The organism is Burkholderia sp. ABCPW 11 (assembly GCF_001523445.1).
GTDB lineage: Bacteria > Pseudomonadota > Gammaproteobacteria > Burkholderiales > Burkholderiaceae > Burkholderia.
In genome coordinates this window covers 1-55,384 of record NZ_LOVM01000048.1, presented here as the reverse complement: position 1 = coordinate 55,384, position 55,384 = coordinate 1, and the positions used below count along the sequence as shown (strand labels likewise).

The 55,384-nt window shown below is 69.5% G+C and carries 57 protein-coding genes and 2 pseudogenes (1 of these 59 cut by a window edge); 44 read left to right on the top strand and 15 right to left on the bottom strand.

Annotation, left to right across the window (positions count from 1 at the left end; all coding sequences use genetic code 11):
- Both WS61_RS20505 and WS61_RS20495 read left to right on the top strand, forming a co-directional pair.
- Window positions 1-1,389 carry the 3' portion of a PLP-dependent aminotransferase family protein gene (locus WS61_RS20505; RefSeq protein WP_059502906.1) on the top strand. It extends 36 nt beyond the left edge of the window, so 1,389 of the gene's 1,425 nt are visible here — the last part of the coding sequence; the start codon falls outside the window, past its left edge; its stop codon occupies window positions 1,387-1,389.
- A 395-nt stretch (window positions 1,390-1,784) separates the two neighbouring features.
- Window positions 1,785-3,314: an FAD-dependent oxidoreductase gene (locus WS61_RS20495; protein ID WP_059502902.1), complete on the top strand. Its 1,530-nt coding sequence runs from the start codon at window positions 1,785-1,787 to the stop codon at window positions 3,312-3,314.
- A 102-nt stretch (window positions 3,315-3,416) separates the two neighbouring features.
- On the opposite strand, the gene WS61_RS20490 is transcribed toward WS61_RS20495, so the two are convergent.
- The gene (locus WS61_RS20490) at window positions 3,417-3,635 is read right to left on the bottom strand and encodes a DUF6566 family protein (protein ID WP_059502900.1); all 219 of its coding nucleotides are present in this window, start codon (window positions 3,633-3,635) and stop codon (window positions 3,417-3,419) included.
- A 344-nt stretch (window positions 3,636-3,979) separates the two neighbouring features.
- On the opposite strand from WS61_RS20490, the pseudogene WS61_RS33880 reads away from it, so the two are divergent.
- The 3 genes and pseudogenes from WS61_RS33880 to WS61_RS20480 all read left to right on the top strand — a co-directional run.
- Window positions 3,980-4,668 (top strand): annotated as a pseudogene (locus WS61_RS33880) (alcohol dehydrogenase catalytic domain-containing protein); the annotation flags it as partial.
- A gap of 28 nt (window positions 4,669-4,696) precedes the next feature.
- Window positions 4,697-5,311 (top strand): annotated as a pseudogene (locus tag WS61_RS33875) (zinc-binding dehydrogenase); the annotation flags it as partial.
- A gap of 29 nt (window positions 5,312-5,340) precedes the next feature.
- A complete protein-coding gene (locus WS61_RS20480) occupies window positions 5,341-5,664 on the top strand; it encodes a four-helix bundle copper-binding protein (RefSeq protein ID WP_034209281.1) in 324 nt (107 codons plus the stop codon).
- 10 nt (window positions 5,665-5,674) lie between these two features.
- Here WS61_RS20480 and WS61_RS20475 read toward each other — a convergent pair whose 3' ends face one another.
- The gene (locus tag WS61_RS20475; protein WP_059502898.1) at window positions 5,675-7,264 is read right to left on the bottom strand and encodes an ATP-binding protein; all 1,590 of its coding nucleotides are present in this window, start codon (window positions 7,262-7,264) and stop codon (window positions 5,675-5,677) included.
- Between the two features lie 291 nt (window positions 7,265-7,555).
- Between WS61_RS20475 and WS61_RS20470 the strand changes: the two genes are divergently transcribed.
- The 11 genes from WS61_RS20470 (at window position 7,556) to WS61_RS20420 (ending at window position 19,802) form a co-directional block, all read left to right on the top strand.
- On the top strand, window positions 7,556-7,918 hold the full coding sequence (locus tag WS61_RS20470; protein ID WP_059503034.1) for a hypothetical protein: 363 nt from the start codon (window positions 7,556-7,558) through the stop codon (window positions 7,916-7,918).
- A gap of 184 nt (window positions 7,919-8,102) precedes the next feature.
- Window positions 8,103-8,978, top strand: a complete 876-nt coding sequence (locus tag WS61_RS20465) for a BON domain-containing protein (RefSeq protein WP_059502896.1) — start codon at window positions 8,103-8,105, stop codon at window positions 8,976-8,978.
- Window positions 8,979-9,024: 46 nt separating this feature from the next.
- On the top strand, window positions 9,025-11,811 hold the full coding sequence (locus tag WS61_RS20460) for an ABC transporter transmembrane domain-containing protein (RefSeq protein ID WP_059502894.1): 2,787 nt from the start codon (window positions 9,025-9,027) through the stop codon (window positions 11,809-11,811).
- Window positions 11,753-12,280, top strand: coding sequence for a hypothetical protein (locus tag WS61_RS20455; protein WP_059502892.1), 528 nt, complete (start codon window positions 11,753-11,755; stop codon window positions 12,278-12,280). The genes WS61_RS20460 and WS61_RS20455 overlap by 59 nt, the downstream gene beginning before the upstream one ends.
- Window positions 12,281-12,479: 199 nt before the next feature.
- Window positions 12,480-13,229 carry an SDR family oxidoreductase gene (locus WS61_RS20450; RefSeq protein WP_059503032.1) on the top strand — a complete coding sequence of 250 codons (750 nt, stop codon included), beginning with the start codon at window positions 12,480-12,482 and terminating at the stop codon, window positions 13,227-13,229.
- Complete coding sequence (locus WS61_RS20445) at window positions 13,220-13,831, top strand: HAD-IIIA family hydrolase (protein ID WP_059502890.1); 612 nt, start codon at window positions 13,220-13,222, stop codon at window positions 13,829-13,831. Before WS61_RS20450 ends, WS61_RS20445 begins: the two co-directional genes overlap by 10 nt.
- Window positions 13,828-15,030: a glycosyltransferase family 9 protein gene (locus WS61_RS20440; protein WP_059502888.1), complete on the top strand. Its 1,203-nt coding sequence runs from the start codon at window positions 13,828-13,830 to the stop codon at window positions 15,028-15,030. The genes WS61_RS20445 and WS61_RS20440 overlap by 4 nt, the downstream gene beginning before the upstream one ends.
- A 3-nt stretch (window positions 15,031-15,033) precedes the next feature.
- A complete protein-coding gene (locus tag WS61_RS20435) occupies window positions 15,034-16,779 on the top strand; it encodes a carbamoyltransferase C-terminal domain-containing protein (RefSeq protein ID WP_059502886.1) in 1,746 nt (581 codons plus the stop codon).
- Window positions 16,776-17,777 carry a glycosyltransferase family 2 protein gene (locus tag WS61_RS20430; protein ID WP_059502884.1) on the top strand — a complete coding sequence of 334 codons (1,002 nt, stop codon included), beginning with the start codon at window positions 16,776-16,778 and terminating at the stop codon, window positions 17,775-17,777. Before WS61_RS20435 ends, WS61_RS20430 begins: the two co-directional genes overlap by 4 nt.
- On the top strand, window positions 17,774-18,862 hold the full coding sequence (locus WS61_RS20425) for a glycosyltransferase family 9 protein (RefSeq protein WP_059502882.1): 1,089 nt from the start codon (window positions 17,774-17,776) through the stop codon (window positions 18,860-18,862). Before WS61_RS20430 ends, WS61_RS20425 begins: the two co-directional genes overlap by 4 nt.
- Window positions 18,852-19,802 carry a glycosyltransferase family 4 protein gene (locus WS61_RS20420; RefSeq protein ID WP_059502880.1) on the top strand — a complete coding sequence of 317 codons (951 nt, stop codon included), beginning with the start codon at window positions 18,852-18,854 and terminating at the stop codon, window positions 19,800-19,802. The genes WS61_RS20425 and WS61_RS20420 overlap by 11 nt, the downstream gene beginning before the upstream one ends.
- Before the next feature lie 84 nt (window positions 19,803-19,886).
- On the opposite strand, the gene WS61_RS20415 is transcribed toward WS61_RS20420, so the two are convergent.
- Window positions 19,887-20,924, bottom strand: a complete 1,038-nt coding sequence (locus tag WS61_RS20415; RefSeq protein ID WP_059502878.1) for a sigma-54-dependent Fis family transcriptional regulator — start codon at window positions 20,922-20,924, stop codon at window positions 19,887-19,889.
- Window positions 20,925-21,268: 344 nt separating this feature from the next.
- Here WS61_RS20415 and WS61_RS20410 point away from each other — a divergent pair, with 344 nt between their 5' ends.
- Window positions 21,269-22,636, top strand: coding sequence for a sigma-54 dependent transcriptional regulator (locus tag WS61_RS20410; protein ID WP_059502877.1), 1,368 nt, complete (start codon window positions 21,269-21,271; stop codon window positions 22,634-22,636).
- A 29-nt stretch (window positions 22,637-22,665) separates the two neighbouring features.
- Here the strand turns inward: WS61_RS20410 and WS61_RS20405 are convergent, their stop codons facing one another.
- Together WS61_RS20405 and WS61_RS20400 are read right to left on the bottom strand one after the other, a co-directional pair.
- On the bottom strand, window positions 22,666-23,589 hold the full coding sequence (locus tag WS61_RS20405) for a glycosyltransferase family 2 protein (RefSeq protein ID WP_059502875.1): 924 nt from the start codon (window positions 23,587-23,589) through the stop codon (window positions 22,666-22,668).
- Window positions 23,568-24,263: a PIG-L family deacetylase gene (locus WS61_RS20400; RefSeq protein WP_059503031.1), complete on the bottom strand. Its 696-nt coding sequence runs from the start codon at window positions 24,261-24,263 to the stop codon at window positions 23,568-23,570. The genes WS61_RS20405 and WS61_RS20400 overlap by 22 nt, the downstream gene beginning before the upstream one ends.
- Window positions 24,264-24,382: 119 nt before the next feature.
- Here WS61_RS20400 and WS61_RS20395 point away from each other — a divergent pair, with 119 nt between their 5' ends.
- Window positions 24,383-26,689, top strand: coding sequence for an ATP-binding protein (locus tag WS61_RS20395; protein WP_059502873.1), 2,307 nt, complete (start codon window positions 24,383-24,385; stop codon window positions 26,687-26,689).
- Between the two features lie 22 nt (window positions 26,690-26,711).
- Here the strand turns inward: WS61_RS20395 and WS61_RS20390 are convergent, their stop codons facing one another.
- Together WS61_RS20390 and WS61_RS20385 are read right to left on the bottom strand one after the other, a co-directional pair.
- Window positions 26,712-27,758 carry a UDP-glucuronic acid decarboxylase family protein gene (locus tag WS61_RS20390; protein WP_059502871.1) on the bottom strand — a complete coding sequence of 349 codons (1,047 nt, stop codon included), beginning with the start codon at window positions 27,756-27,758 and terminating at the stop codon, window positions 26,712-26,714.
- Window positions 27,758-29,077 carry a glycosyltransferase family 1 protein gene (locus WS61_RS20385; RefSeq protein ID WP_059503029.1) on the bottom strand — a complete coding sequence of 440 codons (1,320 nt, stop codon included), beginning with the start codon at window positions 29,075-29,077 and terminating at the stop codon, window positions 27,758-27,760. The genes WS61_RS20390 and WS61_RS20385 overlap by 1 nt, the downstream gene beginning before the upstream one ends.
- Window positions 29,078-29,321: 244 nt before the next feature.
- Here WS61_RS20385 and WS61_RS20380 point away from each other — a divergent pair, with 244 nt between their 5' ends.
- The 7 genes from WS61_RS20380 to WS61_RS20350 all read left to right on the top strand — a co-directional run bounded on the left by WS61_RS20380 (window position 29,322) and on the right by WS61_RS20350 (window position 34,044).
- Window positions 29,322-29,726, top strand: a complete 405-nt coding sequence (locus tag WS61_RS20380) for a BON domain-containing protein (RefSeq protein WP_059502869.1) — start codon at window positions 29,322-29,324, stop codon at window positions 29,724-29,726.
- Between the two features lie 27 nt (window positions 29,727-29,753).
- Window positions 29,754-30,782, top strand: coding sequence for an SDR family oxidoreductase (locus WS61_RS20375; RefSeq protein WP_059502867.1), 1,029 nt, complete (start codon window positions 29,754-29,756; stop codon window positions 30,780-30,782).
- 29 nt (window positions 30,783-30,811) lie between these two features.
- Window positions 30,812-31,111, top strand: a complete 300-nt coding sequence (locus WS61_RS20370; RefSeq protein WP_059502866.1) for a DUF2795 domain-containing protein — start codon at window positions 30,812-30,814, stop codon at window positions 31,109-31,111.
- Between the two features lie 61 nt (window positions 31,112-31,172).
- Entirely contained in the window at window positions 31,173-31,739 is a 567-nt protein-coding gene (locus WS61_RS20365; protein ID WP_059502864.1) for a hypothetical protein, read from the top strand.
- Window positions 31,740-31,866: 127 nt separating this feature from the next.
- Entirely contained in the window at window positions 31,867-32,724 is an 858-nt protein-coding gene (locus tag WS61_RS20360; RefSeq protein ID WP_059502862.1) for an SDR family oxidoreductase, read from the top strand.
- A 34-nt stretch (window positions 32,725-32,758) separates the two neighbouring features.
- Complete coding sequence (locus tag WS61_RS20355; RefSeq protein ID WP_059502860.1) at window positions 32,759-33,373, top strand: DUF4142 domain-containing protein; 615 nt, start codon at window positions 32,759-32,761, stop codon at window positions 33,371-33,373.
- 59 nt (window positions 33,374-33,432) lie between these two features.
- Entirely contained in the window at window positions 33,433-34,044 is a 612-nt protein-coding gene (locus WS61_RS20350; RefSeq protein ID WP_059502858.1) for a DUF892 family protein, read from the top strand.
- Window positions 34,045-34,138: 94 nt separating this feature from the next.
- Here WS61_RS20350 and WS61_RS20345 read toward each other — a convergent pair whose 3' ends face one another.
- Both WS61_RS20345 and WS61_RS20340 read right to left on the bottom strand, forming a co-directional pair.
- Window positions 34,139-35,431, bottom strand: a complete 1,293-nt coding sequence (locus WS61_RS20345) for an Nramp family divalent metal transporter (RefSeq protein WP_059502856.1) — start codon at window positions 35,429-35,431, stop codon at window positions 34,139-34,141.
- Window positions 35,428-36,090, bottom strand: a complete 663-nt coding sequence (locus WS61_RS20340) for a UdgX family uracil-DNA binding protein (protein ID WP_059503027.1) — start codon at window positions 36,088-36,090, stop codon at window positions 35,428-35,430. The genes WS61_RS20345 and WS61_RS20340 overlap by 4 nt, the downstream gene beginning before the upstream one ends.
- 232 nt (window positions 36,091-36,322) lie before the next feature.
- Between WS61_RS20340 and WS61_RS20335 the strand changes: the two genes are divergently transcribed.
- Entirely contained in the window at window positions 36,323-36,802 is a 480-nt protein-coding gene (locus tag WS61_RS20335) for a response regulator (RefSeq protein ID WP_059503025.1), read from the top strand.
- 100 nt (window positions 36,803-36,902) lie between these two features.
- Here the strand turns inward: WS61_RS20335 and WS61_RS20330 are convergent, their stop codons facing one another.
- The 3 genes from WS61_RS20330 to WS61_RS20320 form a co-directional block, all read right to left on the bottom strand.
- Entirely contained in the window at window positions 36,903-37,385 is a 483-nt protein-coding gene (locus tag WS61_RS20330; protein WP_006498342.1) for a PRC-barrel domain-containing protein, read from the bottom strand.
- A 92-nt stretch (window positions 37,386-37,477) separates the two neighbouring features.
- Window positions 37,478-37,909, bottom strand: coding sequence for a CBS domain-containing protein (locus tag WS61_RS20325; protein ID WP_006498341.1), 432 nt, complete (start codon window positions 37,907-37,909; stop codon window positions 37,478-37,480).
- A gap of 88 nt (window positions 37,910-37,997) precedes the next feature.
- Window positions 37,998-38,252, bottom strand: a complete 255-nt coding sequence (locus WS61_RS20320) for a hypothetical protein (RefSeq protein ID WP_059502854.1) — start codon at window positions 38,250-38,252, stop codon at window positions 37,998-38,000.
- Window positions 38,253-38,418: 166 nt separating this feature from the next.
- Between WS61_RS20320 and WS61_RS20315 the strand changes: the two genes are divergently transcribed.
- The 12 genes from WS61_RS20315 to ligD all read left to right on the top strand — a co-directional run bounded on the left by WS61_RS20315 (window position 38,419) and on the right by ligD (window position 49,009).
- Window positions 38,419-38,721 (top strand): hypothetical protein, encoded by a 303-nt coding sequence (locus WS61_RS20315; RefSeq protein ID WP_012336612.1) that lies wholly within the window; start codon window positions 38,419-38,421, stop codon window positions 38,719-38,721.
- A 193-nt stretch (window positions 38,722-38,914) separates the two neighbouring features.
- A complete protein-coding gene (locus tag WS61_RS20310) occupies window positions 38,915-39,148 on the top strand; it encodes a hypothetical protein (RefSeq protein WP_095211790.1) in 234 nt (77 codons plus the stop codon).
- The gene (locus WS61_RS20305) at window positions 39,145-39,456 is read left to right on the top strand and encodes a hypothetical protein (protein ID WP_059502851.1); all 312 of its coding nucleotides are present in this window, start codon (window positions 39,145-39,147) and stop codon (window positions 39,454-39,456) included. The genes WS61_RS20310 and WS61_RS20305 overlap by 4 nt, the downstream gene beginning before the upstream one ends.
- Before the next feature lie 50 nt (window positions 39,457-39,506).
- The gene (locus WS61_RS20300) at window positions 39,507-39,821 is read left to right on the top strand and encodes a hypothetical protein (protein ID WP_059502849.1); all 315 of its coding nucleotides are present in this window, start codon (window positions 39,507-39,509) and stop codon (window positions 39,819-39,821) included.
- Window positions 39,822-39,908: 87 nt separating this feature from the next.
- Window positions 39,909-40,418, top strand: a complete 510-nt coding sequence (locus tag WS61_RS20295; protein ID WP_059502847.1) for a DUF892 family protein — start codon at window positions 39,909-39,911, stop codon at window positions 40,416-40,418.
- A 196-nt stretch (window positions 40,419-40,614) separates the two neighbouring features.
- Window positions 40,615-42,048: an RNA polymerase factor sigma-54 gene (rpoN, locus tag WS61_RS20290; protein ID WP_059502845.1), complete on the top strand. Its 1,434-nt coding sequence runs from the start codon at window positions 40,615-40,617 to the stop codon at window positions 42,046-42,048.
- Between the two features lie 71 nt (window positions 42,049-42,119).
- Window positions 42,120-42,308, top strand: a complete 189-nt coding sequence (locus tag WS61_RS20285; protein ID WP_059503021.1) for a DUF3008 family protein — start codon at window positions 42,120-42,122, stop codon at window positions 42,306-42,308.
- A gap of 46 nt (window positions 42,309-42,354) precedes the next feature.
- Window positions 42,355-42,516: a DUF1328 family protein gene (locus tag WS61_RS33870; RefSeq protein ID WP_006498332.1), complete on the top strand. Its 162-nt coding sequence runs from the start codon at window positions 42,355-42,357 to the stop codon at window positions 42,514-42,516.
- Window positions 42,513-42,899: a DUF3022 domain-containing protein gene (locus WS61_RS20280; protein WP_059502843.1), complete on the top strand. Its 387-nt coding sequence runs from the start codon at window positions 42,513-42,515 to the stop codon at window positions 42,897-42,899. The genes WS61_RS33870 and WS61_RS20280 overlap by 4 nt, the downstream gene beginning before the upstream one ends.
- Window positions 42,900-43,044: 145 nt before the next feature.
- Window positions 43,045-45,150 (top strand): catalase HPII, encoded by a 2,106-nt coding sequence (gene katE / locus WS61_RS20275; protein WP_059502841.1) that lies wholly within the window; start codon window positions 43,045-43,047, stop codon window positions 45,148-45,150.
- Window positions 45,151-45,223: 73 nt separating this feature from the next.
- The gene (locus WS61_RS20270) at window positions 45,224-46,246 is read left to right on the top strand and encodes a Ku protein (protein ID WP_059502839.1); all 1,023 of its coding nucleotides are present in this window, start codon (window positions 45,224-45,226) and stop codon (window positions 46,244-46,246) included.
- A gap of 45 nt (window positions 46,247-46,291) precedes the next feature.
- Window positions 46,292-49,009: a DNA ligase D gene (ligD, locus tag WS61_RS20265; RefSeq protein ID WP_059502837.1), complete on the top strand. Its 2,718-nt coding sequence runs from the start codon at window positions 46,292-46,294 to the stop codon at window positions 49,007-49,009.
- 3 nt (window positions 49,010-49,012) lie between these two features.
- Here the strand turns inward: ligD and WS61_RS20260 are convergent, their stop codons facing one another.
- Complete coding sequence (locus WS61_RS20260; RefSeq protein ID WP_059502835.1) at window positions 49,013-50,332, bottom strand: cation:proton antiporter; 1,320 nt, start codon at window positions 50,330-50,332, stop codon at window positions 49,013-49,015.
- Window positions 50,333-50,374: 42 nt separating this feature from the next.
- Window positions 50,375-50,731: a DUF3175 domain-containing protein gene (locus tag WS61_RS20255; RefSeq protein ID WP_059502833.1), complete on the bottom strand. Its 357-nt coding sequence runs from the start codon at window positions 50,729-50,731 to the stop codon at window positions 50,375-50,377.
- A gap of 157 nt (window positions 50,732-50,888) precedes the next feature.
- Here WS61_RS20255 and WS61_RS20250 point away from each other — a divergent pair, with 157 nt between their 5' ends.
- From WS61_RS20250 to WS61_RS20235, 4 genes are all read left to right on the top strand, one after another.
- Entirely contained in the window at window positions 50,889-51,236 is a 348-nt protein-coding gene (locus WS61_RS20250; RefSeq protein WP_059502832.1) for a hypothetical protein, read from the top strand.
- Window positions 51,237-51,320: 84 nt separating this feature from the next.
- Window positions 51,321-51,686 (top strand): DUF3022 domain-containing protein, encoded by a 366-nt coding sequence (locus tag WS61_RS20245; protein WP_059502830.1) that lies wholly within the window; start codon window positions 51,321-51,323, stop codon window positions 51,684-51,686.
- Between the two features lie 235 nt (window positions 51,687-51,921).
- Window positions 51,922-52,470, top strand: coding sequence for a type 1 glutamine amidotransferase domain-containing protein (locus WS61_RS20240; RefSeq protein ID WP_059502828.1), 549 nt, complete (start codon window positions 51,922-51,924; stop codon window positions 52,468-52,470).
- 4 nt (window positions 52,471-52,474) lie between these two features.
- On the top strand, window positions 52,475-52,804 hold the full coding sequence (locus WS61_RS20235; RefSeq protein WP_059502826.1) for a DUF1488 domain-containing protein: 330 nt from the start codon (window positions 52,475-52,477) through the stop codon (window positions 52,802-52,804).
- A gap of 502 nt (window positions 52,805-53,306) precedes the next feature.
- Here the strand turns inward: WS61_RS20235 and WS61_RS34950 are convergent.
- Complete coding sequence (locus tag WS61_RS34950) at window positions 53,307-53,582, bottom strand: hypothetical protein (RefSeq protein ID WP_157692760.1); 276 nt, start codon at window positions 53,580-53,582, stop codon at window positions 53,307-53,309.
- Window positions 53,583-54,290: 708 nt separating this feature from the next.
- Here WS61_RS34950 and WS61_RS20225 point away from each other — a divergent pair.
- Window positions 54,291-54,569: an HU family DNA-binding protein gene (locus WS61_RS20225; protein ID WP_059502824.1), complete on the top strand. Its 279-nt coding sequence runs from the start codon at window positions 54,291-54,293 to the stop codon at window positions 54,567-54,569.
- Window positions 54,566-55,384, top strand: an 819-nt coding sequence (locus WS61_RS20220) for a PDDEXK nuclease domain-containing protein (RefSeq protein ID WP_095211789.1), incomplete at its 3' end; no start/stop codon positions are given. The genes WS61_RS20225 and WS61_RS20220, both read left to right, overlap by 4 nt.

Genomic DNA, 55,384 nt, shown 5'->3' with positions numbered 1-55,384 from the left:
CGACTCATTCGGCAAGGGGTATATCGACACGGCGATCGTGTGCCGTCGGTGCGGCAGGCGAGCCAGCAGCACCGGATCAGCATCACGACCGTGCTGCATGCGTATCTGTTGCTGGAGAGCCGCGGGTTGCTCGAAAGCCGGCCGCAGTCGGGCTATTTCGTGAACCTGCGTCGCGACGACGGTCACGCGCCGGTGCGCGAGCTGAGGCCGTCGAAGCCGATCGCGATCTCGTCGTCGGTCGACGTGAGCCGGCTCGTACTGTCGACGCTGCGCTCGATCGGCACGGACGACGCGGTGCCGCTCGGTTCGCCGTATCCGGACCCGAGCCCGTTTCCGTTCGAGAAGCTCAATCGCTACGCATACGCGGCGGGCCGCGACAAATCGCTGTGGGGCGTGACCGACGGGTTGCCGCCGGGCCACCCGCGGCTGATCCGGCAGATCGCGCGCCGCTACCTGGAAAACGGGATGTCGGTGGATCCGAACGAGATCATCGTGACGGTCGGCGCGACGGAGGCGATCAACCTGTGCCTGCAGGCGGTCGCGAAGCCGGGCGACACGATAGCGGTGGAGTCGCCGACGTTCTACGCGATGCTGCATGCGATCGAGCGGATGGGGATGAAGGCGATCGAGGTCGCCACGCATCCGGAATACGGAATCGACATCGCGGCGCTGGCTGCGATCGCGAAGTCGCAGCCGATCGCCGCGTGCATGGTGATGCCGAACTTCCAGAACCCGCTGGGCTTCCAGATGCCGGACGAGCGCAAGCGCGAACTGGTTGAGTTTGCAACGAAAGCCGGGATGCCGATCATCGAGAACGGCGTGTACAACGAACTGTATTTCGGCGACACGCATCCGAGCTCGCTGAAGTCGTACGACCGTAGCGGGATCGTGCTGCATTGTTCGTCGTTCTCGAAGAGCCTGACGGCCGCGTACCGGATCGGCTGGGCGCTGCCGGGCCGCTATCGCGAACAGGTCGAGAAACTGAAGTTCCTGAATACGCTCGCGACGCCGTCGTTGCCGCAACTGGCGATCGCGGAGTTTCTGGAACGGGACGGCTACGAGCATCACCTGCGGCGCTTGCGCAAGGCGTATGCGCAGCAGGCGAACCTGATGCGCGCGATGGTGTCGCGGTTCTTTCCGGAAGGCACGCGCATGTCGAGCCCGGCAGGCGGTTACGTGCTGTGGGTCGAGTTGCCCGCGCAGGTCGATGCGATGCGGTTGTATCAGCTCGCGCTGGAGCAGGGGATCACGATCGGGCCGGGCTACATGTTCTCGATCACCGACAACTACCGGAACTTCATCCGCCTGAATTACAGCAGCCCATGGTCGCCGGATATCGAGCGTGCGGTCATCGTCGTTGGCAAGCTCGCCGCAGTCTGCGTCGGCTGAGCGCACCATCGCGCGGCGCGTCGTCATGTCAGCCGGTACGACTGCGCGCCAGTGCATGCAAGCGTGCCGTCGTCGACGATCAGGCATTCGTTGCGGATCGGCTTGCCGTCGAACCGGCATTGCAGGATCTCCAGCGTGCCGCCCGCATCGCGCCAGCGCGGACAACGCGCCCCTTTGACGGGGGGAAGGCGGCACGCGGCTTGCGCGCGTCGCGCGGCGGCCCCTCGCGGAGCGGCCGCCGTGTTGCGCCGCAACGTCGATCATGGGCTACGCCGGTCATGGATCGCGTACACGCTGCAGTCGGCGTTTGCGTGCGCTGCGGGGCGTCTGTACCTGTTCTTTTCAGGACGGACGTCGATAATGGGATCGTTACCTGACTTTCCGGGAGCCACGTCATGACTGGAAGCGATGCTGCGTCCTCACCCGATCTCACGCAAGGGATCGCCCTCGACGATCTCGCCGACGGCGCGATGATCGAGGGCCATGTCGGCGACGCGGCGGTGCTGCTCGTGCGCCGCGCTGACGAACTGTTCGCGGTGGGCGCGCAATGCCCGCACTACGGCGGCCCGCTGGCCCAGGGCCTGCTGATCGGCGACACGATTCGCTGTCCGTGGCATCACGCGGCGTTCTGCCTGCGTACCGGCGAGATGGAGCGCGCGCCGGCGCTCGACGGGCTGACGTGCTGGCGCGTCGAGCGGCGCGATGGCCGCGCCGTCGTATTCGATGCAAGGCCGGCCGCCGTGCCGTCTGCGCCGAAGGCAGCCGGGCTGCCAGCGTCGGTCGTGATCGTCGGCGGCGGCGCCGCTGCGATCGCGGCCGCCGTGACGCTGCGGCAGGAAGGCTATCCGCATTCGATCACGCTGCTGAGCGCCGATGCCGATCCGCCGTACGACCGGCCGAACCTGTCGAAGGATTACCTCGCGGGCACGGCTCAGGCCGACTGGCTGCCGCTGCGTGCGCCGTCGTTCTATGCCGAGCAGCGGATCGACGTGCGCTGCAACACGCGGGTCGTGCGCATCGATCCCGCGCAGCGGGCGGTCGAGCTGGCCGACGGCAGCCGTGTCGAATACGGTGCGCTGCTGCTCGCCACCGGCGCCGAGCCGAACCGGCTGAACGTGCCCGGCGCCGATCTGCCGCACGTCTGCCTGCTGCGCTCGCGCGCCGATTGCGATGCGCTGATCGGCAAGCTGAAAACGGCGCGCCGTTGCGTGGTGGTCGGCGCGAGCTTCATCGGGCTCGAAGCGGCCGCCGCGTTGCGCACGCGCGGACTCGACGTGCACGTCGTCGCGCCCGATGCGCATCCGATGGGCCGCGTGCTCGGCGATGCGCTCGGCGACACGATCAAGGCGCTGCACGAAGCGCACGGCGTGGTGTTCCATCTCGGCGCGACGCCCGCGCGGATCGGGCCGGACAGCGTGACGCTGTCGAGCGGCGACGTGCTGCCGGCCGACGTCGTGGTGGTCGGCATCGGCGTGCAGCCGAACGTCGGGCTCGCGCAGGACGCGGGGCTCGCCGTCGAACGCGGCGTGACGGTCGACCGCTTCCTCCGGACGAGCGCTCCCGACATCTACGCGGCCGGCGACATCGCGCGCTGGCCCGATCCGCTCACGGGCGAGCGGATTCGCGTCGAGCACTGGGTCGTCGCCGAGCGGCAGGGCAGCGTCGCGGCGCGCAACATGCTCGGCCAGCAGCGGCCGTTCGACGCCGCGCCGTTTTTCTGGAGTCAGCAGTACGACCTGACGATCCGCTATGTCGGCCATGCGGAGCAATGGGATCGCGTCGAAATCGACGGCAACCTCGGTGCGCACGATTGCACGATTGGGTACTGGCGCGGCAACACGCGGCTCGCGGTCGTGACGATCGGCCGCGATCTCGACAGCCTGAAGGCCGAAGCCGCCCTCGAGCGGCAGATGTCCGCCGCGTGACGGCCGAACCGCCGATGGAGGCGAGAGGGGCCCCGACGTCCGTGCACGTTTCAAAACCGCGTTCGCGCCGCGCATCGCGCCGCGCGGATGTTCCGGGCGTCGTTACCGGTCGCGCGTCCTGATCATCACGCGCCCCTGGTCGATGCCGCCGCGCAGCGCTTCGTCGCACGTGAGCCATTCGGGCGTGACGAGTTCGGGCGCGGGCAGATCGACCGGCGCGCCGTCGCGGAAGATCCGCACCTGCGCGACCCACGCGCCGTTCGCGTTGCGCGTCGCGTCGACGCGAATTTCGTGATCCATGAAAATGTCGGTGGCTTGCATCGGTCGAGGCCCTCCGTCGTGCGCGAACGCGGTGCGTCGATCGTATCAGCAACGCGCGACGTGTTGTCCTGTTCCGATATCGACGCGCCGCGCGCCGCTGGGCGGCGACGCGACCGACACGACACCGCCGATCGGCGCCGCACCGACGCTCGTCGAAGCGATCTCGAACGCGCATGACGGCAGCGGCCCGGCGACGGACCAACGCGTCGGCACGACCCCTCCTCGAAAACGAAGCGCTTCCTGTCCGTGCATCGCGCCGCACGTGCGCAGCACAGGAGCATGCCTTGCTCGATCGGCTCGACGGTCACATTCACCGTTTCCGCTTTCGACAAGGAGGGCCAGACATGAAAGCAGTCGTATTTCACGGCATCGGCGACATTCGCATCGACACGGTGCCCGATCCGGAAGTCTCCGAGGCGACCGACGCGGTCGTGCGCCTGACCGCCAGCGCGATCTGCGGCACCGATCTGCACATGGTGCGCGGCACGCTCGGCGGCATGAAGCCGGGCACGATTCTCGGCCACGAAGGCGTTGGCATCGTCGAGGCGGTCGGGCGCGACGTGCGCAACCTGCGGCGCGGCGATCGCGTGCTGATTCCGTCGACGATCGCGTGCGGCAGTTGCGCATACTGCCGCGCGGGCTACACCGCGCAATGCGACGTCGCGAACCCGGGCGGGCCGCGGGCAGGCACCGCGTTCTTCGGCGGCCCGGCCGATACGGGCCCGTTCGACGGGCTGCAGGCCGAATACGCGCGCACGCCGCTTGCGCACGCAAGCTTGATCCGGCTGCCCGATGCGATCGACGACGATCGCGCGATCCTGATGTCGGACATTTTCCCGACCGGCTATTTCGGCGCGCAGCTCGCGGAAGTGAAACCCGGCGATACGGTGGCCGTGTTCGGCGCGGGGCCGGTCGGCCAGTCGCGATCGCGAGCGCGAAGCTGATGGGCGCCGGGCGCGTGATCGCGATCGACCGCATCGCGTCGCGGCTCGAGATGGCGTGCGCGCAGGGCGCCGAGATCGTCGATTTTTCCGAGGACGATCCGGTCGATACGGTGCTGCGCGAAGCTGATGGGCGCCGGGCGCGTGATCGCGATCGACCGCATCGCGTCGCGGCTCGAGATGGCGTGCGCGCAGGGCGCCGAGATCGTCGATTTTTCCGAGGACGATCCGGTCGATACGGTGCTGCGGCTGACGGGCGGGATCGGCGTCGATCGCGTGATCGACGCGGTGGGCGTCGACGCGATGCGCGCGACGCACGGGCCGGCGGCGGCCGATCGCGAGGCTGCGCGCGCGTTCGATGAGGAAGTCGACGCGATCGCGCCGCACCGCAAGCCGGACGGTCGCAACTGGGTGCCGGGCGACGGGCCGTCGCAGGTGCTGCAATGGGCGGTGCGCGCGGTCGCGAAGGCCGGCACGGTCGCGGTGATCGGCGTGTATCCGCCGGCGGCCCGCGTGTTTCCGGTCGGCGAGGCGATGAACCGCAACCTGACGATCAAGATGGGCAACTGCAATCACCGGACGGTGACGCCGCCGCTCGTCGAGCTCGTGCGCAGCGGTGCGTTCGATCCGCTGTCGGTGCTCACGCGCTGCGAGCCGCTGACGAACGCGATCGACGCGTACCGCGCGTTCGACGTGCGCGAGCCGGGCTGGATGAAGGTGAAGCTGACGCCGTGACGACACGAACCTCAACCGGGAGCACTGCAATGACGGATCGATACGACAACTGCATGGCCGCGTGCGACGCCTGCGCGCACGCGTGCGACACCTGTGCGGCCGCCTGCCTCGCGGAGCGCGACGTGCATGCGCTGGCCGGCTGCATCGCGCTCGACATCGAATGCGCGCAGCTGTGCCGCTTCGCGTCGGGCGCGATGGCGCGCCGCAGCGCGTTCGCCCCGCGCATTTGCGGGCTGTGCGCGCACGCGTGCGACCTGTGTGCGGCCGAGTGTTCGCGGCATGCGCACGAACATTGCCGCCGCTGTGCGCTGGCATGCGAGGCCTGCGCGGCGATGTGCCGCGCGATGGCCTGAGCACGGGCGCTTACGGCGTGTCCTGAACTTCGCGCGCGACGCGCTGGAGCAACGCATCGAGCACGGCCATCTCGACGGGCTTCACGAGATGATCGTCGAAACCCGCGAGTTCCGTGCGCGCGAGATCCGACGCGCGTGCATGGCCGGACAGCGCGACACAGGTCGTGTCGCGCAGCGCGTCGATCGCGCGCAGTTTCTCCAGCAGCGCGAAGCCGTCGACGTCCGGCATCGTCAGGTCGAGCAGCATCAAGTGCGGCGCATAGTCGCGCGCGAGCGCCAGCGCGTCGGCCGCGTTGTACGCGACGCGCGGTGCATGGCCTTTCAGTTGCAGCAGCACCGCGAGCGTGTCGGCCGAGTCGCGGTTGTCGTCGACGATGACGATGCGCAGCGGCACGGCGGCAGGCTGCGGGGGCGCGGCAGGCGCGTGCGGCTCGGCGCGCTCGTTGCGCGTCGTTTGCACGATCGGCAGCCAGACCGTGAACGTCGCGCCGTGGCCGGGCCCGTCGCTTTTCGCGACGATCCGCCCGCCGTGCAGTTCGACGAAGGACCGGCAGATCGCGAGACCGAGCCCGAACCCGCCGGACGGGGAGTGGCCCGACGCACCTTCCTGCTGGAACAGGTCGAAGATCGTTTCGAGCGCGCCGGGCGCGATGCCCACGCCGTGATCGACGACGTCGATCGCCACCGACGATCCGTCGATACGCGCGCCGACGTCGATCCGGCCGCCGTGCGGCGAGAATTTCGATGCGTTGTCGAGCAGGTTGTGCAGCACCTGGACGAGCCGTGCGTCGTCGCCGTGCAGCACCACGGAATCGTCGGGCAGGTCGACACGGATCCACTGCCCGCGCGCGGCCAGTTTCGGCTGGATGCTCTCGACGCCGCGGCACACGATGTCGCGCACGGTGACGGGGCGATCGTCGAGTTCGACCTTGCCGGCCGTGATGCGCCCGACGTCGAGCAGATCGTCGACGAGCCGTGTCAGTTGCCCGACCTGACGGTGCACGGCGTCGCGGCACTGCGCGAGCGCGGGTGCTGGATCGGGCAGGCTCTGCAGCACGCCGACCGAATTGCGCAGCGGCGCGAGATGATTGCGCAGCTCGTGCGCGAGCATCGCGATGAATACGCTGAGCCGGTGTGTCGACGCTTCGAGCGCCTCGAGCCGCTTGCGCTCGGTCATGTCGCGCGTGATCTTGATGAAGCCGCACAGCTGGTGCGTCGCGTCGTGCACCGGCGTGATCGTCACGCTCGCCCAGAACTGCGTGCCGTCCTTGCGCACGCGCCACCCTTCGTCCGCGAAGTGGCCGTGCGCGGCGGCCAGCGCGAGCCCGTGCGCCGGCCGGCCGGCCGCGATCGCGTCGGACGGATAGAACAGCGAGAAGTGGCGGCCGAGGATCTCGGCGGCGCGGTAGCCCTTGATGCGCTGCGCGCCGGCGTTCCAGGTCGCGACGTTGCCGTGCGGGTCGAGCATGAACACCGCGTAGTCGGTGATCGACTCCACCACGGTCTGGAACCGGAATTCGGCGAAGCGATGCAGCAGGTCCCGCGCGTCGTGCGAGCCAGGCGGCAGAGGCGGGTGAAGATCGGCGTCGTCGTTCGTCATCAGGGCGGCAGGTCCAAAATGCGGGCGGCCGAATACCGTCCGCCCGCCGCCGGATACGCCGGGGGCGGCTACGCGAACCGGATTGGCACGTCCGAAAGAATAAAGGAACTCGATTCAGGCGATCAATGGGTGCGCATCGGCCGTGCCGTCCACCGCACCGCGAGCCGGATTCGCGCCGGAGCGCCCGACGGCGGCCGGCGCGGCATGCCGATTGCACGACCGTTCGGTCCCCCTGCCGTGCCGCAGCCGTCCGGCCGCGGCACGGCAGGCAAGCCAGGCAAGGAGATCGACATGAACAGCACGCTGAATCCCGACAACGAACCGGCCGGCCCGGACGACGACAACGCCAGCCGCGGCCGCGACGGGCGCGCGCTCGGCCCGAGCGATTCCTCCGACAGCGGCAGCGACACGGCGGGCGCGCGGCGCCATCCGTTCGACGTCGATTCGCCGCTCGACGATCACGCGCTCGAACGCGGCGACGCGTCGCTCGACAGCGATACCGACCGCGCGGGTACCGGCGAGCGCGCGTCGGCGGACGGCGACTCGACGCTCGAGGAAGGCGCCGACATCGAGCCGGACCGCACCGAGCGGCTGAGCGAGCCCGGTCGCACGGACGAACCGGGCGACGGGGGCGAGGCCGGCGGCGCGCCGTGACGCCCGACACGCAAAAACTGCAATCGCGTTGCAGATTGGGGCGCCTGGCGGCTTGCCGGCGCTGCGGCGCACAACCGTCGCGGCCCGGCAACGGCGCCGGCACGCGATTTGCATTGACCCGACCGACGCGCGTCGCGATCCGGCATGGGGCCGCGCGGCGCAGGCGCGATCAAGGAGAGACACGATGCAACGACGATATCCCGGACGGCACGGCGAGCGTGGCGGCCCGCCCGACTGGCAGGAGCGCAACGAACGCGCGTACCGGGGCGCCGGCGAGCGCGGCATCCCGGACGACCCGGCACTGTGGCCGGAAGAAGACGATGAATCGGCTTACCGCCGCTTCGCGAGCGAGGACGTGGGCCCGGAAGACTGGGGCAGCGAATGGACCGAGCGCGCCGCGCGCCCGGCCGACCAGCGGCGCGGCGGCACCGACCCGGACTGGCCGGGCGGCGCGCGCCAGCCGGCGCGGGACCCCGAGCGCGGCTACGGCGGGCCGGCCCGCCGCGCGGAGGGCCGCGAAGGCCGGTACGGCGGCGAGCGCCCGGAATTCCGCGGCCAGCACCGGATGGGCTGGTACGGCGGCGAGCGCGACGTCGGTAATCCCCGCAGCGATCCCCGTGGCGACCCGCGCTACGGCGGTCGCGCCCCCGACCTGTCGCGGTTCGGCAGCGAAGCCGAACGCGACGCGCTGCGCCATCGCCGCGGGCCGAAAGGCTATACGCGCTCGGACGAGCGCATTCGCGAGGACGTGTGCGAGCGGCTCGCGCATGCGCTCGAGATCGACGTGAGCGACGTCACCGTGCAGGTGAAGGAGGGGCGCGTCGAGTTGGACGGCACGGTGCCGGTACGCTGGATGAGGCACGACATCGAGGATCTGGCCGATGGCTGCATGGGCGTGCGCGACGTCGAGAATCGCGTGCGCGTGCGCCGCGACGGCGAACACGATACGGGCATGGTGCTGCATCCCGATCAGCGGACCGTCACGCCGACCCAGCCTGCCGCGCGCGACCCCGAGCCCGGCACCGTCGTGCCCGGCCGCGAGCGCGAATCGCGCCATTGACGCCCGTGCGTGAAACGGCCAGACCCCGACCGCGGGCAACGCGTGCATGACGACCGGAATCGACGACACGCCAATCAGGCACCGTGATACCCCTGCAGCCCGCGAGCGCCGCGACGCGCGCGGCTTGCGGCTGCGGATCGCGGCCGAACTCTGGCGCGCGATCTGGCATTACCGCGCGCGCGTGCTCGCGGCGATCGCGCTGCTGGTGCTCGCGAAAGCGGCGGCCGTCTCGGTGCCGCTGCTGCTCAAGGACATCGTCGACGGTTTCGGCCGCGTGGCCGGCCAGCCGCTGGCGTGGCCGGTGCTGCTGCTGTTCGCGTACGCGGTCGTGCGCTTCGCGTCGAACGCGCTGAACGAAGTGCGCGACATGACCTTCGTGCAGGTCACGCAGCATACGGTCGCGGCATTTACCGTGCGCACGTTCGGTCACCTGCACCGGCTGGGCGCGCGTTTTCATGCGCAGCGCGAGACCGGCGCCGTCGTGCGCGACCTCGAGAAAGGCACCGCCGGCATCGGTTATCTGCTCGGCGTCGCCGTGTTCACGATCGTGCCGACGGCCATCGAGATCGGCTCGGTGCTCGTGATCGTGATCGGCAAGTACGGCGGCGGCTTTACCGCGATCATTCTCGTCACGTTCGCCGTCTACGCGGCGTATACGGTCGTGTTCACGCGCCGCCGCATGCGTTTCCAGCGGCGAGTGAACGCGCTCGAGGCCGAGTCGAATTCGCGGGTGGTCGACAGCCTGCTGAACGTCGATACGGTCAAGTACTTCGCCCGCGAGGACGTCGAGCGCGACCGGCTCGATCGCGTGCTCGACGCGTGGCGCGAAGCCGGCGTCGACAACCAGTACGCGCTGTCGACGCTGCATATCGGGCAGAGCGCGTGCATCGGCGCGGGGATCGCGGCCGTGATGCTGCTCGCGGGGCAGCAGGTCGCGCGCGGCGCGATGACGATCGGCGATCTCGTGCTGATCAACGCATACATCATCCAGATCAGCCTGCCGCTGAACGCGCTCGGCTTCGTGTTTCGCGAAGCGAACGATGCGATGACGAACATCGAGCGGCTGTTCGGGCTGCTCGATGCGCGCGGCAAGCCCGGCGAGGACGGCGATGCGCCCGGTGCGCAGCCGCTCGTCGTGCGCGGCGGCGCGATCGAGTTCGAGCATGTCGACTTCGGCTACGAGCCGAGCCGGCAGATTCTGTTCGACGTGTCGTTCCGCATCGAGGCCGGGCAGACGATCGCCGTGGTTGGCGGCAGCGGCTCGGGCAAGTCGACGCTCGCGCGACTGCTGTTCCGGCTGTATCAGCCCGACGCGGGCACGATCCGGATCGACGGCCAGGACTTGCGGCTCGTCACCGAGCGCAGCCTGCGCGACGCGCTCGGCATCGTCCCGCAGGACACCATCCTGTTCAACGACACGCTCGCGTACAACATCGCATACGGCAAGCGCGATGCGACCCGCGGCGAAGTGATCGCGGCCGCGCGCGGCGCGCAGCTCGACGCGTTCATCGAGCGGCTGCCCGACGCGTACGACACGCGCGTCGGCGAGCGCGGCGTGCGGCTGTCGGGCGGCGAGCGGCAACGTGTCGCGATCGCGCGCGCGTTGCTGAAGGCGCCGCCGATCGTCGTGTTCGACGAGGCGACGTCGGCGCTCGACACGCGCTCGGAGCGGGCGATCCAGCAGGAGTTGATGCGCGTCGCGCAGCATCGCACGAGCCTCATCATCGCGCACCGGCTGTCGACGATCGTCGATGCCGATCGCATCCTCGTGATGGAGCACGGCCGGCTCGTCGAGCACGGCACCCACGACGAGCTGCTCGAAAGCGGCGGCGTGTATGCGCAGATGTGGTCGCTGCAGGCGAAGCAGCGCGAACTGGAACGTACGGAGGCGAAGTTCGCGCGGCAGCCGGTGCGGATCAACCCGATGGTGTCGCAGGTGCTCGATTCGCTGGCGGAGGCGGCCGCGCAGCGCGGCGTGCCGGTGTTCCGCCACGTGTCCGACGAGGATCTCGTCGTCAAGGCCGATCCGGCCGCGCTGCGGCGCTTCGTGTGGGAACTGTGCCGCGGCGCGATCGACGCGAGCAGCGGCGGGCAGCTCGAGGTGCGCACTGCGCGCCACGATCCGGAAGCGCGGATCACGATCGCGTGCGCGGGCGTCGATGCCACCGAACTGTCGCTGATCGATCTCGAACGATTGCAGGACGCGATCGAGGAGGCCGGCGGCTACGTCGTGCGCGAACGCGACGACATTGGCGTGACGCTGCACCTGTCGCTGCCGATGTGCGCGGTGGCGCCGGCGTCGATGCAGCCGAACGGCGCCGTGCCGAACGCGGGCGCCGGCGCGACGGCCAAGCCGCTCGACGGCCTGCGCATCGCGTGCGTGGACGACCACGACGAGGCGCGCGACGCGCTCACCGCGCTGCTGGCGGTGGCCGGCGCCGACGTGCGCGCGTATGCGTCGGGCCAGGCATTGCTGGACGACCTGTGGCGCGCGCGCCGGGCCGACTGGCCGGCGCTGCTCGTCTGCGACATCGATCTCGGCGACGACGAGGAGGACGGCTACACGGTGATGTCGCGCGTGCGTCAGCTCGACGCCGCGCGCGATCGCGACGGCCGCGCGCCGCTCGAGGCGCTGGCATTGTCCGGCCATGCGCGCGATCGCGATCGCACGCGCGCGGTCGAAGCCGGTTTCCATGCGTACCTGACCAAGCCCGCGGTAGCGGCCGACCTGATCGCGGCGTTGCGTGCGCTCGCGTTTTCCTCCGGAGAAATCCATGCCGAACCTTCTGAATCCGACGACACCCGAAGCCCCGAACGCGCGTCGCGGCGGTAGTGCGTTCGCCGACCGCCAGGCGGCGGTGGCGGCCGTCGAGCTGCTGCTGCCGAGCCTGGCCGCCGCGCTGCAGAGCGACTTCGTCGGCGACAGCGGCTGCCTGCACATCGTGATCATGGACCCGGCGCTCGGGCCGCACGACGCGGCGTTCGAGGACGCGATCCTGTACGAGTTTTCGCTGCCCGACCCGAAGGACTGGGACGCCGACTATCGCGCGTATGCGCGGGCCAAGGCGCGGCTGTCGTGGGAAACGGGCCGCGACGGCCACGTCGTGCAGGCGCTCGAGCCGTACCGGCTGCGCGCGGGCGACACGAACCTGTGGGGCGGCGTCGCGCTCGGCGGCATCGTGGTCGGCGTGTCGGGCGCGCAGCCGTGGTTCGACGAGGCGTTCGCGGGTTGCATCGCGCACTGCCTGCGCGCGCTCGCGAAGCACCGTGCGCAGGCGACGCCCGACGGGCTCGCGATCTGAGGGGGCCGCCCAGGCGCGGCCGCCCGGGACCCGTTTTTACAGCCGGTTATAAAAAAGCCAGCGAGCGCGCGGCACGGCCCGATGCGGCGCGGGCGCGCGCGGGCCGGCACGGTTTTCGCTGTATCTCCTCCACGGACGGTTGTCGCGACAAGCGTCGCCGTCAGCCGGATTGCTTTTCCGACATCGACAGGAGGTGCAGGTGAACGCGACTCACGATCCAGCCAGACCGCCGCTCGCCGGCCGGACCGCCCTCGTGACCGGGGGCGGCCGCGGTCTCGGTGAAGCCATTTGCGAAGAGCTTGCGCGCCATGGCGCGCACGTGGTGGTCGCCGATCTCGACGGCGATCGCGCGGCGGCCGTCGCGCAGCGGCTCGAACGGCACGGCGGGCAGGCGGTGGGCCGGCCGCTCGACGTGCGCGACGAAGCGTCGGTGCTGCAGGTCGTGCACGATGCGCGCGAGTCGCTCGGCGAGCTCGACGTGATCGTCAACAACGCGGCGATCGACGTGACCGCGCCGATCGACGACGTGAGCGTCGACGCGTGGCAGCAGGTGCTGATGACGAACCTGTTCGGCCCGTACCTGATGTGTCACGCGGCCGTGCCGATGATGAAGGCGCGCGGCGACGGGCATATCGTCAACATCGCGTCGACCGCGTCGAAGCGGGCGTGGCCGAACGCGTCCGCGTATCACGCGACGAAGTGGGGGTTGCTCGGCCTGTCGCACGCGCTGCATGCCGAACTGCGGCCGAGCGGGGTGCGCGTGTCGGCGATCGTCGCGGGCGGGATGCGCACGCCGTTCCTGCTCGACCGTTTTCCGGACATCGACGAGGACACGCTGCAGCCGCCGGAGCACGTCGCGGCCGCCGTGCGTTTCGTGCTGACCCAGCCGCCGGGCACGGTCGTGCCGGAACTGATGGTGCTGCCGATGAAGGAGACGTCATGGCCCTGAAGCGCGAACGGCGGCTGCCCGGCGCGGTGCTGCTCGACAAGGACGGCACGCTGCTCGACGACGTGCCGTACAACGTCGATCCCGCCCGGATGCGCCTCGCGCCGGGCGCGGCGCGCGCGCTGCGCACGCTCGGCGCGACCGGCATGCCGCTGGCGGTCGTGTCGAACCAGTCGGGCGTCGCGCTCGGCCGCTTTACCGAAAACGAGCTTGGCGCGGTCCGCCAGCGTCTCGCCGAACTGTTCGAAGCGAACGGTGCGACGCTGGCGGATTTTTTTTACTGCCCCCATCACCCGCGGGGCAGCGTGCCGCGCTACACCTGCGACTGCATCTGCCGCAAGCCGCGCCCCGGCATGCTGCGGCGCGCGCTGGCGGCGCTCGGCGCCGTGCCCGAATGGAGCTGGATGATCGGCGACATCCTCGACGACGTCGAGGCCGGCCGCGCCGCACGCTGCGGCACGATCCTGGTCGACTGCGGTCACGAGACGGAGTGGCGCGTCAACGCCGCGCGCACGCCGCTGCACGTCGTCGACCGCGTCGACCTGGCCGCCGACATCGTCGTGCGCGAAGCCGTGCGCCGGCACGGCTCGGGAGTGCGGCGATGAACATGGCCTGGAGCCGCGCCCGCCGCATCCTGTGCGTGCGGCTTGACAGCATGGGCGACGTGCTGATGACGACGCCCGCCCTGCGCGCGCTGAAGGAAAGCGGCGCCGACCGCCGGCTGACGCTGCTGACGTCGCGCACGGGCGCCGCGCTCGCCGGGCATCTGTCGATGGTCGACGACGTGTGGCGCTACGATGCGCCGTGGGTCAAGCATCCCGACGTGCGCGGCGATCCGGTGGCCGATCTCGACATGATCGACCGGCTGCTGGCGGGCCGCTTCGATGCGGCCGTGATCTTCACCGTCTACAGCCAGAATCCGTTGCCCGCCGCGATGATGTGCTGGCTCGCCGGCATTCCGCTGCGGCTCGCGCATTGCCGCGAGAACCCGTATGAACTGCTGACCGACCGCGTGCCGGAGACCGAGCCGGAATCGCAGGTGCGCCACGAGGTCGCGCGTCAGCTCGCGCTGGTGCGCACAGTCGGCGCGACGACGTCGGACTGGCGGATGGCGTTCGACCCGGGCGACGCGGCGCGGCGCGCGGTGCACGCGCGCTTGCAGGCCGCGTTGCAACGCGTCGGCGGCGCACGCGGGCCGGATGCGCGGCGCGCGCGCTGGCTGGTCGTCCATCCGGGCGCGAGCGCGGCGTCGCGGCGCTGGCCGGCCGAGCGTTTCGGCGAAGCCGCCGCCGCGGTCGCGCCGCTGTTCGACGGCATCGCGGTGACGGGCAGCGCGGGCGAACGCGAGCTGATCGACGCGGTGTGCGAACGCGCCGGGCCGCGCGCCGTGCCGCTCGCCGGCGTGCTGCCGCTCGGCGAACTCGGCGCGCTGATCGAGACGGCCGACCTGCTGCTGTCGAACAACAGCGGCCCCGTGCATCTCGCGGCCGCGCTCGGCACGCCGGTGGTCGACCTGTACGCACTGACCAATCCGCAGCACACGCCGTGGCGTGTGCCGCACCGTGTGCTGAACGTCGACGTGCCGTGCCGCAACTGCTACCGCAGCGTGTGCAACCAGCCCGGCCATCCGTGCCTGCGCGGCGTGAGCGTCGACGACGTGGTCGCCGCCGTGCACGCGCTGCTGCACGGTCGCGCGCGCCATGCGCAACGCTTGGCCGCGCGGGCCGCCGCGCCCGGCAGCGAGCCGGTCGCGGCGCACGCATCGAACGTGCTTCCGTTCGCGCACGTCATCACGAGGAACTGACGCATGCCTGACCCGATCCATACGCTCGGCATCAACGCCGCTTTCCACGACAGCGCCGCGTGCATCGTGCGCGACGGCGTCGTGATCGCGGCGGCCGAGGACGAACGCTTCACGCACGTGAAGCACGCGAAGCGCCCGGTGCCGTTCTCGACCTGGGAGCTGCCCTTCCACGCGATCGACTATTGCCTCGCGGAAGCCGGCATCACGCTCGCGGACGTGGACCACGTCGCGTATTCGTACGACCCGTGGCTCGAACTCGACCGCGAAGGCACGGAGCCGGCGCTGACCCTGCCGCTGTCGCCGTCCGCGCATGCGCCGCGCGACGACGGCGCGTCGCCGTGGCATCCGCTGTTCCTGTCGTCGATCGTCAACGCGCCGCGCCAGCTCGCAGGCGGCGCGCCGCATCATCTGCAGCGGCGCTTTCGCGGCGTCACGCACGACGGGCCGTTCCGCTGGCATTTCATCGAGCACCATCTCGCGCACGAGGCGAGTGCGTTTCTCGCGGCGCCGTTCGAACGCTGCGCGGTGATGACGATGGACGGGCGCGGCGAGCGCGCGACGACGAGCTACGGCGTGTTCGACGGCCGCTCGTACCGGCGGCTCGGGCAGGTCAACCTGCCGCATTCGCTCGGGCTGCTGTACGAGCGCGTGACCCGCTATCTCGGCTTCCTGCACTCGTCCGACGAATACAAGGTGATGGCGCTCGCGTCGTACGGCAAGCCGGTGTTCGCCGACGAGATGCGCAAGCTGGTGCGGTATCGCGGCGAAGGGCGCTATGACGTGATCGACGGGGATCTGGCCGCGCAATTCGGCGCGCCGCGCGAACGCGGCGGCCCGATCGAGCCGCACCACTGCGACATCGCGCACGCGTTGCAACTGGTGCTCGAGGAGACGACGCTGCAGGCGGTCGACTGGCTGGCCGCCGAAACCGGCGAGCGGCAGCTCGCGATGGCGGGCGGCGTCGCGCTGAACTGCGTGATGAACGCGAAGATTCGCGATCGCGGCCCGTTCGACGACGTGTGGGTGCAGCCGGCCGCCGGCGACGCGGGCACGGCGCTCGGCGCCGCGCTGTGGGCCGACTTCCGGATGCGCGGCGAGCGCGGCGACTGGCGGATGGATCATGCGTATCTCGGGCCGGCCTACGACGACGACGCGATCGAGGCGTTCCTGAAGGAAGCGCAGCTGCCGTACCGGCGGCTCGCCGACGTCGCCGCGCAGACGGCCGCGCTGCTCGCGGCGAACCGCGTGATCGGCTGGTTCCAGGGGCGCATGGAATTCGGTCCGCGCGCGCTCGGCGCACGGTCGATCCTCGCGTCGCCGATCGACCCGGACATGCAGCGCAAGCTGAACCGGATCAAGGATCGCGAGGATTTCCGGCCGGTCGCGCCGGTCGTGCTCGAAGACCGTGCGCATCACTGGTTCAGCGGCGGCCGGCGTACGCCGCTGCGCGCGCCGTTCATGCTGTTCGTGTACGACGTCGTGCCCGAGCGCGCCGAGAGAATTCCGGCGGTGCGCCACATCGACGGCACCGCGCGCGTGCAGACCGTCGACGAAACGCAACACCCGCTGCTGCATGCGTTGCTGACCGAGTTCGACGCGCTCACCGGCGTGCCGGTGCTCGTCAACACGTCGTTCAACACGCGCGGCGAACCGATCGTGTGCTCGCCGCGCGACGCGATCGAATGCTTCTGGACGTCGCCGCTCGACGCGCTCGTGATCGGGCCGTTCCTGCTGGAGAAACCCAGATGAACGCGCGCGACACGCAACTGCCGCCGGTCGTGTCGGTCGTCGTGCCCACCTACCGGCGGCCCGACCTGCTCGCACGCTGCCTCGACGCGCTGTGCGTGCAGGTGTTCGATCCGACCACCTACGAGATCGTCGTCGTGGACGACGATCCGGCCGGCAGCGCGCGCGCCGTCGTCGATGCGTGCCGCACGCGTGTGACCGACGTGCCGGCGATCCGCTACATGACCGCGCCCGACACGCAGGGCCCGGCCGGCGCGCGCAACGTCGGCTGGCGCAGCGCGTGCGGCGCACTGATCGCGTTCACCGACGACGACACGATTCCCGATCCGACCTGGCTGCGCCACGGCGCGGCCGCGCTGCTGGCCGAGCCGTCGGCGGCGGCCGCGGCCGGCCGGATCGACGTGCCGCTGCGGCCGTGCCCGACCGACTACGAGCGCGATGCGGCGGGGCTCGCGCATGCGGAATTCGCGACCGCGAACTGCTTCGTGCGGCGCGCGGCACTCGAACGCGTCGGCGGCTTCGACGAGCGCTTCACGCGCGCGTGGCGCGAGGACGCCGACCTGATGTTCGCGTTGCGCGAGCATGCGGGGCCGATCGTCGAGGCCGACGCCGCGCGCATCGTGCACCCGGTGCGTCCCGCGCGCTGGGGATCGAGCATCGGCGCGCAGTCGAAGGTGTATTTCGATGCGCTGCTGTACAAGAAGCATCGCACGACTTACCGGCGTCATATCCGGCCGATGCCGCCGTGGCATTACTACGCGGCCGTGCTCGCCGCGCTCGGCGCGCTCGGCTGCGTTGCGGCCGGCTGGCCGGCGCCGGCCATCGCGTGCGCAGTGGTGTGGGCCGCGATTACCGCGGGGTTCTGCGCGAAACGATTGCGCGGCACGCAGCTCACGCCGTTGCATGTGGCCGAAATGATCGTCACGTCCATCGCGATTCCGCCCGTGTCGCTGTACTGGCGCATGCGCGGCGCGCTTCACTTCCGGGTGCTCTTCCTATGAAGCTCGATCCCAGCGTCGATTCCGACGGCCCGCGCGGCCCCAAGCGGATCGCGGTGTTCCGCGCGCTGCAGCTCGGCGACATGCTGTGCGCGGTGCCCGCGCTGCGTGCGCTGCGGCGCGGCGAACCGGATGCGCGCATCACGTTGATCGGCCTGCCGTGGGCGCGCGAGTTCGCGTCGCGCTTTTCGGACTACATCGACGGTTTCATCGCCTTCCCCGGCGCGGCGGGGCTCGCCGAACAGCCCGAACCCGACGCGGCCACGCGCGAGGCGTTCATCGCCGAATGCCGCTCGCGCGACTTCGACCTCGCGATCCAGCTGCACGGCAGCGGCGCGCACACGAATGCGATCGTCGCGTCGCTCGGCGCGACGCGCACGGCCGGCTTCGTGCCGGCCGACGGCGGCACGGCCGCGCTCGACTGCACGCTCGTGTGGCGCGATGACGAACCGGAAGTGGCGCGCTATCTGGCGCTCACGCGCAAGCTCGGTTACGCGGACTGGGGCGACTACCTCGAATTCCCGCTCGGCGGGCTCGACTACGCGCTGTGGCACGTGCTCTGCGACGAACACGCGCTCGATCCCGGCCGCTACGTGATCGTCCATCCCGGCGCGCGGATGCCATCGCGGCGCTGGCCGGTCGAGCGCTTCGCGCTCGCCGCGCGGCAGCTCGCCGACGACGGCTGGCAGATCGTGCTGACCGGCACGCGCGCGGAACTGGCGCTGGCGAGCGCGTTTGCCGAGCACCTCGGGCGGCCGTGCGTGAACCTGTGCGGCCGCACGCCGCTCGGCGCGCTCGCCGCGCTGATCGCCCGCGCGCGGCTGCTGCTGTGCAACGACACGGGCGTGTCGCACGTCGCGGCGGCGCTCGGCACGCCGAGCATCGTCGTCGCATGCGGCAGCGATACGGCCCGCTGGGCGCCGCTCGACGCCGAACGCCATCGCGTGCTCGCGAACTACCCGGCGTGCCGGCCGTGCATGTTCGATACGTGTCCGTACGGGCACGAATGCGCGACGGCGATCGGCGTCGGCGAAGTGATCGATCGGGCGGGCGAGCTGCTCGCCGAGGAGAGACGTCATGTCACGTAAGCGGTTGCGCGTGCTGACCTGGCACGTGCATGGCAACTACCTGTATTACCTGTCGCAGGCGCCGCACGATTTCTACATCGTGACGAAGCCGCAGCATCCGCCCGGCTATGCGGGCCGCGTCGGGCACCTGCCGTGGGGCGACAACGTGCACGAGGTGCCGGCCGAGTGCGTGCGCGACACCGCATTCGACTGCGTGCTGTACCAGCACGTGAATCATTACCGGAACGACCGCCTGCGGCTGCTGAGCGAAGCGCAGCGCGCGCTGCCGACGCTGTTCGTCGAGCACGATCCGCCGCGCGAGCATCCGACCGACACGCTGCATCCGGTGCAGGACCCGAACGTGTTGCTGGTGCACGTGACGCCGTTCAACGCGCTGATGTGGGACAACGGCGTGACGCCGACGCGCGTGATCGAGCACGGCGTGCTGCTGCCGGAAGGCGTCGAGTATCACGGTACGCTGCCGAAGGGCGTGGCCGTGGTGAACAACCTCGCGCGCCGCGGCCGGCGCCTCGGCGCGGACCTGTTCGAGGTGGTGCGGCACAGCGTGCCGATCGATCTGGTCGGGATGGGCTCGACCGAACTCGGCGGGATCGGCGAAGTGCCGAACCCGGCGCTGCCGCAATTCCTGTCGCACTACCGGTTCTTCTTCAATCCGATTCGCTACACGAGCCTCGGGCTCGCGGTGATCGAGGCGATGATGATCGGGCTGCCGATCGTCGCGCTCGCGACGACCGAGATGGCGCAACTCGTGAAGACCGGCAGCAACGGCGTGGCCGATACGCGGCCGGCCGTGCTGATCGACGCGATGCGGATGCTGATTCGCGATCAGGAACTGGCGCGCGAGTGGGGCGCGGCGGCCAGGCGTGACGCCTGCGAGCGATTCGGCATCGAGCGCTTCGCGCGCGACTGGGACGCCGCACTGCGCGACGTGACGGCGTGACGTGACGGCGTGACGTGGCGAAGGCGACGTGGCCAAGGCGACGTGGCGAGGGCGACGTGACGAAGGCGGCGTGACCCGCCGTCTTCATTGCGTCGTCGCGGGCGGCGAAGTGGGCGGGCTGCCGCCGTTTGCGGCGCCTGGCGCCGCCGGCGCGCTGCCGCTGGCCGCATTGCGTTCGCTTTCGGGCAGCAACGCGAGGCGGTTGTACAGCGTTTTCAGGCTGATGCCGAGCGCCTTCGCGGTGCGCGGCTTGTCGCCGTTGAAATGACGCAGCGACGCGACGATGAAGCGCTGCTGCGTGTGCGCGAGCGTCGTGCCGATATGCAGCGTCATCGCGTTGTGGCGTACTTCCTCGCGCGGCGGCTGGCGGCGCGGCAACTGCAGTTCGATCTGCTCGTCGGCGAGGATGAACGCGCGCTCCAGCGCGTTGCGCAGTTCGCGCACGTTGCCGGGCCACGTGTACGCGCGCAGCGCCTTCATCGCCTGCGTCGACAGGCGCTTCCTCGTGCGGTGCCGCGCGTTCAGCCGTTCGACGATCTGCAGCGCGATGTCGCCGACGTCGTCCTCGCGCTGCCTGAGCGCGGGCACGTGCAGCGCGACCGGCGCGATCCGGTAGAACAGGTCTTCGCGCAGCCGGCCGCTGCGCAGTGCCTCGACCGGATCGTGGTGGGTGGCCGCGACGATCCGCACGTCGAGCGGAATCGGCTCGTGGCCGCCCACGCGCACGATCGTGTTGGTTTCGAGCGTGCGCAGCAGCTTGACCTGCAACTCGGCGGGCATCTCGGCGATCTCGTCGAGAAACAGCGTGCCGCCGCGCGCGGCCTCGAACATGCCCACATGTTGCGCGACGGCGCCCGTGAAGCTGCCTTTTTCGTGACCGAACAAGTGCGACTCCGCGATGTCCTTCGGAATCGCGCCGCAGTTGACGGGCACGAACGGCCCGCGCCGGCGCGGGCTCATGTCGTGAATGAGCCGGGCGACGATATCCTTGCCCGCCCCGCTTTCGCCGACCACCAGCACACTCACGCGGGTGGCGGCGACGCGCGACACTTTCAGCAGCAAATCCTGAATTGTTCGCGAACGCCCGAACAGTCGCGTGCCGTCATCGTCGGATTTCGACATGGAGTATGACCGAGTTGGGAAGTTTTGACCGAAGGTGTCGTGATCAGGTAAAAAACGACGTGGCACACGTCGTCTTTCACGTATGCAGGATACCTTTTATACCGATTCGTCGACATTGAATCTGGCAATGCGGCTGGCGCCCGCAGATAGATTTATTCGATGAACGGCGAATGCACGACACCGTTCTTCTATACTGCTAAGCACTCGTTTTCAGTGCAGGACCGCCTGTCTGCCCGATCGTGTGCAGCGTTGAAGATGCGTCGTGTGCCCGCTGACGTGCATGACGCTGCACGTGTCGCGGTGCCGGCCCACCTATGCGCCGGGCCGCATCAAAAGGAGCCTCGATGCCTTACGTCCTGATCGTCGAAGACGACGCCGATACGCGAACGATGCTGGCCACGCTCGCACGCACGCAGCAGCTTTCGTGCGATACGGCCGCGACGCTTGAAGAAGCGCGCACGCTCGTCTCGACGCATACCCCCGATCTCGTGCTGTGCGACCTCGTGCTGCCCGACGGCAACGGGATGGATCTGTTCGATGCATTGCCCAAGCGCGGGCATTGCGAAATGGTGTTGACCACCGGCCACGCGAGCCTCGAAACCGCGATCGACGCGTTGCGGCGCGGCGCGACCGACTATCTGGTAAAGCCGCTCAACATGCAGCGGCTGAACAGCATCTTCGCGCGCGTGCCGCGCACGACCGCGCTGCACGAGGAAATCGCGGAGCTGCGCTCGGAGTTGCAGCGGCTCGGCCGGTTCGGCCGCATGCTCGGCAGCTCGCCGGCGATGCAGGCCGTCTACGATGCGATCGGCCGCGTCGCGCGCACCGAGGCGTCGGTGCTGCTCACCGGCGAATCGGGCACCGGCAAGGAGCTCGCCGCGCAGACCGTGCACGACCTCAGCCTGCGCCGCCGCGGCCCGTTCCTCGCGGTGAACTGCGGTGCGATCGCCGCGAATCTCGTCGAGAGCGAGATGTTCGGCCACGATCGCGGCAGCTTCACCGGCGCGGAACGCCAGCACAAGGGCTTTTTCGAACGTGCGGACGGCGGCACGCTGTTTCTCGACGAAATCACCGAGATGCCGGTCGAATCGCAGGTCAAGCTGCTGCGCGTGCTGGAGACCGGGCGCGTCACGCGGCTCGGCTCGACGCGCGAGATCGACGTCGACGTGCGCATCGTCGCCGCGACGAACCGCGACCCGGAGGCGGCGATGGCGGAAGGCAAGCTGCGGCCGGACCTGTTCCACCGGATCAACGTGTTTCCGATTCCGCTGCCGTCGCTGCGCGAACGCGGCGACGACATCCCGATGCTCGCCGACGCGTTCCTGCAGCGCTACAACGAGGAGAGCGGCCGCAACCTGCGCTTCGCGCCGGCTGCCCGCGAAGCGCTGAAGAGCTACGAATGGCCCGGCAACGTGCGCGAGTTGCGCAACTTCGTGCAGCGCGCGAGCATCTTCACCGATGCCGACGTGATCGAGACGCTGCCTCCGCCGATCATGGACGAGCTGTCCAGCATGGTCGATTCGCATGAAGATCGCGTGACGGTGCCGTTCGGCACGCCGCTCGAGGAGGTCGACCGCAAGCTGATCCTCGGCACGATCGCGCAGTGCGGCGGCGTGAAGGCGCAGGCGGCCGAGGTGCTCGACGTCAGCCTGAAGACGATCTACAACCGGCTCGCGCAACTGGAAGACGAAACGGAAAAACCGGATTCCTGATGTGGCCCCGATCGCGCTCATGTTCCCGCTCATCGTCCCGTTTCGGCTCCGCGGTGCGCGTCGCGCTCGAGCCGGCGGCGCATGCGTTCGACGTGCGGCGGAATGGCGCGGCGTTCGCGCAGGATCCACGGCAGGCCAGCGAACGTGCGCACGATCGCCCGTTCGCGGCGCAGCAGCGGCAGCATGCGCATCGTGTGCAGCCACGCGGCCGCGGCCGGCCATCTGAGCCACGCCGTCCATACCGCGTTGCGGGCGGCGGTGCGCGCGCGCGTGGGCCGGTCGCGCTGCGCCGACGGGTAGTGATGGACCGTCAGGTGGGGCGCATACACGAGCCAGTGGCCGGCGCGAGACAGATCGAGCGCGAGCAGCGCTTCCTCGCCGCCGAGAAAGTAGCGCGGATGGTAGCCGCCCGCGCGCACGAACGCGTCGCGCCGGAACGCGGTCGCGCCGGCCAGCAGCCCGAGGATCGGGCGGCCCGGCAGCGCGACGGGCGCGTCCAGCGGGCTGTCGGCCATCAGCCGGCAGGTCGGGTCCTCGCGCCGGTCGGGGCCGACGAGCACGCGCGCGGTGACGGCCGCGACGTGCGGATACGCGTCGAGCAGGTTCGCGGCTTCGGCGATCGAACCGGGCGCCCACCACGTGTCGTCGTCGCAGAACGCGACATGGCGCGTGCGCGCCACGGCGACGCCGAGATTGCGGCCGGCCGCGCCGAGGTTGCCCGGCGCATGCACGAGCGCGACATGCGCGAAGCGCTCGCGGATCAGCGCGGCCGTCTCGGCGTCCGCCGCGTTGTCGACGACGACGATCGCCGGCCGGTCGGGCAGCGCGGAAAGATGTTCGAGCGTGCGCGCGAGTTCGGCGGCGCGCCGGCAGGTCAGCACGATGGCGGTCATGCGCGGCTCGCCCGGCGGCAGCGCGACGCGCGCGGGCGTTACGCGGACGTGACGTCGCATTCGAGCCGCCAGGTCATTTCGGGTTCGTGGAGAGCGGCGCGCATATGAGGTTCGAACAGCGTTACCTGGCTTGCATATGCATCGACGGCGGCGGCTTTCGCGGTGGCGCCTTTCGTGTCGCCGCCGGCCGGCGGCGCGACCGGATGCGCGATCCAGCCGCGCTCGCGCCAGCCGATCACGCGCCTCGCCATCAGCCCGTCGATGCGGCGATACGGCACGTCCTCGTAGAAGCGCCAGATGCGCGACGGATCGTCTTCGCGCAGCAGCGACAGCATGGCCTCCTGCACTTGCAGGTGATCGCGGTGGAACAGGCCGGCCGGCGCGAGCACGCCGAAGCCCGGGTGCGCGTCGATCGTCGCGGCCACGTGTGCCGCGATCGCGGTCGACGTGGCCGGGATGCCGTACTGGTCGTCGAGGAAGTCGAGCCACACGGGGCGTGCGTCGAGCAGTGCGAGCGCGCGGCGGTCTTCGTCGCGGCGCGCGCGCACCGCTTCGTCGGCGTCGTGAAACCCTGCGCGGCGATCCCACGGCGGCGCGGGCATGCCGCGCGGCGGGATCCCCGCGAATACGGTGACGACGATCGAGCCGGGCGCCTGCGCGAGCAGTTGCCCGCAACTGAAGACGGCATCGTCGAGATGCGGCGAGACGACGAGCCAGCGTGTCGGGTCGGGCATGGCGTGAGGATCTCCATCGTGAGCGGCCGGGCCGCCGGTGCCGATCGGCCAGCATGCGCCGTGCCCGCCGGCGGCGCGCACGGCGCCCGCTGCCGACTGTTCCCGCAGGAGCGTGTTCAATGACCGAAATTGCACGGCCGCAGGCCGGAAATTACGCAACGGCCGTGATGCTGGTCGCGATCGCGACCGTGCTGCAGACGCTCGCGATCCGGTTCGGCGGCGTGAATTTGCCGTTCGTGCTGTATTACCCGCTGCTCGCCGGCGCCGCGTGGGCGACATCGTTCCTGTTCGGCATCGTGTCGACCGTGGTCAGCGGGCTGCTCGTGTGGACGCTGTTCCTGTCCGATCCGGCCGCCTATACGGCGCCGCTGCCCGAGCGGCTCGTGCAGCTCGGCACGTTCATGCTGATCGGCGCGCTGGTGTGCGCGATCGCGTCGATGCTGCATCACACGCGCGTGACGAACGCTCGCGCAAGCCGACGCGAGGCGGCTGCACGCCGGCAGCTCGAAGCCGTGCTGGGCGCGCTGCCGCACGGCGTGATCGCGGCCGATACGATGGGCCGGGTCACCTATCTCAACGCGGCCGCGGCCGAACTCGTCGGCTGCCGGCCGGACGCCGCAATGGGGCGGCCGGTGCGCGACGTGCTGCGGATCGTCGACCACGAAGGCCGCCGCGTGCCGACCACGCCGCTCGATCGTGCGCTCGGCGGCGCCGAGGCGACGTCCGACCGGCATTGGCTGCAGACCGGCAACGGCGATCCGGTGCCGATCGTCGCGGTCGCGTCGCCGCTTGGCGATGCGGACGGCAATCTCGGCGGCGCGGTGCTGATGCTGCGCGATGCAGGCGCGGACCGCGCGCGCGTCGACGCATCGCGGCTGCAGCGTGCGGTCGTCGATGCATCGCCGGACGCGATCGTCGGGATCGACGCCAGCGGCCACATCGCGAGCTGGAACCCGACCGCGCAGCGGATCTTCGGATACGACGAGGCCGATGCGCGCGGCCGCCGGTTCGACACGCTGATCGCGCCGCGCTGGTTGCGGCTCCATCCGCTCGCCAAATCGTTCGACACGATGCGCGAGCCGGTCGGGCCGCTCGAACTGCTGTGCGTGCGGCGCGACGGCCGGCGTTTTCGGGCGACGGTATCGGCATGTCCGGTGCAGGGCGACGCGCGGGCCTGCGTCGCGCTGTCGCTGACGCTGCGAGAAACCGGCGCGCAGCGCCGCCACGAGCTGCGGGCGCAGCGCTCGTTGCAGGGCGCGCGCCATGCGCGCGAGCAGGCCGACACGTCGAACCGGCTGAAGGACGAGTTGCTGGCCACGGTATCGCACGAATTGCGCACGCCGCTGAACGTGATCTACGGGTGGATCGAGGTGCTGCGCAATACCGGCGACCACGCGCTGCAGCATCAGGCGATCGACGCGATCGACCGCAGCGCGCGTTCGCTCACGCGGATGGTCGGCGACATCCTCGATGCGTCGTCGCTCGCGACCGGCAAGCTGCGGCTCGACACGACGCCGGTCGACATCGTCCGGCTGTTCTCCGACCAGGTCGGCACGTTCCAGACCGCCGCATCGTCGGCCGGCATCATGCTCGAATTCGACTGCGACGCGTCCGCGTGCATCGTGTCGGGCGACGCCGAGCGATTGCGGCAGATGCTGTCGAACCTCATTTCGAATGCGCTGAAATTCACGCCGGCCGGCGGCAGCGTGACGGTCGGGCTCGCGCGCGACGACGCGCATGCGGTGCTGACCGTCGCCGATACGGGGCAGGGTGTCGCGCCGGAGTTCGTCCCGTACGTGTTCGACATGTTCCGCCGTGCGGACGATTCGCCCGCATCGCCGCGGCGGGGGCTCGGCCTCGGCCTGTCGATCGTGCGGCACATCGCACAGTTGCATGGCGGCCGGGTGACCGTCGCGAGCGCGGGCCGCGATCGCGGCACGACGTTCACTGTGACGCTGCCGGCCGGGTGGCAGCCGGCCGGCGCGATGGCGTGGGGGATCGTGCAGGCGGGCAGCCGTCGCGACGCGCTCGTGCTCGATACGCAACGCATCCTGATCGTCGACGACGATCCGACCACGCGTGCGAGCCTCACGGCCGCGCTGACCACATTCGGCGCGGCCGTCGCGATCGCGTCGTCGGGGCGCGAGGCGCTCGCGATGGCGGCCGACATGCGGCCGACGGTCGTGCTGTCCGATCTCGCGATGCCCAACGGCGACGGCTTCTGGCTGCTGGACGCGTTGCGGCGCGGCACGATGAACGGCGACGGCGGCCCGCCCGACGTGCGCGTGCTGGCCGTCACCGCGCACGCGGGCCTCGCCGACGAACGCCGCGCGCTGGAGGCCGGCTTCGACGGCTACCTGTGCAAGCCGGTCGACGTGCGCGAACTGGCGCACAAGATCGCGCACGTGACGAAGCGCGACGGCTGACGCGCGTCGCGCACCGGCCGCGTCAGGTGGTCGGCGCCGGCCGGTTCTGCGTGTGGACCTGGGCGAGCAGGTGCGACGCGATGCGCGTGCTGCGCACGAGGTCGCCGGGCGTGTGGTGCGTGACCTGGCGTTGAATGAAGTATCGCGCGGTGTGCGCGAGCCCGTTCGCGAGCGTCGTCGTCGCGCGCCAGCCGAGCCGCTTCTGCGCGGCGGCCAGATTCGGCCGCCGCTGGCGCGGATCGTCGGACGGCAGCGGCCGGAATTCGATCGGCACCGTCGCGCCGACGATCCGCACGACTTCCCGCGCGACGTCGATCATCGCGATCTCGACGTCGCTGCCGAGATTGACCGGCTCGCTCGCATCGCCCGGTTCGTCCATCAGCCGGATCAACGCATCGACCATGTCGTCCACGTAGCAGAACGAGCGCGTCTGCTTGCCGTCGCCGTAGACGGTCAGCGGCTGTTCCGCGAGCGCTTGCGTGACGAAGTTCGACACCACGCGCCCGTCGGCCGGGTGCATGCGCGGGCCGTACGTATTGAAGATCCGCGCGATGCGCACGTCGACGCCGTACTGGCGGTGATAGTCCGCGAACAGCGTTTCCGCGCAGCGCTTGCCTTCGTCGTAGCACGCGCGGATGCCGGTCGGATTGACGCGGCCGCAATAGTGCTCGTCCTGCGGATGGACGTCGGGGTCGCCGTACACCTCGCTCGTCGATGCCTGCAGGATGCGCGCCTTCACGCGTTTCGCGAGGCCGAGCAGGTTGATCGCGCCGTGCACGCTGGTCTTCGTCGTCTGTACGGGGTCGCGCTGGTAGTGAACGGGCGACGCCGGGCACGCGAGGTTGTAGATCTCGTCGACTTCGACGTAGAGCGGAAACGTCACGTCGTGGCGCATCAGCTCGAAGTTCGGCGCATCGAGCAGGTGCGCGATGTTGTCCTTCGTGCCCGTGTAGAAATTGTCGACGCACAGCACGTCGTGGCCGGCCGTCACGAGCCGCTCGCACAGATGCGAACCCAGGAAGCCGGCGCCGCCGGTGACGAGGACGCGTTTTCGATCGTAGCCCTTCATTACGTATTCTCCTTGCGGTGTGCGAGCATGGCCGTCGTGGTGCCGACGGGCGTGCGCCGGCCGGTGCCGGCCGACGTGCCGGCGCGCTGCGCGTGGGCGACGTCGCGATAGATGTCGACGAGCCGGTCGGCTACGCCTTGCCAGGTGTAGAAGCGATGCGCGCGCAGGTAGCCGGCGCGGCCGAGCGCCGCGCACAGTTCGGGCTTCGCGCGCAGTTGCACGAGGCGCGCGGCCAGCGCGGCCGGGTCGCGCGGCGGCACGAGATAGCCGGTGGTGCCGTCGTCGACCGTCGTGCGGATGCCGCCGACGTCGCTGCCGATCACCGCCGCCGCGCACGCCATCGCCTCGACCGGCGTGATGCCGAACGGCTCGTACCACGGCGTCGTCACGAACACGTCGGCCGCACTGTAGTACAGGTGCAGCGCGTCGCGATCGCGCCGGCCGACGAAGGTCACGCGGTTCGCGATCCCGAGTTCGTGCGCGAATGCGGCGAGCCGCGCGAGTTCCGGGTCGCGTGCGGGGTCGGGCGTCGCCTGGCTGCCGCCGACGACGTACAGGTGCGTCGGCCGCTGCGGATCGCGCGGCATGCGCGCGAGCGCGTCGATCACGGTATCGATGCCCTTGCGCGGCACCAGACGGCCCAGTTGCAGCACGACGAACGCGTCCTGCGGCCAGCCCAGCCGCGCGCGCGCATCGACGCGCGGCACCGGCCGGAATTCGCGCTCGTCGAAGCCGCACGGCACGATCTCGATGCGCGCGGTGTCGGCGCGATAGTGGGTCGTCAGATCGAGCGCATCCTGAGGACATTCGGCGATCAGGCGGTCCGAGCGGCGGGCGAGCGTGTCCTCGATCGCGAAGCGCGCATCGGGGAAGCCGTCGGCCGTGCCCTGGTGCAGCCGCCGCACGCGGCCGAGCGCATGGAACGTCGTGACGAGCGGGATGCCGAGCGCTTTTTTCACGCGCAGCGCCGCGTCGCCCGACATGAAGAAGTTCGCGTGCATCACGTCGACCGGGTCGGGCTCGCGCCGCATGCGCGCGATCATGTATTTCGCGAATGCGCCCATGTACGGCAACAGCCGCTCCTTGGGCACGTCGGCCGGCGGCCCGGCCGGCACGTGAATCACGCGCATGTGCGGGCCGATCGGCACGACTTCCGGCAAATGCGGGTTGTCGCAGCGCGTGTAGACGTCGACGTCGAGGCCGCGCTCCGCGAGCTGCTTCGCGACGTTCGCGACATAGATGTTCTGACCGCCGGCATCGACGCCGCCGATCACGCCCAGCGGCGATGCATGTTCACTGATCAACGCGATTCTTTGCATGGTATTGCTCCCGATATCGGGGCCGCGCTCATGGGCCGCCGTCATCGGTCGCTCGGCAATCGGCATGCCCGCCGGATTGCGGGGAAAACCGCTTCCCGGTGTGCCGAAAAAATTACAACGCGTTGGATGAAAGGGCGTCTGATCGCGGTTTCCCGCGGGCAAGCGGCGCACGCGTCGCGGCACGCGATTTGCGCGACCTCTGTTCACCCGCCGGCCCGCCCGGCCCGATGAAAAGGAGGTCACGATGAAGGTATTCCAGCTGCAAGCCCGCTCCCCGCACATCCGCCGCCAGCGTGCGGTGCGCACCGGCATGGCGGTCGCGATCGCCGCGGCCACCGCGTGCATGGTCGTCGCGCCGAACGCGGTCGCCGCCGGCGACGACGGCGCCGCATCGTCGTCGACGTCGTCGTCGCATTCGAGCACCGGCACGAAGATCCGCGACGCGACGATCACGACCAAGGCGAAGGCCGAGCTCGTCGGCACGAGCGGCCTGTCGGCCGGCGACATCCACGTGAAGACGCGGCACGGCACCGTGACGCTCACCGGCAGCGTGCCCGACGAGCAGCAGCGCACGCAGGCCGTCAGCGTCGTGAAGCAGGTGGACGGCGTGCAGACCGTGCGCGACCAGTTGACCATCCGGCCCAAATAACCGCGCGGCCGTCACAGGAGTCCAGCGATGAACTGCATGCTCAAACCGGTCGGCGAACAGACGATCGTGATCACCGGCGCGACCAGCGGCATCGGTCTCGTCACCGCGCGCAAGGCGGCACGGCGCGGCGCGAAGCTCGTGCTGTTCGCGCGCAACGAGGAAGCGCTGAACACGCTGTGCGAGGAAATCCGCCAGCACGGCGGCCTTGCGGTGCCGGTGGCCGGCGACGTCGGCAATATCGAGGATCTGCAGCGCGCGGCCGCGGCGGCGGCCGACACGTACGGCGGCTTCGACACCTGGGTCAACAATGCGGGCGTGTCGATCTTCGGCACGGCGGCCGCGGTGCCGCTCGAGGATCAGCGCCGGCTGTTCGACACCAACTACTGGGGCGTCGTACACGGCTCGCTCGTCGCGGCCGACCATTTCCGGCGCAAGAGCGATTTCCACGGCGGCGCGATCATCAACATGGGCAGCGAGGCGTCCGACGCGCCCGTGCCGCTGCAAAGCGCATACGTCGCGTCGAAGCACGCGGTGAAAGGCTTCACCGATTCGCTGCGGCTCGAGATGGAAGCGGATCACCTGCCGGTGTCCGTCACGCTGATCAAGCCGGCCGCGATCGACACGATGTTCGTGATGCACGCGAAGAACTACATGAACGTCGAGGCGAAGCTGCCGCCGCCGATCTACGACCCCGACCTGGTGGCCAACGCGATCCTGTTCGCGGCCGCGCACCCGCGCCGCACGCTGTTCGTCGGCGGCGCCGCGAAGTTCACGTCGGCGAGCGCCTACCACGCGCCGCGCCTGTTCGATCGCGTCGCGGCCACGCTGTTCTCGCGCGGCCAGCGCACGGTGCGCCCCGCGCGGCCGCGCGACGACAACGCGCTGTACGACTCGCGCCACGCGCTGCACGAGCGCGAGGGCATGGAAGGGCCGGTGCTGCGCAGCTGTGCGTACAACACGGTGGTGCAGCGGCCGAAGGTTGCCGGCGCGGTCGCGCTGGGCGCGGCGGCGCTGGCGTTTGCCGCGTTCGCGCGGGCACGCCGGTCGTCCGCGTGATTTCGTTGAGATTTTCCAAGGAGGCTTTCATGACATCCCGACAACATACGGGCCACGAATACAGCCACTCGCGTGCGCACGAAGGCGAGCGCACGCAGCAGGACCACGACAAGGGCGGGCACCAGACGGGGCACGGCAAACCGCCGAGCCCGGTCGACGTGCAGAAGGCGCTGAAGGGGATGGACTACCCGGCCAGCAAGTCGGACGTCGTGCAGTGCGCGGAGCGCTCGCATGCCGACCGCGAGGTGCTCGACATGCTGCGCAAGATTCCCGAGCGCGAGTACGACACGCCGGCGTCGGTATCGAAGGAACTCGGGCGGCTGATGTAGGCGTCGCCCCGTCGCGCCGCGTGCGCGAGCGCGCGGCGCACCCATCACGAGGAGCACGACCATGGCGATGATCGTCGCAGGCCGTTTCACGACGTTCGATGAAGCGGAAGGTGGGGCGCGTCACCTTTACGAGCGCGCGTTCGGGCCCGACGACGTGTCGATCTTCTTCCTGAACCCCGGCGGCCAGCACGCACGCTTCCCGATCGGCGGCGACGTGTATGCCGATACGGCGGCGAAACCGGGCGGCCGCGGCGCGATGGTCGGCGCGATTCGCGGCTTGCTGATCGGCGTCGTCGTCGGATTGATCGTGTATGCGCTCGGCTTGCGCTACTGGTTCGTGCCGGCTGCGGGCGCGCTGGCCGGCGCGTATCTCGGCGCATTCGGCGGCGCGCTCGGGCGGATGCGCGGCGAGCAGGCCGAAGGCAAGGGCACGCTCGCGCAGAGCCAGACCGGCGTGATCCTCGCCGCGCGCGTGACGCCCGATACCGCGACGGCTGCGGAAGACGTGCTGCGCGCGACCGGCGCGAAGTCGATCGAGCGTGTCGAAGGCGACTGGCAGGACGGCGAATGGCGCGATTTCGATCCGGTGCGCCGGCCCGATGAAGCCGCGTCCGGCGGCCCGCGCTGAAGATGCCCTTTTTCCAGACGCTTGCAACGCCCACCGTCGAAACACGGTCGACGCGTGCAGGCCGGCGTGCGGCGCGCGCGGCACGCCGCTTGCGCGGCATCGTCGGCATCCGTTCAAGGAGGAACCCATGACCCACGCACAGACCCCGCCGCCGCAGAAACAGGCGCATCGGCCGGGTACCGAGCGCGACATGCATCCGAAGCCGCGCGACGAAGCGGCCGACTACGTCGGCAGCGGCAAGCTCGCCGGCAAGGTCGCGCTGGTGACGGGCGGCGACAGCGGGATCGGCCGCGCCGTGGCGATCGGCTTCGCGAAGGAAGGCGCGGACGTCGCGATCGTCTACCTGAAGGAATCCGACGACGCCGCGCATACGAAGCAACTGATCGAGCAGGCCGGCCGGCGCTGCGAGGCGATCGCATGCGACGTCGGCGATCGCCGGCAGGCGCGCGACGCAGTGGCGCGCACGGTCGAGCGGCTCGGCCGCCTCGACGTGCTCGTGAACAACGCGGGCGAGCAGCATCCGCAGCCGGGCATCGAGGACGTGTCCGAGGAACAGCTCGAGCGCACGTTCCGCACGAACGTGTACGGGATGTTCTTCTGCACGCAGGCCGCGCTGCCGCACTTGAAGCCGGGCGGACGCATCGTCAACACGGCGTCGGTCACCGCCTATCACGGCAGCCCGAAACTCCCCGACTACTCGGCGACCAAGGGCGCGATCGTCGCGTTCACGCGGTCGTTGTCGATCGAGCTGGCCGAACGCGATATCCGCGTGAACGCGGTCGCGCCGGGGCCGATCTGGACGCCGCTGATTCCGTCGACGTTCACGCCCGAACAGGTCGCGAAATTCGGCTCGAACGTGCCGCTCAAGCGACCGGGGCAGCCGGACGAACTGATCGACTGCTACGTGCTGCTCGCGTCGGACGGCGCGAGCTACATGACCGGGCAGACGCTGCATCCGAATGGCGGCTCGATCGTCGGCGGCTGACGGCCGCCCTCACGCAACTACAAGGAGAAAGCAGATGAGACAACCCAACTGGACGATCGCCGCGCTCGTCGCCGGCGTGCTCGCCGTGTCGGGCCTCGCCCGCGCGCAGATGCCGAGCGAGCCGCCCGCGTCGAATTCGCATGTGCCGGGCGGCGTGATCAATCCGTCGTCGGGCGCGGGCGCCGCGGGCGATCCCGGCATCGCGAAAGCGCCGAAGGGCACCGACGCGGAGTTCGTCGACAAGGCCGCGATGGCCGGCAAGGCGGAAGTGCAGGCAAGCCAGCTCGCGCTGAAGCAGGCGCAGTCGGCGGACGTGCGCGCGTTCGCGAAACGGATGGTCGCGGATCACGGCAAGGCGAATGCGAAGCTCGAGGAAATCGCCTCGCGCAAGGGCATGAAGCCGCAGGTCGACCCGATCTCGGATCCCGACGTGGAGGCGCTGCGCGGCAAGAGCGGGCACGACTTCGACACCGCGTATCTGGCGGCGGCCGGCCCCGATGCACACAAGAAGGCAGTCGCGTTGTTCGAAGACGAAGCGCGCGACGGCAAGGACGCGCAACTGCGCGCGTTCGCCAAGTCCACGCTGCCGACGCTCAGGCATCACCTGAGCATGGCAGAGACGGTTGCACGCAAGGTGGGCTCGCAATAACGCGCGCCCGGTTCCACCCTCGGGCCGCACGTGCGGCCCGCTTTTTCGGAGAAGCAGTCATGGCCCAACGGCAATCGAAGCACGAAGGCATCCTCGAACTGCTCTGCCAGGCATACGAGACCGAGCTTGGCGGTGCGCAGATTTACGAGGCCGCGCTCCAGTGCGCGACCGACGAGGATCTGCACAAGGAATGGGAGAAGTACCACCGCGAGACGCTGCATCACCAGGAGGTGCTGCGCAAGGTATTCGAAACGCTCGGCCTCGATCCCGATGCGCAATCGCCGGGGCGCGCCGCGGTGGCCGCCACCGGCAAGTCGCTGGTGCAGGTGATCCAGCAGGCGAAGAAGCAGGCCGACCCGGCCGTCGCGCAGGTGGTGGCAGTCGAGTGCGTGGTGCTGGCCGAAACCAAGGATCACCTGAACTGGGAGTTGATCGGCTACGCGGCCGACCAGTTGCCCGACAGCGACGCCGCGAAGGCGCTGAAGGCCGCGCACGACGAGGTGGAGGCCGACGAGGATCATCATCTGTATCACACGCGTGGCTGGGCGCGCGAGATGTGGATCGAGTCGATGGGCTTCAAGGCGGTGCTGCCGCCGCCGGAGGAAGTGAGGAAGGTGGAATCCGCCGCCGATGCGGCACGTGCCGAGCGCTCGCGCGGCAAGATGATGTAACGACCGGGCGGGCGGTGTCGCGCTCGGCGCGGCGCCCGCCCGCCGGCCATGAAGGTTGCGTACGCAACCGACGTCGGTGGACCGTGTCGATCCTTCACGTCAGCATGTCGACGAGCATCGTCACCACCGACGCCGCCATCAACGCGACCGCCACCCAGCCGAACAGTTTCGATACCGGGCCGCTTCCGGGCTGGCCGGCCGCATCGCGCTTGCCCGACAGCAGCATCACGAGCACGAGCATCGGCACCGCCGCGACGCCGTTGAGCACGGCGCTCCAGTACAACGCCCGGATCGGGTCGATCGGGCTGAAGCAGATCGCGATGCCGACGATCACGCACAGCGCCAGCACCGTGTAGAACGCGGGCGCGCGCCGCACGGGCTCGTTCAACCCTTCGCGGAACCGCCAGGCTTCCGCGCAACCGTAGGCGGCGCTGCCCGCGAACGCGGGAATCGCGAGCAGCCCGCAGCCGACGATGCCGAACGCGAACACCAGGAACGCGGCTTCGCCGGCGAGCGGCCGCAGCGCCTCGGCGGCCTGCGCGGTGCTGCCGATGTCGTGCCGGCCGCGCGCGAAGAAGACGGCCGCGCCGATCACCATGATGCAGAACGACACCGCGTTCGTGACGATCATGCCGGTCCACGTATCGACCGTGACGCGCTGCTCGGTCTCGCGGCGCGTGTCGCGTTCGCCGTCCCGTTGCTCGGCCGTGGTTTGCTCGACTTCGAGCGCGGCCTGCCACACGAACAGATACGGGCTCAGCGTCGTGCCGAGCACGGCGACCGCGGTGGTCGCATACGCATGCGTGAACGCGATCTGCGGCAGCACGATCGCATGCAGCACGCTGCCCCAGTCGACGTGCACGAAGCCGAGTTCGAGCACGTACGCGATCAGGCCGAGCGTCATCCATTTCAGCCAGCGCGCATAGCGTTCGTACGACAGCATCACCTGCAACGCCAGCGATGCGATCCCGTAGAGCGGTGCATACCAGTAGCTGCGGCCGCCGACGACGAGCGCCGTCGCATCGCCCATCGCCGCCAGATCGGCGCCGACGTTCACGACGTTGACGATCACGACCATCACGATCAGCGTCTTCGCGACGCGATCGGAAAACCGTTCGCGGATGCCGGCCACGAGGCCTTCGCGATTGCGTCGCCCGATGAACGCCGCCGCCAGCTGCACGGCGACCATCATCGGCAGCGTGACGACGATCATCCACAGCATGTTGAAACCGAACTGGCTGCCGGCCTGCGCGTAGACGGCGACGTTGCTCGGATCGGCGTCCGACGCGCCCGCGAGCAGGCCGGGGCCGAGCCGCCGATACCACGGTTTCGCGGCGGGCGGCGGCGTCTCGGCCGCCGCCCGCGCGCCATCGCCCAGTCCGCTCATCCGGCGTCCCCGTGCGACGGGCGAGCGCCGCCGCCGCGTCGCTCGCGCGCGAGGCGCGACGCGGTGCGCAACGCGTCGACCAGCGTGCGGTACGCATGTTCGCGGGAATCGGCGCCGCGCGTGCGCAGCACGTACGACGGGTGATAGGTGGCGACGACGAGCCGGCCGTCGTCGGTGCGCACCGGCGCGCGCGTGCGCTCGAGCGTCGCGTCGTTGTCCTGCAGGACCGCGCGCAACGCCGTCGCGCCGAGCGCGACCACCACGCGCGGCTGTACGGCTGCCAGCTCGCGTTCGAGCCAGTAGCGGCACGCGGCCACTTCGCGCTGCGCGGGCGTCTTGTGCAGCCGCCGCTTGCCGCGCGGTTCCCATTTGAAGTGCTTGACCGCGTTCGTCAGATAGACGTGCGAGCGTTCGATTCCGGCTTCGTCGAGCGCGCGGTCCAGCATGCGGCCGGCTGCACCGACGAACGGCATGCCCGCGCGGTCCTCCTGGTCGCCCGGCTGCTCGCCGACCAGCATGATCGTCGCATCGAGGGGCCCGGCGCCCGGCACCGGCTGGGTCGCGTGTTCCCACAGCGCGCAGCGGCGGCACGCGTCGAGCGTGCGCGGGGCCTCGTCGTCGGGCGGCGGTGTCGGAGCATCGGGCGCCTTGCGGCTCATGCGGCGCCTCCGGTGCGGGCCGACGCAGCGGCGCGCGGCGATCGGGCGGAACACTTCGGCAATCGCATGGTCGCACGCGCAGAGGGACGCAAACGGGACGATTGATGCCGCATCGCACGCATGAAGGACTCCCGGATCGACGATGCGAACCACGCAGCAACCGGCATGCCGCATGCAGTCGCTATGGGCGCGCGCCTTGCGTGACAAGTCCGTCCAACGACAGGAGAAGCAGATGCTACCCGACCCCGGCGACGACCCGGCCGCCGACGACGTGCTGTTGTGGCGCGCGCCCGACAGCGTGCCGCGCCGCCCGCGCCGCGTGCTGGTCGTCGACGACTATCGCGATGCGGCGGATGCGCTGCGCTTGCTGCTCGAGGCGCGCGGCTTCGAGTGCCGGGTCGCCGACGATCCGTTCGCCGTGTGCGACGTCGCACGCGACTGGCAGCCGTTCGCGGTCGTACTCGATATCGCGATGCCGGGCCTCGACGGACTGGAACTGGCGACGCGGCTGCGCGGCGATCCGCAAACGGCCGACATGCTGCTGATCGCGTGCAGCGGGCTGGCGTCGCGGCGGGATCGCGAACTGGCGAAGGAAGCCGGCTTCGATGCGCATTGCGCGAAGCCGCTGACGCCGCACCGGCTGCTGGGCTACCTCGAATCGGCGTGCGGCGGCGCGGTGGCGCCGGACGGGGACGTTACACGACCCTTGTAAAAAGGCTGGCGGCGCGCGCGGCGCGGGCAAAAAAACGCCCCGCGCGGGCGGGGCGTGTCGGACGGATGCGCCGGCGAACCGGCGCTGCGTCGCGGTGCGGTCAGTGGCGGCCGCGCGTGCGCGGATCGTCGAGGTCTTCGGTCGGGTCGGTCAGCCCGAGCTCGTCGCCGGCACTCCAGTACGGGGTGCTGCCGTAGAACTCGTGCAGCGGCTCGGCCCATTGCGGATCGGCCATTGCCGGCCAGTGGTCCTTGTCGAACCCCGGCGCGTTGCGGATCCGCTCGGACGATACCGACAGCAGGAAGCACTTGCGCTCGGTATCGAGCGTCAGCGCGCTCCACGGGATCGCATGGAGCTTGTCGCCGATGCCGAGGATGCCGCCGCTCGACAGCACCGCATACGCGATGCGGCCGGAGCGCACGTCGAGCATGATGTCCTTGATCTTGCCGACATCGTCGCCGTCGGTCGTATAGACCTTGTCGCCTTCCAGCGTATCGGCCGCCATCACGTCGGGGCCGGGGCCGGCCGCCGTCGCGGCGCCCTTGCCGATGATGCGGGTCTGACCTTGATCGGGAGTCTGCATGGTTTCCTCCAGGCTGCGTGGGGCGCGACCGTGCCCGGGGGGCGGGCCCTGCGGGTCGCGCGGGTTGTCGGGGCGGGGCGAAAATCGCTCCGTCACGTCTGCTTCGGTTGCGACACGCCTTCCAGCGTGTTCGCCACGTCGTCGCGCTCCGGGCTGGCCGTGCGCGTCGCGATGTCGGCAAGCGACAGCATGCCGACCAGGCGCTTGTCGTGATCGACGACGGGCAGCCGGCGCAGTTGCGCATCGGCCATGTAGTGCTGGATCTCGTCCAGCGAATCGTCGTCGAAGCACCATTCGATCGGGCCGGACGCGACCTCGTGGATTCGCGTCTCCGGCGGCTTGCCGGCCGAGATCGCGCGCACCGCGAGATCGCGGTCCGTCACCATCCCGACCAGCCGGTTGTTGTCGCACACGGGCAGCGCGCCGATGTCGTAGCGCTCCATCAGTTGGGCGGCATGACGGATCGAGTCGGTCGGTGCGATCCGCACGACGTCCTGCGACATGATTTCGTTGACGCGATGCATGAAATTCTCCTTGGCGGTAGGTGAAGCAATGTGCCGATGCGGCTGCTGCGATCCAGCAAGCCGCATGCCGTGCGCGCGGGTCGTCGCGTCATTCGTCGTCGCGTTCCCGCTTGTCCTGCCACGGCCCGTCGTCGTGCGTGCCGGGCGGCGTGTCGGGCTCGATGCGCGTGACGCCGCCGGTCGCGGGCGGGTCGCTCGCTGGAAACGTGTCCTCGAGCTGCTTGTCGATATGACGCTCCGAGTGGCGTGTGTGCGTGCGGTCCTGGTCTTTCAGCGGCGGGTGCGGGTCGGGCTGCCGCTCGTGCGCCGGTGCGTCGTGGCCGTGCCGGGTCGAATCCTTCATGGCGGTGCTCCGTATCGGGGACGATGAGCCGCCTCGGCGCAACCGGCGTTCCCGATCCGCACGCACGGCACGTGATTTGCCGCTCCCACGGCGACCACGACGACGACCATGACGACACGGCGCAACAGCAGGCCTGCTGCGCGCATATCGAGCGGGAGGTACGACGATGATTCCGAAACGACGACCAGGGGTGCGCTACGAGATCAACGTATGCGGCGGCGGATTCGATTCCGTGAAGAGCCATTTCGATACGTGGAAGCATGAACCGCTGATCTACCGGCCCGAGCGCCGGATGTTCGAGGGCAAGGCCGACGTGCGGCCGCTCGGCGACGAGACGTTCGGGGCGACCGAGCCGGCGCGCTTCGCGCTGCAGCGCGCGTGCGAGCCGTCGGATCCCTACGCGCTCGCGGCGCGCGTGCGGGACGACGGCCGCGAGCTGTGGCTGGTCATGGCCGCGTACGACGCGTAGCGGCGTGCTTGCAAGTTTTGCAGCGAACGGTGTAGCGAAGGCATGGCGCTTCGCGTTGGGCCGCGCGACGCCGCGTCGACGCCCGTGCAGGGACGAGAGAGCGGACGGCACGCGGTTTGCGGATCTTCGCTTCACCAATCTTCGATACGCGGCCGTCGCGCCGATATCGACCCGAATCCAGCAACGATAGGGAATGCCGATGACACACGAACCCGAGCGGTGGCTGCAACGGCCCGAGCCACCGATTCCCGACACCGAGCCGGACCCCGAGCCGCCCGATCCCGACGACGTGCCGCCGGACATGCCCGAACCGTACCGGGAACCGGAGGGCGACCCGCCCGGGCATGCGCCGCCGGAACGCGATCCACCGTCCCCGGAGCCGCCGGTGCGCGCGATGCCGCTCGTGCGCAGGGAGGGCCTGCAATGAGTATCCGCGTGAAACCCGGCCTGCTGCGCGACATCGCGGAGACGCTCGGCCGCCATTTCGAGGCGCGCGAGATGCCGTTTCACGTCGAGGAGCAGCCGGCCGGTGCATTGCACGTCGGCTTTCACGTCGACGGCCATCCGGCGTCGCTGACCGTCACGTTCGACCCCGACGCCTTCGCCGCGCTCGAACGGGCCGACGTCGAACGGCAACGCGGCGCGCTCACGCGCGTCGCGGCCGAATTCGACGCGATGATGGCGCGCCGCGGGCCGACCGCGTACGCGGGCGATTTCCATTTCAACCGGCTCTGAGCGGTGCCGCCGCGGCGTGGCTCCGAGCCGCCGACTTCCGGGAGGATTCGATGAACACGATCCAGACGATACGGGTGGGCGCCTGTGCGTTCGCCGCTGCGTGCGCGCTAGGCGCATGCACGCAACCGACCAACGGCCCCTACGGCGCGCATGCGGCGCCGCCCGCGCCGCCCGACGGCCGCGGCGCACAGTCGACCACGACGATGCCGGATGCGAATACGCGCTACGACACGCGTCCGTCGCCGGGCAACGCGATGCCGCAGGGCGCGACCGTCGGCGAACCGGCCGACGTGCCGCCGCCCGGCCCGAACGGCACGCAAGGCGACCCGCCGCTGCCGGGCACGCCGCCGCCGATGCAGTACTGACCCGACGCGTTGCGGCGACGCGGCGCGGCGACGCGTCGCGACGCCGTGTCACGGCATGCCGCATCGCGATGCGGCCGGAGGAATGCGATGGCGAATCAGCACGAGCACCTGGAGGACTGGCTGCGCGATGCATACGCGATGGAGCGCCAGGCTGAGACGATGATCGACGCGCAGATGAAGCGGGTCGGCCACTATCCGCAATTGCAGGATCGGCTCCGGCTGCATCTTGACGAGACGCTCGGCCAGCAGGCGCTCGTCGAAGCGTGCCTGATGCGGCTCGGTACGTCGCCGTCGGCGACCAAGGATCTGTCCGCGCGCGTCGCCGCCTACGGGCAGATCGCGAGCGGCATGCTGGCGGACGACGAAGTCGTGAAGACGGCGTTGGCCGGCTATGCGTTCGAGCAACTCGAAATCGCCGCGTACACGGCGCTCGTCGCGGCGGCGCACGCGGCCGGCGAAGAAGAGATCCGCGCGTGTTGCGAGCGAATCCTGCAGCAGGAGCGCGACATGGCCGCATGGTTGCTGCGTCATCTGCCCGAGTTGACGACCGCGTTTCTCGATCGTTCGGCGGTCGACCGCATCGATGCGAAGCGGTGAAGAGGCGCGTTTTCCCGCGAGCGAAATGCGTGCCCCAAACTTGCCCCCGGCTTGTAAAAAAGCTTTCTCGGCTTGTGTCGAGACGGGGTTCGAACCCGCGAGAGCCGCGACGTATCGCGCTTTGCGCGATTGGCACGGAAGCTGCATGACGTCCGGTAGAAGACATACCGCGAACCGAACCGTCAGGAGGCTTTCGATGCCCGTCTCGCTTGCGCTGCAGATGCGACAGCATCTGGCACTTACGCCGAGGCTTCAGCAGTCGCTGCGGCTGCTGCAGTTGTCCTCGCTTGAATTTCAACAGGAATTGCGTCAGGCGCTCGACATGAACCCGTTTCTCGAAGACGGCCTGGGCGACGAGGAAACGGCTGCCGGAACGCCCGAGCAGCCGACCGAAGCGGCCGCGCCCGAAGCGGCGCCCGAGCACGACGAAATCCGCCCGCCGGACGGCGAGGTGCCGTTTACCGCCGCGCCCGCGCCGCGCGGCACGAGCCGCCAGGGCGAGGACGGCGACGGCCTGTCGCCCGGCGAATGGATGGCCGCCGAGCCGTCGCTGCATCAGCAACTGCACGATGCGCTCCGGCTCTATCCGCTCAACAAACGCGATCGCGAAGCCGCGCGCCTCGTGATCGATGCGCTGGACGATGACGGCTACCTGCGTCAGGCGCTTCCCGAACTCCTGGTCGCCGCCGATCCGGCGTGGCTGCTGTCGGAGCAGGATCTCGCGGTCGCGCTGCGGCTCGTGCAGATGCTCGACCGGCCGGGGATCGCCGCCCGTTCGTTGTCCGAATGCCTGGTGTTGCAGCTCGACGCGATTCCGGCCGGCACGCCGGCGCTCGCGGAAGCGAAAGCGATCGCGCGCGAGCATCTGGAGCGGCTCGCGCGCCGCGAGACGGCCGAGATCCAGCGGCGCCTCGGCTGCAACACGCAGACGCTGCATGCTGCCTGCGCGCTGGTGCGCGGGCTCGACCCGCGCCCCGGCAATCACTACGGCAGCACGCGCGGCGATTACGTGGTGCCCGACGTGATCGTGCGCCAGGTGCGCGACGAATGGGTCGTCACGATCAATCCGGCCGTGCTGCCGCGTGCGCGCTTGCACGAGCGCTACGCGACGCTGTTCGCGCAGTCCAGCGGCGAGCGCGATTCGCCGCTCGGCCAGCAGCTGCAGGAGGCGCGCTGGCTGATCCGCAACGTGCAGAAGCGCTTCGACACGATTCAGCGCGTGGGCGAATGCATCGTCGCGCGGCAGCGCGATTTCTTCCGCTACGGCGAGATCGCGATGAAGCCGCTCGTGCTGCGCGACATTGCCGAGGAACTCGACCTGCACGAGTCGACCGTATCGCGCGCCACCGGCAACAAGTACATGGCCACGCCGCACGGTACGTTCGAGTTCAAGCACTTCTTCCCGCGCAAGCTCGAGGCCGCGGGCAAGGGCGTGTGTTCGGCGTCGGCCGCGAAGGTGCTGATCCGCGACATGATCGCGGCCGAGCGGGATACCGATCCGCTGTCCGACGTCGCGCTCGCCGAGAACCTCGCAGGCCGCGGCATTCTTCTTGCGCGCCGCACGGTGACGAAGTATCGCCAGGCGATGAAGATTCCGCCGGCCGACCTGCGGCGTCGCGACGCCGCGTGACGGCCCGATTGTTCCACCCCGCGCGTGCCGCGCGTTGCGTCGGCTCGCGCGCCAACGAGAGGAGCGCAACCATGCCAGCCAAATCCCAGGCCCAGCAGCGTGCCGCGGGAGCCGCGCTGTCGGCCAAGCGCGGCGACGCGAAAATGAAGGATCTCAAGCCGCCGGCGAAATCGATGGCCAGGTCGATGAGCGAGAAAGAGCTCGAGAAAATGGCGTCCACGTCCACGCACGGCAAACCGAAACACAAGCACGATGCGTGAGCGCCGCCGACGTTTAGTGACGACTGCTGTCATCCAGGAGGGTTCCATGCTTCGATACGCCATCATTTTCTTCGTCATCGCGATCATCGCGGCCGTGTTCGGCTTCGGCGGCATCGCCGCCGGCGCGGCCGAGATCGCGAAGATCCTGTTCTACATCTTCGTCGTGATCTTCCTGGTCACGCTGCTTCTGGGCGTCGTGCGACGATGAGCGTGACGCCCGACCGGTCGCAGCGCGTGCAGGAACTCGAGCACGCGTTCGCGATCGGCTTTCCGTCGCAGTCGACCGTCGTCGTGCATGCGGACGACGCATCGGGACGGCTGACGATCCACGTGTCGTGGGTGCGCGTGCCGTCCGACGAGGACGCGCGCGAATGGCGCTGCGCGGTCGACATGCGGTTCGATGCGGACGTGGTCGAGCGCTACGCGTCGCTCGACACGGCTGACCGGCTGCGCGTGCGCACGCAGCTGTGCGACCGCGCGCGGCGCGCGGTGGACGAGCACAAGCCGCGCATCGAGGATGCCGCGATCGAATGCAACGTCGCGCTCGACGTGACGCGCGCCGAATTCGACGCGGCGCTGCGCGCGCCCTGACGCCGCGGCCGGCCCGCGGCCGTTCGCGGTCGTTTCGCGACCGTTTCGCGGCATCGGGGCCGGCGTTCCCTGCCGTCCGCACGCGCGCGCCGCGGCGCGCCGTCGTGCGGCGGTTCCCTAGCGAATCCCACGAGGACCCCTGACGATGACGAATCCCCCATCCGCCGGCCAGACCCCGCCGACGCAACCGCCCGACAGCGCGAAGTCGCGCCAGCTCGAAGAGAACCGTGCGCGGCCCGACGGCGAGGCGTTGCGCACCAACCAGGGCGTGCGGATCGCCGACAACCAGAACACGCTGCGCGGCGGCGCGCGCGGCCCGTCGCTGCTCGAAGACTTCATCATGCGCGAGAAGATCACGCATTTCGATCACGAGCGCATTCCGGAGCGGGTGGTGCATGCGCGCGGTGCGGCCGCTCACGGCGTGTTCCGCGTATACGAGCCGATGGCCGACTACACGAAGGCCGCGTTTCTGCAGGACCCGGCCGCCGAAACGCCGGTATTCGTGCGCTTCTCGACCGTGCAGGGGCCGCGCGGGTCGTCCGACACCGTGCGCGACGTGCGCGGCTTCGCGGTGAAGTTCTATACCGAGGAAGGCAACTACGACCTCGTCGGCAACAACATGCCGGTGTTCTTCATCCAGGACGCGATCAAGTTCCCCGACTTCGTGCACGCGGTGAAGCCGGAAGCGCCGAACGAGATGCCGACCGGCGCGTCGGCGCACGACACGTTCTGGGATTTCGTGTCGCTGGTACCGGAAACCACGCACATGGTGCTGTGGCTGATGTCGGACCGCGCGTTGCCGGCGAGCTATCGCGCGATGGACGGCTTCGGCGTGCACACGTTCCGTTTCGTGAACGCGGCCGGCGTCGAGCGTTTCGTGAAATTCCACTGGCGGCCCGTGAGCGGCGCGTATTCGCTGCTGTGGGACGAGGCGCAGCGAATCGCCGGCCACGACCCGGATTTCAATCGGCGCGACCTGTGGACGGCGATCGAGCGCGGCGACTATCCGGAGTTCGAGCTCGGCGTGCAGATGATCGATCCGGCCGACGCGGACACATTCGACTTCGACCTGCTGGATGCGACCAAGCTCGTACCGGAAGAAATCGTGCCGGTGCGGCCGATCGGCCGGATGACGCTGAACCGCAACCCCGACAACTTCTTCGCGGAGACCGAGCAGGTCGCGTTTCACCCGGGCCACGTCGTGCCGGGCATCGACTTCACGAACGACCCGCTGTTGCAGGGGCGGCTGTTCTCGTACACCGATACGCAACTGAGCCGGCTCGGCGGCCCGAATTTCCACGAGATGCCGATCAACCGGCCGGTGTGTCCGTTCGCGAACAATCAGCGCGACGCGATGCACCGGCAGACGATCAACGTCGGGCAGGCGTCGTACGAGCCGAACTCGACGAGCGGCGGCTGGCCGCGCGAGACGCCGCCCGCGCCGTCCGGCGGCGGTTTCGAGACCGTGCCCGAGCCGCTCGAAGGCCACAAGGTGCGCGTGCGCAGCGAATCGTTCGCCGACCATTTTTCGCAAGCCGCGCTGTTCTACCAGAGCATGACCGAGATCGAGCAGCGGCATATCCGCGACGCGTACTGCTTCGAACTCGGCAAGGTGACGCAGCCGAAGATTCGCGAGCGCGTGGTCAACGAGATCATCGCGCGCTTCGACGCGGGGCTCGCCGCGCAGGTCGCCGAACGGCTCGGGCTGCCCGCGCCGCAGGCGGCCGCGACGCCGGCCGTCGCGCAGCGTTCGCCCGCGCTGAGCCTGATCGGTCGCGCGAAGCCCGGCATCCGCTCGCGCAAGATCGCGCTGATCGCGACGCCCGGCGTGAATCAGGTGCTCGTCGAGCAGGTGCGCGACGCGCTGCAGGCCGCGCACGCGGTGCCGACGATCGTCGCGCCGACGCTCGCGCCGATCGGCGGCATCGTGCCGGAGGCGACGCTGGCCGGCATGCCGTCGGTGATGTTCGATGCGGTGTTCGTTTGCGGCGGCGACGGCGATGGGCGCGACCTCGCGCACAGCGCCGAAGCCCGCCATTTCGTGCGCGAGGCGTTCAAGCACCTGAAGCCGATCGCGGCCGTCGGGTCGGGGCGGCAATTGCTCAGCGCCGCCCACCTGCCGGATCCGGCCGAAGGCGTGTGCGTCGGGCAGGCGGTCGATCTCGACAAGGTGCTGAACACGTTGTCGGATCACCTGGGCCAGCATCGCGTGTGGGCGCGCGAACAGCAGGCGGCCGAACTGCCGGCATAGGGCCGGCGGCGGCTTGCGCCGTACGGCGCGCCCGCTCCCGGGCGGGCGCGCATCCGGCAAGGAGGAACCACGCATGGCACCGCGGATGATATGGAAAGGCGCGATCAGCTTCGGGCTCGTGCACGTGCCCGTGCAGTTGTTTCCGGCGACGCGTACCGTGAAGCCGTCGTTCCGGATGCTCGACAAGCGCTCGATGGACCCGATCGGCTATCGGCAGATCAACAAGCGCACCGGCAAGGAGGTCGCGCGCGAGGACATCGTGCGCGGCTACGAGTACGAGAAGGAGCGCTACGTCGTGCTCAGCGACGACGAAATCCGCGCGGCGAACCCGGAATCGACGCAGACCGTTGACATCCTGACCTTCGTCGACGAGGACGCCGTGTCGTTCCTCTATCTCGACACACCGTACTACTTGGTGCCCGACCGCAAGGGCGAGAAGGTCTACGCGCTGCTGCGCGACGCGCTGAAGGACAGCGGCAAGATCGGCATCGCGCTCGTGGTGATGCGCGACCGTCAGCATCTGGGCGCGCTGATTCCGGTCGGGCCGATGCTCGCGCTCGATACGCTGCGCTGGCAGGAGGAACTGCGGCCGCTCGACGAATTGTCGGTGCCGGCCGACGACGCGAAGGGCGCGGGCGTCACCGCGCGCGAACTCGACATGGCGAAGAAGCTGATCGACGACATGTCCGGCAAATGGACGCCCGACGAATATCACGACACGTTCCGCGACGACATTCTCGAACTGGTCGAGCGCAAGGTGCGCGCGGGCAAGATCGAGGAGATCGAGGACCGGCCCGCGCAGACTGGCCGCGCGGCGAGCAACGTGGTCGATCTCACCGAGCTGCTGAAGCGCAGCCTGAAGGGCGGCGCCGGCGCGCGCGCGGCGGACCTGCGTGACGAGCGCGACGAAGCGGAGCGCGACGCGTCGTCGTCGCGGGGCGGCGCGCGCCGCAAGCCGGCGGCGAAAACCACGGCGAAATCCGCATCGAAAGGCGCGGCAACGAAAACCGCGGCGAAGCGAACCGCCGCGAAACGCGGCGCGGCGAGCGACCCTGCGGCGAAGAAGACCGCCGCGCGCCGCAAGCATGCGGCGTGATGCCGATGATGCCGATTCCGACTCCGATTCCGACGAGGTGATGCGATGGCCGGCAAGCTCGATCCGTATCGCCGCAAGCGCCATTTCGGCGCGACGCCCGAGCCCGAAGGGGCGCACGGAAAGCGTCGTGCGAAAGCGCACACGAAAGCGGACACGAAGCCTGCCGCGCGCGCACGCCATCCGCTGCGCTTCGTGATCCAGGAACACCACGCGCGACGGCTGCACTACGACTTCCGGCTCGAGCTCGACGGCACGCTGAAGTCGTGGGCCGTGCCGAAGGGGCCGAGCTTCGATCCGCGGGTGAAGCGGCTCGCCGTGCACGTCGAGGACCATCCGCTCGAATACGCGTCGTTCGAAGGCGAGATTCCGGCCGGGCATTACGGTGCGGGGTCGGTTGTCGTGTGGGACGAAGGCACGTGGACGCCCGATGGCGGCATCGCGCACGCACGCGAAGGCTATCGGGCCGGCAAGCTGACGTTCCGGCTGGACGGCCGGAAGCTGCACGGCGGCTGGGCGCTCGTGCGCAGCGGGCGGCAGGAAGGGCGCCAGGAGCAGTGGCTGCTGATCAAGGAGCGCGACGACGAAGCACGCGGCGCGGATGAATTCGACGTCGTCGGCGAGCGGCCGGGAAGCGTGCATGACGGTGCGTCCAACGGCGCGGCGCGGCGCCGCGGATCGACCGGCGCGGACGGCGCCGCACGTGACGCGCGACACGAAAGCCGGCGTCCCACCGAACCGTCGCAAGTCGAAGGCGCGGTGCGTGCACCGCTGCCCGAGCGCGTCGCGCCGCAACTCGCGACACTGGTCGACGCGCCGCCGACGCAGGGCGGTTGGAGTTACGAACTGAAGTTCGACGGCTATCGGATCCTGGCGCGTATCGCAGGCAAGGGCGCACGCCGGCGCGTCACGTTGATGACGCGCGAAGGCCGGGACTGGACCGCGAAGCTGCGCGCGCAGCGCGACGCGCTCGCGGCGCTCGACGTCGACGACGCATGGCTCGACGGCGAGGCCGTCGTGCTCGGCGAAAACGGCCTGCCCGATTTCCAGGCGTTGCAGAACGCGTTCGGCACCGGAAAGGCGGACGCGATCGTTTTCTTCGTGTTCGATCTGCCTTATCTCGACGGATACGACCTGCGCGACGCGCCGCTCGCGGCCCGTCGCGCGCTGCTCGAACCGCTGCTCGCGAACAGCGATCCGGCGCGCGTGCGTTTTTCGCCCGATCTCGGCGAGGACATCGCGTCGCTGATCGCGAGCGCCTGCGACACCGGCCTCGAAGGGCTGATCGGCAAGCGCGCGGACTCGCGCTATCGCGCCGGCCGTTCGCCTGCCTGGATCAAGCTCAAATGCCGGCGCCGGCAGGAGTTCGTGATCGGCGGCTTCACGGAGCCGTCGGGCAGCCGGCACGGCTTCGGCGCGCTGCTGCTCGGCGTGCACGAACCGGCGCCGGCCGGCAAACGGCGGCGCGGGGCCGGGCCGCTGCGCTACGTCGGCCGCGTCGGCACCGGCTTCGACGCGCGGATGCTCGATCGTCTCGCCGCGATCCTGCGCCGGCACGAACGCGACACGATGCCGTTCGATGCGCCGCCGCGCGAACGCACGCGCACGCGCGTGCACTGGGTCGAGCCGAGCCTCGTCGCCGAATGCGAATTCGCCGAATGGACCGGCGACGGCATCGTGCGGCAGGCCGCATTCATCGCGCTGCGCGAGGACAAGCCGGCGGCACAGATCGTCCGCGAGATGCCGAAACACCTGGAAACGGAGGAGGCGATGGATCAGCGTTCGACCACGCAAGACAAGCCGCGGCGGCCGTCGCGCACCGATCGTCACGCGAGCGCGGGTAACGCGCGCGGCGCGCGGGCCGATGCCGATGCCGACACGCTCGGCCGCGTGCGCATCACGCATCCCGAGCGCGTGCTCGACCCGCAAAGCGGCACGCGCAAGATCGATCTCGCGCGGTACTGGCAATGGGTCGCGCCGTGGCTGCTGCCCGACCTGAAAGGCCGGCCCGTCTCGCTCGTGCGCGCACCGGGCGACATCGCCGGCGAGCTGTTCTTCCAGAAGCACGCGGAGCGCCGCGAGATTCCGTTCGTCACGCAGCACGAAGGGCTCGACCCGGGCCATGGGCCGCTGCTGTCGATCGATAGCGTCGATGCGCTGCTCGGCGCGGCGCAGATGGGCACGGTCGAGCTGCACACGTGGAACGCGCATGCGTCGAACATCGAGCGGCCCGACCGCATCGTGTTCGACCTCGATCCCGACCCGGCGCTGCCGTGGCGCACGATGATCGACGCCGCGCAACTCGTGCGCGGGCTGCTCGACGAACTCGGGCTCGTGTCGTTCTGCAAGACCAGCGGCGGCAAGGGGCTGCACGTCGTCGTGCCGCTCGCGCGGCATGCGGGCTGGGACGACGTGAAGGACTTTTCGCGCGCGGTCGCGCAGCACGTCGCCGGTACGCTGCCCGACCGTTTCACCGCGACGATGGGGCCGCGCCATCGGCGCGGCAAGATCTTCATCGACTACCTGCGCAACGGGCGCGGCGCGAGCACGATCGCTGCGTATTCGGTGCGCGCGCGCCCCGGCATGGGCGTGTCGGTGCCGCTCGACTGGGACGAGGTGCCCGACACGACGGGCGGCGCGCAATGGACGATCGACACGCTGCACGAACGCCTGGACACGTTGAAGCGCGATCCGTGGGACGGCTACGCAAAGGCGCGCCAGCGCATCACCGCGGCGATGCGCTCGCGGCTCGGCGCCGACGCATGACCGTCAGCGCCGATGCTGGAGCCGGTAATACCAGTTCATCAGCGGAGTAGCGGAAATCCCGTGCGCGACCACCGACGCGGACACGACGGCCAGCACCGGCGCCGCGAGCGGGCGCACGACCTCGGACGGCCCATGCTCGAGCGCGAACAGCAGGTAGTAGAACGAACCGATCCCGCGGATGCCGAACCACGCCATCAGCCGCCGCTGCGCATGGGTCGCACGCGAGCCGGCAAGCGTGACCAGCACCGCGAGCGGGCGCACCGCGACGAACAGCACGGCGGCCAGCGTGGCGGCGCCCCACGTGACCAGCGGGCCGGGTAGCGTCGAGAGCACGCTGCCGATCATCGTCATCACGATCGCTTCGGCGATCCGTTCGAGCTCGATCGTGAAGCCGAGCACCGATTCGGCCATGAACGCATGCGCTTTGTCCGGATGCTTTTCGGTGGCGACGACGTCTTCCGAATCGATCTGGCCGATCACTTCGCGCGGCGGGCGGTCGCCGCTCGCGCGATGCTCGACGCGCCGCATCGCGACGCCGGCGGCGAACGTCGCGATGAAGCCGAACGTATGCGCGAGCTGCGCGGCGCCGAACGACAGCACGATCAGCGCCAGCGCGAAGAAGCCTTCGAGGCCGAGCGCCTGCGCGTGGCGCGTACGCAGCCAGCCGATCGTCTTCGTCGTGACCCAGCCGAGCCCGCCGCCGATCGCGGCCGCGCCCGCGATGCCCCACAGCGCGACGAGCGCGAACGTGCCCGACAGCGGCGGGATGCCGTGCGTCGCGCCGGGTACGCCGCACAGCGCGAGCCCCGCGAGCGCGAACGGCAGCGCGATGCCGTCGTTCATCCCGCCTTCGCCGGACAACGCGAAGCGCACCAGGTCGCGATCGCCCGGATCGTGCACCTGCACGTCGTGCGCGAGCACCGGATCGGTCGGCGCGAGGATCGCCGCGAGCAGCAGCGCCGGGCCCCAGCCAAGACCCAGCGCGAGCACCGCGCACGCTGCGAGCAGCGGCACCGTGACGATCATCGCGAGCAGCCCGAGCCGGCACGGCACGAGCCACAGCTTGTCCGATAGCGGCACGCGCAACCGCAGCCCGATCGCGAACAGCGACACGAGCAGTGCGACTTCGACGATCTCGCGCAGCAGGCGGCCGTCGCGTTCGAGGTCGAGGTGCAGCAGGCCGGCGCCGGCCGGGCCGAGCCCGATGCCGAGCACCAGGTAAATCATGGCGGAGCTGCAGGGAAGGTGGCGCAGCGCGGACGTCACCACGCCCATGCCCAACAGCACCGCCCCGATGATCAGGTACCAGAGGGTTTCGTGCATGCGTGTGATCGCGGCAGGTCGATACGGGCGGCGCGCCGATCGTCAGGGCTTGCGGCCGAACGCCTCGCGCAATTTTTTCTTCGCGCGTTCGAGCGTCGTGCGGCGCGTCTTGGGGAGGTTGCGGCCCGCGCGGTTCACGTAGAAGTTCAGCATCGACATCGCCGACTGGAACGGCGACGCCTTGCGGCGGCGGCTGTGTTCGGCCGAGCGCTTCAGCGACGCGGCGATCGCGGCTGGATCGTCGGATTTGAAAATGTCGGGCTCGATGTCGAGCGCATCGCTTTTTTGCGTGACTTCGCCGGACCAGCGCTTGCGGTGGGCCGGGTCGGCGCTGCGCGCGCGGCCCGGGCGGCGCGTGTGGCGCTTGCCGTGCGAGTGGGAAGCAGAAGCGGAAGGCATAAGGCAGGGCTCCGTATGGGGTCGCAGGACGGGCATGCAGGGAGAGGCGGCGCAAACCGCGTGCCGCGTCGCAAACGCTGCCCGCGACGGCATGGGCCTTGCTGAAGGATCGGAGCAGGAATTTCCATCACGCGATCATCCATAGGGAGAAAACGCCATGAAGTCAGCATTCGAATCGAAGTTTGTCGCGCGGCGCGTGCTGGCCTGCGCGGCTGTCGCGCTCGTCGCGGCCGCGCCGGCCGCGTGGGCGCAGAACTCGCAGCGCTCGGACGAGGGCACCGGCGCGCCGAATCCGTCGATGGACATGTCGACGCCGGGCGCCAACGGCAATACGGCCGCGCCGCCGCCGCCCGCGGGCACGCAGCGGCATGGCGCGAAGCACGGGATGCGCTCGCACGGCACATCGGCCCGTCACACGAAGCCGGGCGGCGGCCCGAACGGCGCGGGCGAGGGCGGCAGCGGCGCCACGGGCGGCGGTGTCGGCGGCGGCTCCAGCGGTTATTGACGGTGTCGTGCCGGCGCGGCCGGCACGGCGCGATGGCGGCGCGGTTCCCGGGATGGGCACGCCGCCACCACGCAGGAGGACATCATGCAATCGAATTCCCGAATTTCCCTGGCGCACGACGAGCTCGACGACGATGCAGTCGACACGGACGATCTCGACACGACGGTCCACGTGGACGTCGAGACGGGCCGGGTCATGTTCCATGCGGCGTGGGCGAATGCCGTCGAGGCGCCGCCGGAGGCGGCCCGACATTCGGTCGTGCTCGCGCTCGAATGCTCGACGATGGAACGCTACGCGGATCTCGACGACGGCGCGCGCATGCGCGTGCACGCGATGCTGCACGATGCCGTGCAGCAGACGCTCGATCAATTGCCCGATACCGACGAGAACCTGACGCTGACGATCGAGTTGACCGACGCCATGCTCGATGCGGCACGCCATCTGCAGTAATCGCGCCGGATCGACGCACGGCGTCGCGTTACATCACGTTGAAAACTTTGCAGCAGGGCCGGTGTTTGTCACAGGCCGACCGGCCTCGGGGGCCTGTCGGATCCGATTGCGGGTCGTTCCCCGACGGACGCCGGAGGGCGCACGGGTGTGCCGCGACAGGCGGCCGGAACGGCGATTGCTGCATGACGGCACGGCACGACGTGTGCCGCCTTATCCCACTCCACGGAGGCATTTCATGAGCGGCAGGCTGGATCAATGCAAGGTAGCGATTCTCGCGGTCGACGGCTTCGAGGAAGCCGAGCTCGTCGAACCGCAGCGCGCGCTCGCGGCCGAAGGCGCGCAGGTGGACGTGATTTCGCAGAAGCGCGGCGAGATCCAGGGTTTCCGGCACGTCGACAAGGGCGAGCGCGTGAAGGTCGATCGCACGTTCGACGATGCGCGCGAAGGCGACTACGACGCGGTCGTGCTGCCGGGCGGCGTCGTGAACGGCGATGCGATCCGGATGCTGCCGGCCGCGCGCGAATTCGTGACGGCGGCCGTCGGCGCCGGCAAGCCGGTCGCGGCGATCTGCCACGGCGGCTGGCTGCTCGTGTCGGCCGGGCTCGTGGAGGGCAAGACGATGACGAGCTGGCCGAGCCTGCAGGACGATATCCGCCATGCGGGCGGCAAGTGGGTGGACGAGGAAGTCGTGCGCGACGGCAACCTGATCACGAGCCGCAAGCCGGCCGACCTGCCCGCGTTCAACGGCGCGCTGGTCGAGCGCCTCGCGTCGCGGGGGGCATGAGCCGATGCCGGCCGATTCCGCCCGCCCAGTGACGCTCGCCGACGAACCGCCCACGTTCGACGGTGCGGCGCTGCAGTTGCGCTTCGTCGTCGACGTCGCCGGCGTGCCGCAGACCTGCGCGATCACCGTCGAGGCGCTGGAAGATCATTTCGGCGCGCAGTCCGCGCTGGAAGCCGACCTGCGCGACGCGTTCGAGCGTGGCCGCACGCGTATCGAAGCCGCGTGCGCGGACGTGCTGGCGAGCGGCGAGCACGACGTGGTGCTGCATAGCGGGTATTTCCGTGCGCCGACCAAGCGCGGACGGGCGGGGGCGTTTCGCCAGCGGCAATCGTGACGGGATCGCGTTTGCCGGAGCGTTCCTTCCGCCACATGGGCCTTCCGGGCCATTCCGGCTTCTTCCGTTGATGTCCTATAGATTGCTGATTTTAAAGCGATTTATGGGTAACGACGTGCTTGCGGCTACCGTCGACGTCCCGCACAATTTCCTCACGAAGTATGGGTAGCGATGTGGGTTTGTGGGTAGGGAGGGCAACATGGCGGGACGACAACTGCATCGACTCAGCGCTCTGCGAGTCGCGAAGGAAGTGATGCGGGGTCATTACGCGGATGGCGGTGGCCTCTATATGCAGATCGCCGACAGCGGAGCGCGTTCATGGGTGTTCCAGTTCAAACTGAACGGCCGTATATGGGAGATTGGGCTTGGTCTCTGGGTGAGGCGCGAGAACTCGCCGCCGGGTATCGCGATAGGGTGAGGGACCTGATCGATCCCATCCTTGCACGGCGCGAACACCAGCGCTCGACAGCCGCAATACGCTTGCGTCGCCGCTTGCGCACGATCAACTCCGCCTTGCTGTACAGGTGCCAGATGCGCTTGTGGTGGCGAAGCAGCCATCCCGCTGCAACAGCACCTGAATCCGGCGATAACCGTATTGGCGCTTCTGCGCGGCGATGGCCATCATCCGGCCAGTCAGCGCTTCGTCGTCAATTTGGCGGCGTGATTCGTAGTGGAACGGCGAGCGCGAAGTCCCTGCCAGCCCGCAGGCCCCAGTGACACTCATGGCACGTTTGGCCATCAATATCCGGACCGCTTCGCGCTTGGCCTGCGAGCTCACCACGCTCGAGCCAGCGGATGTCTCCGCATCACACGGTCCGTCGCCCATTCGCCTGTCACGCGGTGTGAGCACCACCGAATCGCCGACCATATTGGCGAGGGCGTCGCGACGCTACAGGGGCCGAGTGTCTCATTCTGGATACTGTCGTTAATAAGTACCAGTATGCGGCCTGGCCCACCAAGTTTCGCGACGGGGGACCCGCGCGAGTGCATACCACCTCGTCGAGGTCTCGGTGCTCGATCGGGAGAAATGAAGGGTAACATAGTAATGGCTATGTTACCCTTCATTTCGGGACATCGAGCGAACGCCCCAGGCTCGCCGGACTCACACAACTAAAGTTGCGTCTAGGCCCGGCTGCCGGTGGCGGGTAGACGGGAGGCAGGAGACGCGGCACGAACCGATGCCGTGGTCCGCGCAGGTCGGCCGGGCAGATTCGTCTGGAGAAACAGTCAGGTTGTGTGACACCGGAAGCCGGACCACGTAGTCAGCGCGAGCGTTGACACCCGCACCGGCCCGCTGGTTGTGTGAGCGCGGGCCGGGCGGAAAACGTTCGCGATTGATCTGGGCGAGCGTGGCTGCGACAGGTGTAAGCCGGGGTTCATTGGTGGGCTGCCCGCCGCAGGCAGTAGTGGGGCGGAGGCCAGCGATTTGCGTGTGTGCAGCGGGATGAGGTAGGGTGCAGCTTTGACTTTGTTGCCGAGGCTGTTCATGAACAAGCAGGAACTCATTGACGCGGTCGCAGCGGGCGCGGGCGTCAGCAAAACCGACGCGAGCAAAATCGTCCAGGCGGTCCTGGACGCGATCACGGACGCGGTGAGTCGCGGCGAATCGGTACAGCTGATCGGTTTCGGCGCGTTTTCGCAGGGGCAGCGCGCTGCCCGCACGGGACGTAATCCGACGACGGGCGCGGAGATTGCCATCCCGGCCGCGAATACTGTGAAGTTCACCGCCGGCAAGGCGTTCAAGGACGCGGTGAACGCACTGTGACGCAGCGCGAGGTCGGGCAGGCCGCTTATGCCGGACTGCACCGTGAAATTGCCGATGTAGTTGCGTCTGCGCGCGAAGCGACGGCTCGCACGGTGAACGCCCTGATGACGGCGACATATTGGGAGATCGGGCGACGAATCGTTGAGTTCGAGCAGGGCGGGGAGGGGCGGGCCGCTTATGGCGAGGCGGTGATCCGCCGTTTGGGCGCCGATCTGTCAGAGCGATTCGGGCGCGGCTTCGGATGGCGCAATCTCGCACAGATGCGCACCTTTTACTTGACGTGGCCTGCGGATCGGATTGTGCAGACACTGTCTGCACAATCCACGCCCGCCCGGATTGTCCCGACAGCGTCTGCAAAATCAACCAGGGCGGCGGTGAAGGCGCCGCCGGGCGTGGCGTTTGAGCTAAATTCTATCGCTCAGGCTTTTCCGTTGCCCTGGTCCGCCTACGTTCGCCTCCTCGCGGTGAAAGCGCAAGCTGCTCGCGACTTTTACGAGGCTGAAGCGCTGCGTGAGGGCTGGTCTGTGCGGCAGCTTGACCGTCAGATCAGCAGTCAGCTCTATGAGCGGCTGGTGCTGTCACGCAACAAGGCGTCCTTGCTCGGAAAGGCGGCTGTAGTGCAACCCGGCGATCTTCTCTCGGCAGAGGAAGCGATCCGCGATCCGTTTGTCCTCGAATTTCTTGACATGAAGGACGAATATTCGGAGTCGGATCTCGAAACGGCCTTGATCCAGCATCTGGCGGATTTCCTCCTCGAGCTCGGCGATGACTTTGCGTTCATAGGTCGGCAGCGGCGTCTACGGATCGATGACACC

Coding starts and splice junctions, on each gene's coding strand:
- WS61_RS20495 (WP_059502902.1), top strand. CDS start 1,785: ATGACTGGAAGCGATGCTGCGTCCTCACCCGATCTCACGCAAGGGATC.
- WS61_RS20490 (WP_059502900.1), bottom strand. CDS start 3,635: ATGCAAGCCACCGACATTTTCATGGATCACGAAATTCGCGTCGACGCG.
- WS61_RS20480 (WP_034209281.1), top strand. CDS start 5,341: ATGACGGATCGATACGACAACTGCATGGCCGCGTGCGACGCCTGCGCG.
- WS61_RS20475 (WP_059502898.1), bottom strand. CDS start 7,264: ATGACGAACGACGACGCCGATCTTCACCCGCCTCTGCCGCCTGGCTCG.
- WS61_RS20470 (WP_059503034.1), top strand. CDS start 7,556: ATGAACAGCACGCTGAATCCCGACAACGAACCGGCCGGCCCGGACGAC.
- WS61_RS20465 (WP_059502896.1), top strand. CDS start 8,103: ATGCAACGACGATATCCCGGACGGCACGGCGAGCGTGGCGGCCCGCCC.
- WS61_RS20460 (WP_059502894.1), top strand. CDS start 9,025: ATGACGACCGGAATCGACGACACGCCAATCAGGCACCGTGATACCCCT.
- WS61_RS20455 (WP_059502892.1), top strand. CDS start 11,753: ATGCCGAACCTTCTGAATCCGACGACACCCGAAGCCCCGAACGCGCGT.
- WS61_RS20445 (WP_059502890.1), top strand. CDS start 13,220: ATGGCCCTGAAGCGCGAACGGCGGCTGCCCGGCGCGGTGCTGCTCGAC.
- WS61_RS20440 (WP_059502888.1), top strand. CDS start 13,828: ATGAACATGGCCTGGAGCCGCGCCCGCCGCATCCTGTGCGTGCGGCTT.
- WS61_RS20435 (WP_059502886.1), top strand. CDS start 15,034: ATGCCTGACCCGATCCATACGCTCGGCATCAACGCCGCTTTCCACGAC.
- WS61_RS20430 (WP_059502884.1), top strand. CDS start 16,776: ATGAACGCGCGCGACACGCAACTGCCGCCGGTCGTGTCGGTCGTCGTG.
- WS61_RS20425 (WP_059502882.1), top strand. CDS start 17,774: ATGAAGCTCGATCCCAGCGTCGATTCCGACGGCCCGCGCGGCCCCAAG.
- WS61_RS20420 (WP_059502880.1), top strand. CDS start 18,852: ATGTCACGTAAGCGGTTGCGCGTGCTGACCTGGCACGTGCATGGCAAC.
- WS61_RS20415 (WP_059502878.1), bottom strand. CDS start 20,924: ATGTCGAAATCCGACGATGACGGCACGCGACTGTTCGGGCGTTCGCGA.
- WS61_RS20410 (WP_059502877.1), top strand. CDS start 21,269: ATGCCTTACGTCCTGATCGTCGAAGACGACGCCGATACGCGAACGATG.
- WS61_RS20405 (WP_059502875.1), bottom strand. CDS start 23,589: ATGCGACGTCACGTCCGCGTAACGCCCGCGCGCGTCGCGCTGCCGCCG.
- WS61_RS20400 (WP_059503031.1), bottom strand. CDS start 24,263: ATGCCCGACCCGACACGCTGGCTCGTCGTCTCGCCGCATCTCGACGAT.
- WS61_RS20395 (WP_059502873.1), top strand. CDS start 24,383: ATGACCGAAATTGCACGGCCGCAGGCCGGAAATTACGCAACGGCCGTG.
- WS61_RS20390 (WP_059502871.1), bottom strand. CDS start 27,758: ATGAAGGGCTACGATCGAAAACGCGTCCTCGTCACCGGCGGCGCCGGC.
- WS61_RS20385 (WP_059503029.1), bottom strand. CDS start 29,077: ATGCAAAGAATCGCGTTGATCAGTGAACATGCATCGCCGCTGGGCGTG.
- WS61_RS20380 (WP_059502869.1), top strand. CDS start 29,322: ATGAAGGTATTCCAGCTGCAAGCCCGCTCCCCGCACATCCGCCGCCAG.
- WS61_RS20375 (WP_059502867.1), top strand. CDS start 29,754: ATGAACTGCATGCTCAAACCGGTCGGCGAACAGACGATCGTGATCACC.
- WS61_RS20370 (WP_059502866.1), top strand. CDS start 30,812: ATGACATCCCGACAACATACGGGCCACGAATACAGCCACTCGCGTGCG.
- WS61_RS20365 (WP_059502864.1), top strand. CDS start 31,173: ATGGCGATGATCGTCGCAGGCCGTTTCACGACGTTCGATGAAGCGGAA.
- WS61_RS20360 (WP_059502862.1), top strand. CDS start 31,867: ATGACCCACGCACAGACCCCGCCGCCGCAGAAACAGGCGCATCGGCCG.
- WS61_RS20355 (WP_059502860.1), top strand. CDS start 32,759: ATGAGACAACCCAACTGGACGATCGCCGCGCTCGTCGCCGGCGTGCTC.
- WS61_RS20350 (WP_059502858.1), top strand. CDS start 33,433: ATGGCCCAACGGCAATCGAAGCACGAAGGCATCCTCGAACTGCTCTGC.
- WS61_RS20345 (WP_059502856.1), bottom strand. CDS start 35,431: ATGAGCGGACTGGGCGATGGCGCGCGGGCGGCGGCCGAGACGCCGCCG.
- WS61_RS20340 (WP_059503027.1), bottom strand. CDS start 36,090: ATGAGCCGCAAGGCGCCCGATGCTCCGACACCGCCGCCCGACGACGAG.
- WS61_RS20335 (WP_059503025.1), top strand. CDS start 36,323: ATGCTACCCGACCCCGGCGACGACCCGGCCGCCGACGACGTGCTGTTG.
- WS61_RS20330 (WP_006498342.1), bottom strand. CDS start 37,385: ATGCAGACTCCCGATCAAGGTCAGACCCGCATCATCGGCAAGGGCGCC.
- WS61_RS20325 (WP_006498341.1), bottom strand. CDS start 37,909: ATGCATCGCGTCAACGAAATCATGTCGCAGGACGTCGTGCGGATCGCA.
- WS61_RS20320 (WP_059502854.1), bottom strand. CDS start 38,252: ATGAAGGATTCGACCCGGCACGGCCACGACGCACCGGCGCACGAGCGG.
- WS61_RS20315 (WP_012336612.1), top strand. CDS start 38,419: ATGATTCCGAAACGACGACCAGGGGTGCGCTACGAGATCAACGTATGC.
- WS61_RS20310 (WP_095211790.1), top strand. CDS start 38,915: ATGCCGATGACACACGAACCCGAGCGGTGGCTGCAACGGCCCGAGCCA.
- WS61_RS20305 (WP_059502851.1), top strand. CDS start 39,145: ATGAGTATCCGCGTGAAACCCGGCCTGCTGCGCGACATCGCGGAGACG.
- WS61_RS20300 (WP_059502849.1), top strand. CDS start 39,507: ATGAACACGATCCAGACGATACGGGTGGGCGCCTGTGCGTTCGCCGCT.
- WS61_RS20295 (WP_059502847.1), top strand. CDS start 39,909: ATGGCGAATCAGCACGAGCACCTGGAGGACTGGCTGCGCGATGCATAC.
- rpoN (WP_059502845.1), top strand. CDS start 40,615: ATGCCCGTCTCGCTTGCGCTGCAGATGCGACAGCATCTGGCACTTACG.
- WS61_RS20285 (WP_059503021.1), top strand. CDS start 42,120: ATGCCAGCCAAATCCCAGGCCCAGCAGCGTGCCGCGGGAGCCGCGCTG.
- WS61_RS33870 (WP_006498332.1), top strand. CDS start 42,355: ATGCTTCGATACGCCATCATTTTCTTCGTCATCGCGATCATCGCGGCC.
- WS61_RS20280 (WP_059502843.1), top strand. CDS start 42,513: ATGAGCGTGACGCCCGACCGGTCGCAGCGCGTGCAGGAACTCGAGCAC.
- katE (WP_059502841.1), top strand. CDS start 43,045: ATGACGAATCCCCCATCCGCCGGCCAGACCCCGCCGACGCAACCGCCC.
- WS61_RS20270 (WP_059502839.1), top strand. CDS start 45,224: ATGGCACCGCGGATGATATGGAAAGGCGCGATCAGCTTCGGGCTCGTG.
- ligD (WP_059502837.1), top strand. CDS start 46,292: ATGGCCGGCAAGCTCGATCCGTATCGCCGCAAGCGCCATTTCGGCGCG.
- WS61_RS20260 (WP_059502835.1), bottom strand. CDS start 50,332: ATGCACGAAACCCTCTGGTACCTGATCATCGGGGCGGTGCTGTTGGGC.
- WS61_RS20255 (WP_059502833.1), bottom strand. CDS start 50,731: ATGCCTTCCGCTTCTGCTTCCCACTCGCACGGCAAGCGCCACACGCGC.
- WS61_RS20250 (WP_059502832.1), top strand. CDS start 50,889: ATGAAGTCAGCATTCGAATCGAAGTTTGTCGCGCGGCGCGTGCTGGCC.
- WS61_RS20245 (WP_059502830.1), top strand. CDS start 51,321: ATGCAATCGAATTCCCGAATTTCCCTGGCGCACGACGAGCTCGACGAC.
- WS61_RS20240 (WP_059502828.1), top strand. CDS start 51,922: ATGAGCGGCAGGCTGGATCAATGCAAGGTAGCGATTCTCGCGGTCGAC.
- WS61_RS20235 (WP_059502826.1), top strand. CDS start 52,475: ATGCCGGCCGATTCCGCCCGCCCAGTGACGCTCGCCGACGAACCGCCC.
- WS61_RS20225 (WP_059502824.1), top strand. CDS start 54,291: ATGAACAAGCAGGAACTCATTGACGCGGTCGCAGCGGGCGCGGGCGTC.